This window comes from Rugamonas apoptosis, from assembly GCF_014042355.1.
In the GTDB taxonomy this organism is placed as follows: Bacteria; Pseudomonadota; Gammaproteobacteria; order Burkholderiales; family Burkholderiaceae_D; genus Rugamonas; species Rugamonas apoptosis.
Genome location: NZ_JACEZU010000012.1, coordinates 1 through 55,416, shown reverse-complemented (window position 1 = coordinate 55,416; position 55,416 = coordinate 1). Strand labels below are relative to the sequence as shown.

At 64.0% G+C, this 55,416-nt stretch carries 57 protein-coding genes and 1 tRNA gene (1 of these 58 only partly in view); 22 read left to right on the top strand and 36 right to left on the bottom strand.

The genetic code is table 11. The annotated features are described in order from the left end of the window. From H3H39_RS21675 to H3H39_RS21665, 3 genes are all read right to left on the bottom strand, one after another. Positions 1-1,414: the 5' portion of a methyl-accepting chemotaxis protein gene (locus H3H39_RS21675; RefSeq protein WP_182156460.1), read on the bottom strand. Its footprint begins 275 nt before the window's first position; only the first 1,414 of its 1,689 coding nucleotides appear in the window; its start codon is at positions 1,412-1,414; its stop codon lies beyond the left edge, outside the window. Positions 1,415-1,654: 240 nt separating this feature from the next. After that, positions 1,655-2,149 (bottom strand): RES family NAD+ phosphorylase, encoded by a 495-nt coding sequence (locus tag H3H39_RS21670; RefSeq protein ID WP_182156608.1) that lies wholly within the window; start codon positions 2,147-2,149, stop codon positions 1,655-1,657. Positions 2,150-2,228: 79 nt separating this feature from the next. Next, positions 2,229-2,576 carry a FlxA-like family protein gene (locus H3H39_RS21665; RefSeq protein WP_182156459.1) on the bottom strand — a complete coding sequence of 116 codons (348 nt, stop codon included), beginning with the start codon at positions 2,574-2,576 and terminating at the stop codon, positions 2,229-2,231. Between the two features lie 220 nt (positions 2,577-2,796). On the opposite strand from H3H39_RS21665, the gene H3H39_RS21660 reads away from it, so the two are divergent. The 6 genes from H3H39_RS21660 to recQ all read left to right on the top strand — a co-directional run bounded on the left by H3H39_RS21660 (position 2,797) and on the right by recQ (position 8,156). Then, on the top strand, positions 2,797-3,810 hold the full coding sequence (locus H3H39_RS21660; RefSeq protein WP_182156458.1) for a M14 family zinc carboxypeptidase: 1,014 nt from the start codon (positions 2,797-2,799) through the stop codon (positions 3,808-3,810). Beyond that, positions 3,810-4,601, top strand: coding sequence for an alpha/beta fold hydrolase (locus H3H39_RS21655; protein ID WP_182156456.1), 792 nt, complete (start codon positions 3,810-3,812; stop codon positions 4,599-4,601). The genes H3H39_RS21660 and H3H39_RS21655 overlap by 1 nt, the downstream gene beginning before the upstream one ends. 49 nt (positions 4,602-4,650) lie before the next feature. Continuing rightward, a complete protein-coding gene (locus H3H39_RS21650; RefSeq protein ID WP_182156454.1) occupies positions 4,651-4,929 on the top strand; it encodes a YkgJ family cysteine cluster protein in 279 nt (92 codons plus the stop codon). 125 nt (positions 4,930-5,054) lie between these two features. After that, positions 5,055-5,288, top strand: coding sequence for a hypothetical protein (locus H3H39_RS21645; RefSeq protein ID WP_182156452.1), 234 nt, complete (start codon positions 5,055-5,057; stop codon positions 5,286-5,288). Positions 5,289-5,478: 190 nt separating this feature from the next. Beyond that, entirely contained in the window at positions 5,479-6,318 is an 840-nt protein-coding gene (locus H3H39_RS21640; RefSeq protein WP_182156450.1) for an undecaprenyl-diphosphate phosphatase, read from the top strand. A gap of 20 nt (positions 6,319-6,338) precedes the next feature. Further along, entirely contained in the window at positions 6,339-8,156 is a 1,818-nt protein-coding gene (recQ, locus tag H3H39_RS21635; RefSeq protein ID WP_182156448.1) for a DNA helicase RecQ, read from the top strand. A gap of 29 nt (positions 8,157-8,185) precedes the next feature. On the opposite strand, the gene H3H39_RS21630 is transcribed toward recQ, so the two are convergent. After that, positions 8,186-8,500, bottom strand: coding sequence for a helix-turn-helix domain-containing protein (locus H3H39_RS21630; RefSeq protein ID WP_182156446.1), 315 nt, complete (start codon positions 8,498-8,500; stop codon positions 8,186-8,188). Positions 8,501-8,950: 450 nt separating this feature from the next. Between H3H39_RS21630 and H3H39_RS21625 the strand changes: the two genes are divergently transcribed. Beyond that, the gene (locus H3H39_RS21625) at positions 8,951-9,457 is read left to right on the top strand and encodes a hypothetical protein (protein ID WP_182156444.1); all 507 of its coding nucleotides are present in this window, start codon (positions 8,951-8,953) and stop codon (positions 9,455-9,457) included. A gap of 74 nt (positions 9,458-9,531) precedes the next feature. Here H3H39_RS21625 and trmB read toward each other — a convergent pair whose 3' ends face one another. From trmB to H3H39_RS21610, 3 genes are all read right to left on the bottom strand, one after another. Continuing rightward, a complete protein-coding gene (gene trmB / locus H3H39_RS21620) occupies positions 9,532-10,212 on the bottom strand; it encodes a tRNA (guanosine(46)-N7)-methyltransferase TrmB (protein ID WP_182156607.1) in 681 nt (226 codons plus the stop codon). Positions 10,213-10,443: 231 nt separating this feature from the next. Next, positions 10,444-10,809 carry a cupredoxin domain-containing protein gene (locus H3H39_RS21615; RefSeq protein ID WP_182156442.1) on the bottom strand — a complete coding sequence of 122 codons (366 nt, stop codon included), beginning with the start codon at positions 10,807-10,809 and terminating at the stop codon, positions 10,444-10,446. 3 nt (positions 10,810-10,812) lie between these two features. Next, positions 10,813-11,694, bottom strand: a complete 882-nt coding sequence (locus H3H39_RS21610; protein WP_375540452.1) for a metallophosphoesterase family protein — start codon at positions 11,692-11,694, stop codon at positions 10,813-10,815. Between the two features lie 183 nt (positions 11,695-11,877). Here H3H39_RS21610 and H3H39_RS21605 point away from each other — a divergent pair, with 183 nt between their 5' ends. After that, positions 11,878-12,435, top strand: a complete 558-nt coding sequence (locus H3H39_RS21605; protein WP_182156438.1) for a sigma-70 family RNA polymerase sigma factor — start codon at positions 11,878-11,880, stop codon at positions 12,433-12,435. 1 nt (position 12,436) lies between these two features. Continuing rightward, positions 12,437-13,276 carry an anti-sigma factor family protein gene (locus tag H3H39_RS21600; RefSeq protein WP_182156436.1) on the top strand — a complete coding sequence of 280 codons (840 nt, stop codon included), beginning with the start codon at positions 12,437-12,439 and terminating at the stop codon, positions 13,274-13,276. A gap of 19 nt (positions 13,277-13,295) precedes the next feature. Here H3H39_RS21600 and H3H39_RS21595 read toward each other — a convergent pair whose 3' ends face one another. After that, positions 13,296-15,515 carry a heavy metal translocating P-type ATPase gene (locus tag H3H39_RS21595; RefSeq protein ID WP_182156434.1) on the bottom strand — a complete coding sequence of 740 codons (2,220 nt, stop codon included), beginning with the start codon at positions 15,513-15,515 and terminating at the stop codon, positions 13,296-13,298. Positions 15,516-15,530: 15 nt separating this feature from the next. After that, entirely contained in the window at positions 15,531-16,550 is a 1,020-nt protein-coding gene (locus H3H39_RS21590) for an ABC transporter substrate-binding protein (RefSeq protein ID WP_182156432.1), read from the bottom strand. 286 nt (positions 16,551-16,836) lie between these two features. Here H3H39_RS21590 and H3H39_RS21585 point away from each other — a divergent pair, with 286 nt between their 5' ends. Beyond that, positions 16,837-17,271, top strand: coding sequence for a ProQ/FINO family protein (locus H3H39_RS21585; RefSeq protein ID WP_182156430.1), 435 nt, complete (start codon positions 16,837-16,839; stop codon positions 17,269-17,271). 109 nt (positions 17,272-17,380) lie between these two features. Then, positions 17,381-17,848, top strand: coding sequence for a hypothetical protein (locus H3H39_RS21580; RefSeq protein ID WP_182156428.1), 468 nt, complete (start codon positions 17,381-17,383; stop codon positions 17,846-17,848). A gap of 319 nt (positions 17,849-18,167) precedes the next feature. Here H3H39_RS21580 and H3H39_RS21575 read toward each other — a convergent pair whose 3' ends face one another. Then, positions 18,168-18,653 (bottom strand): hypothetical protein, encoded by a 486-nt coding sequence (locus H3H39_RS21575; RefSeq protein WP_182156427.1) that lies wholly within the window; start codon positions 18,651-18,653, stop codon positions 18,168-18,170. Between the two features lie 133 nt (positions 18,654-18,786). On the opposite strand from H3H39_RS21575, the gene H3H39_RS21570 reads away from it, so the two are divergent. The 5 genes from H3H39_RS21570 (at position 18,787) to H3H39_RS21550 (ending at position 22,338) form a co-directional block, all read left to right on the top strand. After that, entirely contained in the window at positions 18,787-20,121 is a 1,335-nt protein-coding gene (locus H3H39_RS21570) for a replication initiation factor domain-containing protein (protein WP_229218178.1), read from the top strand. Positions 20,122-20,145: 24 nt separating this feature from the next. Beyond that, positions 20,146-20,481, top strand: a complete 336-nt coding sequence (locus H3H39_RS21565; protein ID WP_182156425.1) for a hypothetical protein — start codon at positions 20,146-20,148, stop codon at positions 20,479-20,481. A 219-nt stretch (positions 20,482-20,700) separates the two neighbouring features. Continuing rightward, entirely contained in the window at positions 20,701-21,027 is a 327-nt protein-coding gene (locus H3H39_RS21560) for a single-stranded DNA-binding protein (protein ID WP_182156423.1), read from the top strand. Positions 21,028-21,113: 86 nt separating this feature from the next. After that, positions 21,114-21,329: a DUF4224 domain-containing protein gene (locus tag H3H39_RS21555; protein WP_182156421.1), complete on the top strand. Its 216-nt coding sequence runs from the start codon at positions 21,114-21,116 to the stop codon at positions 21,327-21,329. Between the two features lie 19 nt (positions 21,330-21,348). Next, the gene (locus H3H39_RS21550) at positions 21,349-22,338 is read left to right on the top strand and encodes a tyrosine-type recombinase/integrase (protein WP_229218177.1); all 990 of its coding nucleotides are present in this window, start codon (positions 21,349-21,351) and stop codon (positions 22,336-22,338) included. Positions 22,339-22,402: 64 nt separating this feature from the next. Here H3H39_RS21550 and H3H39_RS21545 read toward each other — a convergent pair. The 16 genes from H3H39_RS21545 to leuS form a co-directional block, all read right to left on the bottom strand. Next, positions 22,403-22,476, bottom strand: a tRNA-Gly gene (locus H3H39_RS21545). A 91-nt stretch (positions 22,477-22,567) separates the two neighbouring features. Beyond that, the gene (locus H3H39_RS21540; protein WP_182156417.1) at positions 22,568-23,068 is read right to left on the bottom strand and encodes a hemerythrin domain-containing protein; all 501 of its coding nucleotides are present in this window, start codon (positions 23,066-23,068) and stop codon (positions 22,568-22,570) included. Between the two features lie 216 nt (positions 23,069-23,284). Beyond that, positions 23,285-26,560, bottom strand: coding sequence for a bifunctional diguanylate cyclase/phosphodiesterase (locus tag H3H39_RS21535; RefSeq protein ID WP_182156416.1), 3,276 nt, complete (start codon positions 26,558-26,560; stop codon positions 23,285-23,287). Between the two features lie 258 nt (positions 26,561-26,818). Next, the gene (locus H3H39_RS21530) at positions 26,819-27,484 is read right to left on the bottom strand and encodes a DUF799 domain-containing protein (RefSeq protein WP_182156414.1); all 666 of its coding nucleotides are present in this window, start codon (positions 27,482-27,484) and stop codon (positions 26,819-26,821) included. A 1-nt stretch (position 27,485) separates the two neighbouring features. After that, positions 27,486-27,842, bottom strand: coding sequence for a DUF4810 domain-containing protein (locus H3H39_RS21525; RefSeq protein ID WP_182156412.1), 357 nt, complete (start codon positions 27,840-27,842; stop codon positions 27,486-27,488). A gap of 9 nt (positions 27,843-27,851) precedes the next feature. Beyond that, positions 27,852-28,526, bottom strand: a complete 675-nt coding sequence (locus H3H39_RS21520; RefSeq protein WP_182156605.1) for a CsgG/HfaB family protein — start codon at positions 28,524-28,526, stop codon at positions 27,852-27,854. 128 nt (positions 28,527-28,654) lie between these two features. Beyond that, positions 28,655-30,091, bottom strand: coding sequence for a flagellin N-terminal helical domain-containing protein (locus H3H39_RS21515; protein WP_182156410.1), 1,437 nt, complete (start codon positions 30,089-30,091; stop codon positions 28,655-28,657). 138 nt (positions 30,092-30,229) lie between these two features. Then, complete coding sequence (locus H3H39_RS21510; protein WP_182156408.1) at positions 30,230-31,825, bottom strand: SEL1-like repeat protein; 1,596 nt, start codon at positions 31,823-31,825, stop codon at positions 30,230-30,232. Positions 31,826-31,831: 6 nt separating this feature from the next. Beyond that, positions 31,832-34,102 (bottom strand): EAL domain-containing protein, encoded by a 2,271-nt coding sequence (locus H3H39_RS21505; RefSeq protein ID WP_375540451.1) that lies wholly within the window; start codon positions 34,100-34,102, stop codon positions 31,832-31,834. Positions 34,103-34,106: 4 nt separating this feature from the next. Then, entirely contained in the window at positions 34,107-36,260 is a 2,154-nt protein-coding gene (locus H3H39_RS21500) for an HDOD domain-containing protein (protein ID WP_182156406.1), read from the bottom strand. 599 nt (positions 36,261-36,859) lie between these two features. After that, positions 36,860-38,062, bottom strand: a complete 1,203-nt coding sequence (locus H3H39_RS21495) for a THUMP domain-containing class I SAM-dependent RNA methyltransferase (RefSeq protein WP_375540450.1) — start codon at positions 38,060-38,062, stop codon at positions 36,860-36,862. 85 nt (positions 38,063-38,147) lie between these two features. After that, positions 38,148-38,576: a CopD family protein gene (locus H3H39_RS21490; RefSeq protein WP_182156404.1), complete on the bottom strand. Its 429-nt coding sequence runs from the start codon at positions 38,574-38,576 to the stop codon at positions 38,148-38,150. Positions 38,577-38,608: 32 nt separating this feature from the next. Further along, positions 38,609-39,874 (bottom strand): glutamate-5-semialdehyde dehydrogenase, encoded by a 1,266-nt coding sequence (locus H3H39_RS21485; RefSeq protein WP_182156402.1) that lies wholly within the window; start codon positions 39,872-39,874, stop codon positions 38,609-38,611. Positions 39,875-39,942: 68 nt separating this feature from the next. Then, a complete protein-coding gene (gene holA, locus H3H39_RS21480; protein ID WP_182156400.1) occupies positions 39,943-40,959 on the bottom strand; it encodes a DNA polymerase III subunit delta in 1,017 nt (338 codons plus the stop codon). Between the two features lie 12 nt (positions 40,960-40,971). After that, positions 40,972-41,529, bottom strand: a complete 558-nt coding sequence (locus H3H39_RS21475) for an LPS-assembly lipoprotein LptE (RefSeq protein WP_182156398.1) — start codon at positions 41,527-41,529, stop codon at positions 40,972-40,974. A gap of 3 nt (positions 41,530-41,532) precedes the next feature. Next, a complete protein-coding gene (gene leuS, locus H3H39_RS21470) occupies positions 41,533-44,175 on the bottom strand; it encodes a leucine--tRNA ligase (RefSeq protein WP_182156396.1) in 2,643 nt (880 codons plus the stop codon). A 140-nt stretch (positions 44,176-44,315) separates the two neighbouring features. Between leuS and H3H39_RS21465 the strand changes: the two genes are divergently transcribed. Beyond that, positions 44,316-44,681, top strand: coding sequence for a VOC family protein (locus H3H39_RS21465; protein WP_182156394.1), 366 nt, complete (start codon positions 44,316-44,318; stop codon positions 44,679-44,681). 11 nt (positions 44,682-44,692) lie between these two features. Continuing rightward, positions 44,693-46,081, top strand: coding sequence for a nucleotide disphospho-sugar-binding domain-containing protein (locus H3H39_RS21460; protein ID WP_182156392.1), 1,389 nt, complete (start codon positions 44,693-44,695; stop codon positions 46,079-46,081). Positions 46,082-46,125: 44 nt separating this feature from the next. Here the strand turns inward: H3H39_RS21460 and H3H39_RS21455 are convergent, their stop codons facing one another. Next, positions 46,126-47,118, bottom strand: coding sequence for a quinone oxidoreductase family protein (locus H3H39_RS21455; RefSeq protein WP_182156390.1), 993 nt, complete (start codon positions 47,116-47,118; stop codon positions 46,126-46,128). Between the two features lie 78 nt (positions 47,119-47,196). On the opposite strand from H3H39_RS21455, the gene H3H39_RS21450 reads away from it, so the two are divergent. The 3 genes from H3H39_RS21450 to map are packed head-to-tail and all read left to right on the top strand — an operon-like array spanning position 47,197 to position 49,229. After that, positions 47,197-48,117 (top strand): LysR family transcriptional regulator, encoded by a 921-nt coding sequence (locus H3H39_RS21450; RefSeq protein ID WP_182156388.1) that lies wholly within the window; start codon positions 47,197-47,199, stop codon positions 48,115-48,117. A gap of 43 nt (positions 48,118-48,160) precedes the next feature. After that, complete coding sequence (locus H3H39_RS21445) at positions 48,161-48,436, top strand: ParD-like family protein (protein WP_182156386.1); 276 nt, start codon at positions 48,161-48,163, stop codon at positions 48,434-48,436. Then, positions 48,423-49,229 (top strand): type I methionyl aminopeptidase, encoded by an 807-nt coding sequence (gene map, locus H3H39_RS21440; RefSeq protein ID WP_182156384.1) that lies wholly within the window; start codon positions 48,423-48,425, stop codon positions 49,227-49,229. The genes H3H39_RS21445 and map overlap by 14 nt, the downstream gene beginning before the upstream one ends. 55 nt (positions 49,230-49,284) lie before the next feature. On the opposite strand, the gene H3H39_RS21435 is transcribed toward map, so the two are convergent. The 7 genes from H3H39_RS21435 to H3H39_RS21405 form a co-directional block, all read right to left on the bottom strand. After that, the gene (locus tag H3H39_RS21435; RefSeq protein ID WP_182156382.1) at positions 49,285-49,611 is read right to left on the bottom strand and encodes a type II toxin-antitoxin system RelE/ParE family toxin; all 327 of its coding nucleotides are present in this window, start codon (positions 49,609-49,611) and stop codon (positions 49,285-49,287) included. After that, complete coding sequence (locus H3H39_RS21430) at positions 49,608-49,889, bottom strand: type II toxin-antitoxin system Phd/YefM family antitoxin (protein ID WP_182156380.1); 282 nt, start codon at positions 49,887-49,889, stop codon at positions 49,608-49,610. The genes H3H39_RS21435 and H3H39_RS21430 overlap by 4 nt, the downstream gene beginning before the upstream one ends. Positions 49,890-49,969: 80 nt before the next feature. After that, positions 49,970-50,296: a barstar family protein gene (locus H3H39_RS21425; protein WP_182156378.1), complete on the bottom strand. Its 327-nt coding sequence runs from the start codon at positions 50,294-50,296 to the stop codon at positions 49,970-49,972. Further along, the gene (locus H3H39_RS21420) at positions 50,296-50,721 is read right to left on the bottom strand and encodes an ExbD/TolR family protein (protein WP_182156376.1); all 426 of its coding nucleotides are present in this window, start codon (positions 50,719-50,721) and stop codon (positions 50,296-50,298) included. The genes H3H39_RS21425 and H3H39_RS21420 overlap by 1 nt, the downstream gene beginning before the upstream one ends. A 22-nt stretch (positions 50,722-50,743) precedes the next feature. Further along, a complete protein-coding gene (locus tag H3H39_RS21415) occupies positions 50,744-51,430 on the bottom strand; it encodes a MotA/TolQ/ExbB proton channel family protein (protein WP_182156374.1) in 687 nt (228 codons plus the stop codon). Between the two features lie 19 nt (positions 51,431-51,449). Then, the gene (gene dapB / locus H3H39_RS21410) at positions 51,450-52,259 is read right to left on the bottom strand and encodes a 4-hydroxy-tetrahydrodipicolinate reductase (RefSeq protein WP_182156372.1); all 810 of its coding nucleotides are present in this window, start codon (positions 52,257-52,259) and stop codon (positions 51,450-51,452) included. Between the two features lie 33 nt (positions 52,260-52,292). Beyond that, positions 52,293-52,844 carry an outer membrane protein assembly factor BamE gene (locus H3H39_RS21405; RefSeq protein ID WP_182156370.1) on the bottom strand — a complete coding sequence of 184 codons (552 nt, stop codon included), beginning with the start codon at positions 52,842-52,844 and terminating at the stop codon, positions 52,293-52,295. Positions 52,845-52,922: 78 nt separating this feature from the next. Between H3H39_RS21405 and fur the strand changes: the two genes are divergently transcribed. Beyond that, positions 52,923-53,351: a ferric iron uptake transcriptional regulator gene (gene fur / locus H3H39_RS21400; RefSeq protein WP_182156368.1), complete on the top strand. Its 429-nt coding sequence runs from the start codon at positions 52,923-52,925 to the stop codon at positions 53,349-53,351. 52 nt (positions 53,352-53,403) lie between these two features. Here fur and hrcA read toward each other — a convergent pair whose 3' ends face one another. Beyond that, positions 53,404-54,420, bottom strand: a complete 1,017-nt coding sequence (gene hrcA, locus H3H39_RS21395; protein WP_182156366.1) for a heat-inducible transcriptional repressor HrcA — start codon at positions 54,418-54,420, stop codon at positions 53,404-53,406. Between the two features lie 77 nt (positions 54,421-54,497). Continuing rightward, positions 54,498-55,205, bottom strand: coding sequence for an HAD family hydrolase (locus H3H39_RS21390; RefSeq protein ID WP_182156364.1), 708 nt, complete (start codon positions 55,203-55,205; stop codon positions 54,498-54,500). Between the last annotated feature and the right edge of the window lie 211 nt (positions 55,206-55,416).

Sequence of the window (55,416 nt, the reverse complement as noted above, 5' to 3'; positions counted from 1 at the left end):
CACTGCTTTGCTCACGACTGGCAGAGGCGATTTCATGCATGATGCCGGCCACGCGCCGCACCGATTCCACGATGTCCTTCATGGTTTGCTCGGCGTCGCCGACCAGGCGGTTTCCCAGTTCGACTCTCGCAACCGAGTCATCGATGAGTCCTTTGATTTCCTTGGCCGCGGCGGCGGAGCGCTGCGCCAGGCTCCGCACTTCGGAGGCGACCACAGCAAAGCCACGCCCCTGCTCGCCCGCCCGTGCCGCCTCGACAGCAGCATTCAGCGCCAGGATGTTGGTCTGGAACGCGATACTATCGATCAGGCTGATGATGTCGGCGATCTTCTTCGCCGAGGCACTGATATCGCTCATTGTCGCTCCCACGCTGGCAACAGCTTGCCCCCCCTTGAGCGCAACCGTCGAGGCGGACAAGACAAGTTCGTCGGCGCGCTGCGCATGGTCTGCATTCTGCTTTGCGCTCGCGGAAAATTCTTCCATGCTGGACGCAGTTTCTTCGAGACAGGAGGCCTGCGATTCAGTGCGCGTAGAAAGCTCCGTGTTGCCTGCGGCAATTTCCCTGGTGGCGACGTTGACTGCATGGACATTGGTGCGTACGTCGCCGATGATCGCCAAAAGATTCACATTCATTTGTTGCAAGGCACGCAGCAATTGGCCCATGTCGCCACCGTGTTGCGTCTCTATCGTGCTGGTCAGATCGCCGCCGGCAATCGTGCGCGCGGCGCGGATCGCGCCGCGCAAGGGTATCGCCACAGACGTGTGGAGAGTGTGCCCCATCAACAACGCACTCGCCACGCCGAGGGCGGCAACGCCGACAAATCCCCACGCCGTGCTGCCGCTCGCCGTGGCGAAGCCGAGCACGCCCATACCGAGATACAGGGCACATAGCGTGAGGATCCCTAACGTGATGAGCGCGCTAATCGGCAAATCATATAATGCCGAGAAAATGCCAGTCAGACCGCCACGCACCACCTGCCCCTCACGGATCACCATACGATCGGGATTGCCAGCAAAAATGCTGCGGTAAGTCCGCTCTGCCGCCTCGATCTGCGCGCGGGTGGGCTTGGTACGAACCGACATGTAGCCGCTCGCACTGCCGTTTTCCATGATCGGGGTCACGTTGGCCACGACCCAGTAGAAGTCGCCATTCTTGCGCCGGTTCTTCACCGTACCAGTCCATGGCTGACCGGCCTTGATGGACTTCCACAAGTCGTCGAACGCTTCAGGAGGCATATCCGGGTGGCGCACCAGGTTATGCGGCGCACCGATCAATTCCTCTTTGCTGAATCCGCTGACTTCAATGAAATAGGGATTGACATAGGTGATCTTCCCCTTGAGGTCGGTCTTCGACACGATGGGCTTGCAGTCCTCCATGTGGTACTGCGTATCGGTTACGGGCAGATTTTTACGCATGCTATTTCTTGACTGGGCCCTCGAGTTAGTCGAGTTGGTCGCTTTCTTCCTTGGAGGTGGTATGCACCGCCTCCGGCGTTATGCCGACGATGCGCGAGGGCTTCGGCAGTCGTTGCAATCTGTGAAGTTGACATGCTAAGAAACACTTCTACAACCGGATTTTGTCGATTACGGACCTGTACGACTATCCGGATAACGCACGCTTATCCACTGCCTGCAATATTCGGTAAAACCGCGAACTCACGCCTGATTCAATGCGCGGCGGGCGGAGATCCCGACGTAAAGGAGACTTGTGACATACTTAACTTTGCCAAACCTCCAAGTCATGGATTTGGTCACAAAGTAGTTGAGTTGCGAGGGGAAAGTGGTGCGGCTGGCGGGGATCGAACGCCGCTCAGTGCCACGCTGGACTTGGGCTTGGTACCTTGCCGGCGCAGTCATTGACAGAATATTTGGCCATTTCCGCAAGATCTGCTGCACATTCCAGCCGCCAGGCGGCGGATTCAGGATCGTGCGGGCAGCCCAGACAGCATCCGGAATATCGATGCGAACCAAAAAGCGATAGAACGGAAGTGCGCCATTGCGCAGGCAATATACCGTCTCCAGCGTCGCGAGCGCGATGTTAATGGCGCAGTAAACCACTGGCAAGCCGGGGCTGTTCCAGCGCCCACCTGTCATTTTGGCGCCAGTGCCGGTCAGATCGCTGGCGGGGTAACGGGAAGCCTCGACAGGCATCACACAAGGCGACGGAGAGCGCGGTTCCATCCATGAAGGCGAGGAACACCAAAGTCGGGCACAGCCCCGAAAGCGCCAGTCAAGCGGTCGTATCGATCACGCTGCCGATGGTGGCATAGCGCGACTGCCCGCCCGTCGCCGTGGCCCCGTCGGACGACGACTGCGCCTGTCTGGCCTGGGCCTGCTGCGCCGCCTTCTGCGCGGCCGCCGCCTGCAACTGGGCGATCTGCGCCTCGATCGCCTGCATCTGCGCCTGCAACAGTTTTGCTTTCTGCTTGCCGGCGTCGGAAGTATCCTTATTGGCTTCCGTTAGTTCCTTCTGCACCGTCTGCAACTGCTTTTGCAGCGCCGCGATGGCGCTGCCGCTGTCCGCCGACCCGCTGCCGCTACTGGCAGCGACCGTACTCGATCCCACTGCTGTGACCATGTTCACCTCCCGAGTTATTTACTACTGAGGTTATCGGCAAGGCAAAAACGGGACGTAGCCCGTCAAATGTAAAGACAGGTAAAAGCAGGTAAAGAGCGGCTTGTGCTTCCGGCGCAGGCAGCTCCCGGCGCCGGGCACGCAACGCCTATATTTCCCGGCCCTTGCCCCCCCTCCTCCCGGCTGCGTTACACTGTCTGACCACCCAGTGACGCCCATCGCCATGATCGCGAAGAATCTGCCAGAACTGATCGCCCTCAAGCGCCTGATCGATGAAGGCGGGTCGCACTTCGAGGTGTCGACTCCGTGCGCGGTGGAGATCGACGGCCGCCAGTTCCCCGTCTACGCGCTGGCCATCGGCAATCCCGCGCCGGACGTGCCGGCGCTGGGCTTCTTCGGCGGCATCCACGGGCTGGAACGGATCGGCACCCAGGTCGTGCTGTCTTTTCTGGAAAGCCTGCTCACCCGCCTGCGCTGGGACCGCACGCTGCACCACCAGCTGGCCCACATGCGCCTCGTCTTCATGCCACTGGTCAATCCGGGCGGCATGTGGCGCGCCACCCGCTGCAATCCGCAAGGCGTGGACCTGATGCGCAACGCGCCCGTGAACGCGCTGGAAAAGGTCCCCTTCCTGCTGGGCGGCCAACGCTACAGCCCGCACCTGCCGTGGTACCGCGGCGCGCCGGAGGCGCCCATGGAGCCGGAAAGCAGCGCCGTGTGCGAGTTGGTGCAACGGGAACTGCTGTCGCGCCCGTTCAGCATGGCGCTCGACTGCCATTCCGGCTTCGGCCTGCGCGACCGCATCTGGTTCCCCCATGCGCACACGGCCACGCCCATCCCTCACCTGGCCGACATCGGCGCGCTGGAAGAACTGTTCAGCCAGAGCTATCCCAACCACAACTACGTGTTCGAGCCGCAAAGCCGCCAATACCTGACCCATGGCGACCTGTGGGATTACCTCTACCTCAACACGGCGGACGCGGGCGAACGCACCTTCCTGCCGCTGACGCTGGAGATGGGATCGTGGGCCTGGGTCAAGAAGAACCCGCGCCAGTTGTTCAACCGGCTCGGCATCTTCAATCCCACGGCCACCCACCGCCTGCAGCGGGTGCTGCGGCGCCACCTGGTGTGGTTCGATTTCCTGATGCGGGCCGCCGCCAGCCACGGCCACTGGCAACCCCAGGGACTGGCCCGCAAGGCCCAGCAACGACGCGCGCTGGCGCGCTGGTACGACTGATGGCCAGCTGGATCCTGCTGCGCGGCCTGATGCGCGAACAACGCCACTGGGGCGCCTTCCCCGCCCAGTTGGCGCAGGCATTGCCAGGCGCGGGCATCATCACGCCCGACCTGCCCGGCAACGGCAGCCGGCATGCCGAACCCAGCCCTACTTCCGTGGCCGCCATGGTCGACGCATGCCGGGCGCAGTTGCGGGCCGAAGGCGTGCCGCCGCCGTACCGCCTGCTGGCCTTGTCGCTGGGCGGGATGGCGGCCGTGGAATGGGCCAGCCGTTATCCGGATGAGATCGAGGCGTGTGTGCTGATCAACACCAGCATGCGGCCCTACAGCCGCTTCCACCAGCGCCTGCGCTGGCGCAACTATCCGGCCATCGCCGGCCTGCTGCTGCGCGGTGGCGTGGCACGCCAGGAAAGCCTGATCCTGCGCCTGACCAGCCGCGACGGCCACGCGCACGACGGCTTGCTGCAACGCTGGCTGGCCTACCAGCACGACCACCCGGTGCGCCGCACCAACGCACTACGCCAGTTGTGGGCGGCGGCCCGCTACCGGGCGCCGGCGCGGCGGCCGGACGTGCCCGTGCTGATCCTGTCGAGTGCGGGCGACCGGTTGGTGTCGCCCTCCTGCTCGCAGCGGCTGGCGCGGGCATGGTCGGCCCCGCACCATGTTCATCCAGATGCCGGCCACGACTTGCCGCTCGATGATGGGCCGTGGGTGGCCGATGCGGTGGCACGATGGCTGCGCGCGACATCCGCTGGCCCGGAGGAATATGGGCAGCCCGCCAAAGCCGGGTAAAATATCGCCCCAGTCCGCGCAGACCGCCGGACCATCCCCGGATCACCGCATGAACCTGCCTTCCTCCACTCCCGACTGCCGCCCCGGCTGCGGCGCCTGCTGCACCGCGCCCTCGATCACCAGCCCCATCCCTGGCATGCCCAACGGCAAGCCGGCCGGCGTGCGTTGCATCCAGTTAGGCGAGGACAATGGCTGCCTGATCTTTGGCCGCCCCGAGCGCCCGGCCGTTTGCGGCGGTTTGCAGCCATCAGTGGAAATGTGCGGCGCCACGCGCGAACAGGCCATGGTGTGGCTGGCGACGCTGGAGCGGGCCACCGCACCAGCCTGACCTCTGCCTGCCCTCAGCCGGACGTCGGTCCGGACTTTGCCGCCACGCCACGGCGGTTGCTGTGCCCGGCGCCCATCCCGCCACGACAGGCGTATCATGGAGGCGAGCACACGACGGAGGCCACCATGGAACGCGAACGGGCGAAGGCGGGCGATACGGTGCGGCCGATCGGCTGGCATCGCAGGATGCTGGTGATTAAAACGACGACCGGCCGCACCGGCCTGAGCGACGATGACGACGTGCTGTGCCGCTGGCTCGACGACCGCGGCGAGCACCAGCAACTGTTCAAATCCGGCCAACTCGAAGTGCTGATGTCGGGCGCCCGCGCCCACAATCCCGGCATGCGTACCGTGCGCTGACCACCCCGTCCCTTCGCCCCCCCACGGGGCGCCCCGTTTTGCCGCCCGATTGGCCTCCTTTTCCCCCCGATTTGCGCCCGATTCAGAATCGCGGCGCCCCGGCATGGTAAGCTTCGAGCCCGCGCAGCGCTGGCGCCCGCGCCGGACACCGTTTCCCCCGTAAAACTAATTCGAAATCGAACGATTATTCATGGATATCATTCTCGCGCTTAAAGCCCTTGTCATGGGCCTGGTTGAAGGTTTCACCGAGTTCCTGCCCATTTCCTCCACCGGCCACCTGATCCTGGCCGACAGCCTGCTGAACTTCGCCGGCATGGAAGAAAAGATGAAAGTGTTCGAGATTGTGATCCAGGCTGGCGCCATCTTCGCCGTGTGCTGGGAATACCGGGTCCGCATCGCGGCCGTGCTCTCCGGCCTGTTCTCCGATGGCAAGCAGCAGCGCTTCGCCATCAACGTCTGCATCGCCTTCCTGCCTGCCGCCGTACTGGGCGTGGCGTTCAACAAGGCCATCAAGGCCGTGCTGTTCAAGCCGGTGCCGGTGGCGCTGGCCTTCATCATCGGCGGCCTGGTGATCCTGCTGGTCGAGCGCAGCGAAGCGAAGAACCCCGGCATGGCCCGCATCACGTCGGTGGACGACATGACGCCGGTCGACGCCATCAAGATCGGTATCGCCCAGGCGTTCGCCCTGATCCCCGGCACCAGCCGCTCCGGCGCCACCATCATGGGCAGCATGATGTTCGGCCTGTCGCGCCAGGTGGCCACGGAATTCTCGTTCTTCCTCGCCATCCCAACGCTGCTGGGCGCCACCGTCTATTCGCTGTTCAAGGAACGCGCGCTGCTGTCCGCGGCCGACCTGCCCCTGTTCACCGTCGGTTCGCTGGCCGCCTTCGTGTCGGCCTTCCTGTGCGTGCGCTGGCTGCTGCGCTACATCAGCACCCACACCTTCACTTTCTTCGCCTGGTACCGCATCGTGTTCGGCCTGGTGGTGCTGGCCACCGCCCACTACGGCCTGGTGCAGTGGGTCGATTGAGCTAAACCGAGAACCGTATCATGAGCGACACCAGTACCAGCGCCCTGCATCTGCTGCAGACCGTCTTTGGCTATCCGGCCTTCCGTGGCCAGCAGGCCGAGATCGTCGAGCATGTGAGCACGGGCGGCGACGCGCTGGTGCTGATGCCCACCGGCGGCGGCAAGTCGTTGTGCTACCAGATCCCGGCACTGGTGCGCGACGGCGTGGGCGTGGTGATCTCGCCCCTGATCGCGCTGATGCAGGACCAGGTCGACGCGCTGGCCGAGGTGGGCGTGCGCGCCGCCTTCCTGAATTCGACCCAATCGTACGAGGAAGCGAGCCGCATCGAGCGCCTGGTGCGCACCGGCCAGATCGACCTGGTGTACGTGGCGCCGGAGCGGTTGATGACGGAACGCTGCCTGAACCTGTTCCAGGATTCGAAGATCGCCTTGTTCGCGATCGACGAGGCGCACTGCGTGTCGCAATGGGGCCATGACTTCCGGCCCGAGTACATCAAGCTGTCGGTGCTGCACGAGCAGTTCCCCAACGTGCCGCGCATCGCCCTCACGGCCACGGCCGACCAGCAGACCCGCGCCGAGATCGTGCACCGGCTGCAGCTGGAGGACGCGATGCAGTTCGTGTCCTCGTTCGACCGCCCCAACATCCGCTACCAGATCGTCGAGAAGGCCAACGGCCGCAAGCAGCTGCTGGACTTCATCACGGGTGAGCATGGCGGCGACAGCGGCATCGTCTACTGCCTGTCGCGCAAGAAGGTGGAGGAGACGGCTGAATTCCTCAACGAGAACGGGGTGCGGGCCATGGCCTACCACGCCGGCATGGAACACACCAAGCGCGCCGCCAACCAGGCCCGCTTCCTGCGCGAGGAAAATATCGTGATGGTGGCCACCATCGCCTTCGGCATGGGCATCGACAAACCGGACGTGCGTTTCGTGTGCCACCTCGATCTGCCCAAGAGCATCGAGGGCTACTACCAGGAGACGGGCCGCGCCGGCCGCGACGGCCAGCCCGCCAGCGCCTGGATGGCTTACGGCCTGCAGGACGTGGTGCTGCAGCGGCGCATGATCGACGAATCGGAAGCCGACGAAACCTTCAAGCGCGTGCTGGGCATGAAGCTCGACGCCATGCTGGGACTGTGCGAAACGCTCAGTTGCCGGCGCGTGCGCCTGCTCGACTACTTCGGAGAATCCTCGGCCCCGTGCGGCAATTGCGACACCTGCTTGATCCCGCCCGTGTCGTTCGACGGCACGGTGCCGGTGCAAAAACTGCTGTCGGCCGTGTACCGGGTCGACCAGCGCTTCGCGGCCGGCCATGTGATCGAAGTGCTGCGCGGCGTCGAGACGGACCGCATCAAGACCTGGCACCACGATTCGCTGTCCGTGTTTGGCATTGGCGCCGACCGCAGCGAACAGGAATGGCGCGCCATCCTGCGCCAGGTGATCGCGCTGGGCCTGGTGACGGTGGACCACGAACAATACAGCTCGCTCAAGCTGACGGACGCCGCGCGCCCCGTGCTCAAGGGCGGGCAGAAGGTGCAGCTGCGCCAGTACCAGAAGCCGGTCAAGCAGAAGCGGCCCACCACGGCCGCCAAGGGTTATGTGGAAAGCGACCTGTCGCCACGCGAACAGGCCATCTTCGACAAGCTGCGCTGGTGGCGGGTGGAGACGGCGCGCGCCCACAACGTGCCGGCCTACGTCATCTTCGTCGACGCCACGCTGCGCGAAATCGCCAAGGCCCGCCCCACCTCGCTGGCCGAGCTGCGCGGCGTGTCGGGCGTGGGCGAGAAGAAGCTCGCGTCGTATGGCGACGAGCTGGTGGCACTGATCGCGGAGATGGATTAAGCGCATCCATCAGCGCCGCTAAGCCCAGGCTATTTTCCAGCAACAGCCAACAAGGCCTCGGGATTGGTACTGGCAATTGCCAGCAGCGTGCGGGCGGCCCCGCTGGGTTGCTTGCGGCCTTGTTCCCAGCCCTGCAATGTGCGTACGGACACTCCCAACAGCGCAGCAAACTGCGACTGCGACAGGCCGGTCTTCTTGCGCGCCTCGACGACGGGCGACACAACGACGTGTAACCGTCCCGCCTTCATTTCATGCACCGCCTGCAATAACTCAGCCGCCAGGTCGCGCGTCGCTTCAAAGGCGGCCAGCTCCGTCTGGTTTAATGGCTTACTCTTCGAGTGCACGCCGGATCTCCCTTAACTTCTGACCGGTAATGTTATCGGTCTTCGATTTTGCATAAAGCGTGAGCAGGACAAGCTCACCTTCGGCGGTACGAATGTAATAAATCATGGGATCAATATACTCCTGGGGCGCAGGGCTGTCCAACGTCGCCGGATAGCGCACGATGCGAGGGGATATGGTTAAGCAATTTTTGACCTTGCAGCAGCCTGCCGCAAGGACTTACGACAAAGGTCGCGTCAAATTCCATCACCGCCACACGGGCACGGGCAGGATGGGGGTGTCGCCGACTTGCTTGATCATCAGTTCTCGCTTCTCATGGATGGCCATCCCGGTATTGAAAATTCAATATTAGCCGAGTAATTTGAGGCGCGTGGCGGTGTGGGCGGACGGAAAACCGGGTGGAAGTCCAGCCATTCCGCTAAGATGACGTCCTTTGCACCTACAAGCTCGCCATGGAATACGCCCTCCCCCTGCTGATCGTCATCGTCACGGCGCTGCTGGTCTACGCCATCATCAAGACCAATCCGGCCAAGCCGGCCGCCCTGCCGCCGCGCGCGGCTGGGCCATATGTGCCGCAGTTGCCGGCCACGGCGCCCGCGCTGCACTGGTCCGACCAGGGCCGTTTCCAGGTCGAGGTGGTGAATGAGTCGCGCTACCAGGGCACGTTGAAGGAACTGGCGGGCGAGCACGGTGAACAGGCGGCCGCCCGGGCCTGCGTGGCGACGCTGGTGCCCGACGATCAGAATGCCTACGAGAATACGGCGGTAGCCGTGTTTGTCGATGGCCGCATGGCCGGCTACCTGGCGCCGAAGGAAGCGCTGCACTTCCGCCAGCGCCTGAAGTTCAAGGAGATTGAAGGCCAGCCGACCACCTGCGATGCGCAGGTGCGCGGCGGCGGCCTGTGGCAGGGACGCCACCTGGCCTATGTGCTGGTGCTCGATATCGAACCGCTGGACTGAGAGAAACCGAAACCGGGGTCAGGTCATGAAATCGTGCAAGTTGCGGGATCTCATGACCTGACCCCGGTTTGACATTACTTCTTGGTGAATACCAGATCCCACACGCCGTGGCCCAGCTTCAGGCCGCGGTTTTCAAACTTGGTCAACGGACGGTAGGCCGGCTGCGGGGCATAGCCTTCGGCCGTGTTCTGCAAGCCTTCTTCCGCGCCCAGCACTTCCAGCATCTGCACGGCGTAGTCTTCCCAGTCGGTGGCGCAGTGCAGGTAACCGCCCACGGCCAGCTTTTGCGTCAGCAGCTTCACGAACGGCCCCTGGATCAAACGGCGCTTATTGTGGCGCGCCTTGTGCCATGGGTCGGGGAAGAAGATGTGGACGCCGTGCAGCGAGCCGTCCGGGATCATCTGGTTCAGCACTTCCACCGCGTCGTGCTGGATCGCCTTCAGGTTGGTCAGGCCCTGTTCGTCGATCAGCTTGAGCAGGCTGCCCACGCCGGGCGTATGCACTTCTACGCCGATGAAGTCCTTGTCCGGCATCGCCTGCGCGATGTGGGCCGTGGTGCCGCCCATGCCGAAGCCGATCTCCAGCACCACCGGCGCCTTGCGGCCGAACGCCTGCTCGTAGTCCAGCGGCGCCTTGCTGTACTCGATCAGGAATTTCGGTCCCTGCTCTTCCAGCGCGCGCGCCTGCGCGGTCGACAGGCGGCCGGCGCGGGTGACGAAGCTGCGGATGCGGTGTTCGGTCGGGTCGTACAGCATAGGCCGTGCGGGGCCGTTGTTGGGCGTATCAGAAGACATGGGATGCGGAATCTATCGGTAAAAAAGGGAAGCCCGGCACGCGGGCACAGGGCGCTACAGACGGCGCGGCGGCCGGCAGCCAGGCTGCATTAACCCGCCATTATATCAGTGCCTGCGCGGCCACCTGCTCAGCCACACTCTCGACCAAGCCCCGCAGCCGTGCCCGGCGCGCCGCTCCCTTCGCCGGCGCCGCTATGCCGTCACCACCAACGTGCCAGCCATCTCCTCGTGGCCGGCGCCGCAGAAGTTATCGCACAAGAATCCGAAGCGGCCAGCCTGCGCAGGCTGCAAGCGCAGCTTCACCACCTTACCCGGCACCAGGTCGATGCGGGTCTGCAGTTCGGGAATATTGAAGCCGTGGGCGAAGTCCAGCGCCCGCAACTCCAGCACCACAGCCTCGCCCTGCCGCACCTCGATCACGTTGGGGGCGAAGCGGAACTTGCGCGCCTCGACCTTGATGACGCGCTCCTTGGGCGCCTTGCCCTGGGCAGCGCCCAGCAGCAGCGCCGAGGCGGCCAACGGCATGCCGAGCAGGAAACGTCGTTTTGAAGCTTGCATGATTTATCCTTTCGCGACGGGCAGTTCGGTGATCTGGTAGCTGGCCTGGCGCGGATCGGCGTCCACTTCGCGCCAGCCCAGGCCCTTGCCCGGCGCGGCCGGATCCCACGGCAGCGGCGTGCGCATGGCTTGCGAACCGGGTACGGGTAACGGGAAGATCAGCGACTTGGCCGCGTGGTGGGCGATATGCGCCGTCATCCGGTGGTGCTCCTGGTGGATATGGCCGTAGAACACGGTCACGTTCGCGTACGGCATCAGCAAGGCCACGGCCTGCGCACCGTCGCGCGTGGCCCAGTCCCACTTCGGTTCCAGGTCGAACAGGGGCCGGTGCGTCAGCACGACGATGGGCGCATCTGGCCGCTGGGTAGCCAGGTCGGTCTTGAGCCAGGCCAGCTGCGCCTCGCCGATGCGGGCGCCAGGGTCGGACACGTTATCGAGCGCGATGAAATGCACACCCTTGTGGTCGAAACTGTAGTGGGTGGAGCCGAACAGCTCCTGGAACGCCGCGCCCTGGTCGAGCGAGGCATCGTGCTCACCGGGCAGGAAATGCACCTGCTTCACCTCCAGCCCGGCCACGATCTGCCTGAATTCGGCCATGCGCTTGCGGCGCTCGGCCGGGTCGTCCGTGCTGTGCGTCAGGTCGCCCGTGAAGACGATGAAGTCCGGCTTTTCCGGCAGCGCGTTGACCGCCGCCACCGCCTGGCGCAACGTGTTCTGCGCGTCCGGGTTGGCCGGCCCGCGATAGCCCCAATGCGCGTCGGACAGCTGGACAAAATAGAAGTCGTCACTACCCTGCCGCGCCCACGCCTTGCCATACAGGCCGGACATGAACACGGCGCCCCCACCCACCGCGCCCAGTCTCAAGAAACTCCTGCGATCGATCATGCTGTCCTCCATCTGGTTGATTGAAAATCGGCGCCCGCTTCCATGTCATAATCGGAGCTTCAAACCGGCGCGCCACACCAGATAAAACCGGCCGCGCCCCGTTCCTATTCCCGCTTGCGGATATATTTTTTCCGCGGGAATAAAAGCGCACCACACCGAGTCTTCATCCACGGGACGACTACGATGGACAAGCATTTGGGCGACGACGACAAGGCGGCACGGTTTGAACAGCTGACCATGCCGCACCTGGATGCGGCCTACAACCTGGCGCGCTGGCTCACGCGCGACCCGCACGACGCGGACGATCTGGTACAGAGCGCCTACCTGCGCGCCTACCGTTTCGCCGACAGCTACCGGGGCGGCGACGCGCGCGCCTGGCTGCTGACCATCGTGCGCAACACCTTCTACACGGCGCTGCGCGACCGCAAGCCGCAGCAGGCCGACGTCAGCTTCGACGAGGCGCTGCATGGCATGGAGGGCGACGAACTGCTGGCGCAGCAAGCGTCCAGCGACCCGGCCGCCATCATGGCCAGCCGCGACGCGGACCGCGGCGTCAACCAGGCTTTGAGTCAGCTGCCACCCGCGTTCCGCGAAGTACTGGTACTGAAGGAGATGGACGAGCTGTCTTACAAGCAGATCGCCGAAGTGGCCGATATCCCCATCGGCACGGTGATGTCGCGCCTGGCGCGCGCGCGCAAGCTGCTGCTGTCGTACCTGCAACGCGACATGGCTGGAGAATAGGATGGAATGCACGCAATCGCAGCACTGGATGCACGCCTGGCTGGACGGTGAGCTGGACCCGCCCGGCGCCCTGCAACTGGAAAGCCACCTGGCCGGCTGCGCCGCCTGCCGTGCGGCGCTGGCGCAACTGACGGAGCTGCGCGGCGCCGTGGCGCAGCAAGCCACGCGCCATACGGCACCGCCACAACTGCGGCTGCGCCTGAAGGCCGCCTTGCAGCAGGAGCAGGAGAAGGAGCTGGCGATGGAACTGGAGCGGACACAGACGCCGCGACAGCGGAAGGAGCCATCCAGTCCACGCCGCGCCTCGATCTTCCCCCGTTGGCCTTGGGCCTGGATCAACCTGGGCGCCGCCGCCGTGAGTACCGCCGCCTTCGCCGTCACGCTGGCGCTGTATCTGGCGCAGCCCTCGCCTGTCGACCAGCTGGATCAGGAACTGGTGGCCAGCCATTTCCGCTCGCTGATGCCGGACCACCTGACGGACGTGGCATCGACCGACCAGCACACCGTCAAGCCCTGGTTTGCGGGCAAGCTCGATTTCGCGCCGCCCGTGACCGACCTGGCGCCCCAGGGATACGCATTGATCGGCGGACGGCTGGACTACATCGGCCAACGGCCCGTGGCGGCGCTGGCCTACCGGCACCGCAAGCACCTGCTCAATCTTTACGTGTGGCCCACGGCGACGGCTCACGCCTCAGCCCAGCAAGCGAGCGCGCGCCAGGGCTATCAGCTGCTGCGCTGGTCCCAGGGCGGCATGCAGTATGCGGCCATCTCCGACATGGCCGGGCCGGACCTGGCGCAATTCGCGCAACTGTTCAACGCCGCCGTCACCCCCGCCAGGTAAAGCCGGCCGTCGCCCCGCCCTACGCCGGCGCCGGTCCGCGCAGCAGCCGCAGGCCGTTGACGACCACCATCAGGCTCACGCCCATGTCCGCGAACACGGCCATCCACAAGGTCGAATAGCCGGCCACCGCCAGCACCAGGAACACGGCCTTGATCGCCAGCGCCAGCGCGATGTTCTGCACCAGGATCGCGTGGGCGCGCGCGCTCAGGCGCATGAAATACGCCACCTTGCGCAGGTCGTCGTCCATCAGCGCCACGTTGGCCGTTTCCATCGCCGTATCGGTGCCGGCCGCGCCCATGGCGAAACCGACAGTGGCCCTGGCCAGCGCCGGCGCATCGTTCACGCCATCGCCCACCATGCCCACCGCACCATGTTCGGCCGCCAGCGCCCCAATGATGCGCAGCTTGTCCTCGGGCAGCAGGGCGCCGCGCACATCTGCGATACCCAGCCGGGCGCCGACCGCCTGCGCCGTATCGGTGTTATCGCCCGACAGCATCACCACCCGCACCCCCAGCGCGCGCAACTGCGCCACCGCCTCTTCGCTGGTGCCGCGTACCTGGTCGGCCACGGCCACCACCAGCAGCGCCGCCGTGGCCGAGCACAGCACCACCACACTCTTGCCGTCGCGCTCCAGCGGGGCCAGCGACGCGGCCAGTTCGTCATCATGCAACCCCAGTTCCCGCACCAGCCGCGCGTTGCCCAGGTAGAGCATGCCGCCCTCCACCTCGCCGCGGACACCCCGGCCAGGCAAGGCCTCGAAACGCGCCACCGGCGCCAGCGCCGCGTCACCCCGCTCGCCCTGCCAGTACAGCGCCAGCGCGCGCGACACGGGATGGGTGGACAGCGCGGCCAGGCTGGCGGCGCACCGCAAGCGGGACGTACGCTCGTCGCCGGACAGCACCAGCACGTCCGTCACTTGCGGCGTGCCCTGCGTGAGCGTGCCGGTCTTGTCGAGCGCCACGGCCCTCAGCTTGCGTCCCAGCTCCAGGTATATCCCACCCTTGACGAGTATGCCCTGGCGCGCCGCCGCCGCCAGCCCGCTGACCACCGTCACCGGCGTGGAGATGACGAGCGCGCAGGGGCAGGCGATCACCAGCAGCACCAGCGCCTTGTACAACCACGCATAGGCATCGGCGCCCGCCACCAGGGGCGGCACGATGGCCACCAGCACGGCCAGCGCCACCACCACGGGAATGTAGACCGCCGCAAAGCGGTCGACGAAGCGCTGGGTCGGCGCGCGCTCGCCCTGCGCCTGCTGCACGCTGCTGACGATGCGCGACAGCGTGGACTGGCTTTGCGGCGCCGTCACCGTGTAGTCGAACGTGCCTTGCTGGTTGATGGTGCCCGCAAACACGGCATCGCCCGGCAGCTTGGCCACCGGCATGCTCTCGCCCGTGATGGGTGCCTGGTTGACGGTGCTCTCCCCGGCCGCCACCACGCCATCGAGCGCGATGCGTTCGCCCGGCATCACGCGCGCCAGCGCCCCCGGTTGCACCTGGGCCGCCGCCACGCGCAGCCAGTCGCCCGACGGCGCCTGCACGGTGGCCGTATCGGGCGTCAGCGCCATCATGCCGCGGATTGCATGGCGGGCGTGTTCCAGCGAGCGCGCCTCGATCCGTTCGGCCAGCGCGAACAGGAAGATCACCATGGCCGCTTCCGGCCATTGGCCGATGGCCAGCGCGCCCAGGACCGCCAGCGACATCAGGAAGTTCATGTTCAGCGACAGGTTGCGCAACGCGATCCAGCCCTTCCTGAGCGTGCCCAGGCCGCCGCAGGCGATGGCCGTCAACGCCAGCACCAGCACAGGCCCACTATGCTCGCGGCCCGTGTTCCACGCAATCGCTTCCGCGCCCAGCGCCGCCAGGCCGGACGCGGCCAGCGACAACCATGGCGGCAGGCCGGCCGCGCGCGGCGGGGACGCCGCCAAGGCCGCGCCGCCCACGTCCTGCGCACTGGAGATGACGGCCGGCGCCATGTCGAGCGCCGTCAGGGCCGCCACCAGCGGCGCAATGGAGGGCAGGCGATGGCCCACCGTCAGCTCGCGCCGGATCAGATCGAACTGCAGGGTGTCGACTCCCGCCATCCGCTCCAGCCGGCCGCGGATCAGCTTTTCCTCGGTGGGGCAATCCATGTTCCGGATCAGGAAGACGGCCCGCTCCGGGCTGGCGGCGGTGGCGGCCGCCGGCGCCACCGGGGCGACGGTGGCGCAGCAACCATCCTTGCCACCGCACTTGCTCATGGATGCCTCATGCCGTCAGTCCGTGAAGCTGGCTTCGGCCGCGATCTTGCCCGGCAGCGTGAGGTGGAAGCGTTGCAACTGCTTGCGGCTGTAGAGGAATTTGCCGCGGTCGGCCGTGACCGGGTAGATGCGTTCGGGCGGCGTGCCGGCCAAAATCCTGAGCGCGATCTCGGCCGCCGCCTTGCCCTGGTCGCGGCCATACAGCACCAGTCCGCCGACAGTCTTCTCCGGGCCCACGGCCCAGTCCCAGAAGCCGAAGATGGGCACGGGCGCGTGGGCAGCCGTCCAACGCGCCACCTGGTCCGTCGTGTTGACGCTCTTGCCCGCCCCATCATGCAGCGCCTGGTACAGGCCGAGGAAGATGACGTCGTAGTGATCCTTCGCCTTCAACACTTCGGCCTGCCACTGCTCCCACTGGCCCACCAGCTTCAGTTCGACGAGGGTGCCCCCAATCAGTTGCTGCGACTTGCCTTCGAACGTTTCCTGCCGCACCACCTGGGACGTGATGTCCGTATCGAACAGCACCAGCGCCCGTTTGACGTGGGGCACCAGCTCGGACACCAGCGCGATGTTGCGCTTGAGGATGGGCCGCTCCAGCACGCCCGTGATGTTCTTGATGACCTTGGCGTCGAAGTATTCGCGCGGATTATTGTTGATGCCCAGGTAGACCACGGGCGTGCTGGTGGTGCCCAGGCGCTGCGCCAGCAGCTTGAGGGCCGCGTCGTCGCCCAGGATCACCAAGGCCGGATGCAGCGCCTGGTACATGGCCCAGGCCTTGTCGGCCATGGCCGCGTGCTGCTCGCGCGGCAGGCGCTTGGTGTCCATCTGAAAATATTCGAGGCGGTACTTCTTGCCCAGCGCTTCCTGCAACGCTTCCTTGTAGTTGGCGTCCCATTGCATCTCGGCGTTGTAGCTTTCCACCACCAGGATGGTGTCGTCGGCAGCGCGGGCGGGGAGTATCACGGCCATCAGCAGCGCCATGGTCCACAGGCAGCGCCACGCGGCATGCGAGGCCAGCAGCGGCCCGGTCGTCATGGGAACAATGGCATCGGGCGCGGGGCCGACGCGGTGGCGAAAGCGGACATGGAACCCGGAACAACTCGTTGTTGTCACATCGATTGGAGCGGGTGAAGGGAATCGAACCCTCGTATGAAGCTTGGGAAGCTGTGGCAATCATACAGAATTTATGCGCCTTGCGAGCCGGTTTCCAATCCCCAAAATGACATTGTACCCTAAGTTTTTCCCCATGACTCCCACCTATAAAACCGATTTTGGGGAGCCGATTTATAATTCTATATGCGCAACTTTTCAGAGGGGAGTCATGGAATTATCGAAAACCAAAATGCTTGCTGCGGCCTATGCGGATTTACTGAAAAAATATCCTGTCCTTCTGAAAAAAATGCCTTTGGCGATCGGTATTTATGAGCAAATTCTGGCAGTCGTTCATGATCGAGCATTAGTCGCTTACGCGCTTGGGAAGCATACAAGAAGTGGGACGTATCTGAAGGCATTAAGCATTGGTGGTAGCCGCTTCAATCTAGACGGTTCTGAGTCTGGGGAAGTGTCAGAAATTCATCAAGCGCACGCAAATGTTCGAATTGCTGAATTGAACGCAAGAGATCTTGCAAAGAAGGCAGCCAAAAAATTATCAAAAGCCAAGCCAGATGCGAAAAGAATAGATCCTGCTACAGCACCAGTGGTGGTTCAAAAACCTGCCGTGATGGTTACAATCAAGAAGCGAAGAGTAATAGTATAAATCGTTTATACCATATTCAACCATAAGCAACGAAGTTCCCTGAGGCCAGTTTCGGATTACAGATTCAATGTATTAGTTAGAGTTGCGACTTCACCACTGGAATTAGAACATGACATCTCCCACAATCACTGACTCAGTTTCACTCACGCTTCCGCAAATATCGATTGCGGAAGCGAAGCCTCCAGAAACATATCTTGGTATCGCACACCACATGCTGCTAGGAGTGAAAATTCTTGCATCGGCATCACTTCCACCGAGTTTGCCTTTGGCAATGCTTAGCGCACACGTACTTGAGTGTGCACTTAAAGCTTACTTGTCGAGGTCAGGCGATGATAGTCGATTAATGAAAAAGAACCTGCGGCATAACTTGAATGCATTGTGGTCACTCGCAAATGCGGAGGGTTTGAAAATTCCTTCACAACCTTACCCGTGGGTTGAAATCCTCAGTCATTTGCATGATTCGCCCTACTACCTGCGATACTCCACGGGAGTTCATTGCCTTCAAACCCCCGCACCCCAACCAATGGTTGCCGAGCTTGAGAATTTTGTTACGATTGTTAGAACTCAGCTCTCGTGACGTGAGTTCGCCAATGCCATTCGACTAGCACTTCCGTCATCTGACCCGAAGTGTCGGGCCAATCGACAGATTCATTTCTAATTCTCATTTTTGCATGGATTGAAAATAGTAAATGGGGGCGGCTTAAGTCCTGACGAATGTCAGGATGCCGCCGAAGGACGGCACCCCCTGTGTCATGAACGCATGTAGGAGCGTTTTGGCCGGTCGCCCCGGCCAGCGACAATGCGTTCAGCCGGGGACTGCCGAACTAACGACAATATGCCCCACCAACTAAATTTTTGTGAGTTATCACATTAATTCAGAGAATCAATTCGCTTGGTCATCGCTTCTTTTCGATACTCAGTAGTGCTTCTTCCTGCGAAGACCGAAGGCTTTCCAGGTCATGAATATCAGCGACGAACTGTTTCTGAATTTCTGCAGAGTGATATAAGTTCCCGCCGATCTCAGCGTCAGGAGAACCCTTTTGCTGCCATCGTGTATATTCGATTTTTTTACGGAACAGAGCCTTAGCTGCGTCCCGTTCCCGTAATGACGACTTCAAGCCGCCCGGGGTTGGCGGACTTGTATGTCCGCTGAAGAAGTCGTCAATTCCCGTCACCATCCAAAAGGCATATTCTGGCCACGTTTGGGCCAGGGCTTCGATCATGTCAGGATTCGGGCGCTGGCGAGCATAGTAGAAACTTTTCCAACCTTCTGCCGGTATCCCTGTCAACGACTCCAACTGCGCAAACTTTCCCCGTTTGTCAGTTTGTGAATCAATCAACAGTTTCATTCTTTCAGCTAATTTTGCCTTGCTCGCGTCCATCACGCTCCCTCGGGTCTCGATTGGGGGCAATTGTACTCATTTCGTGCTAAACACACACCAAATAGTTGACCATGCAAAATTATAGTGATAATCTCCACTCAATCATTGTGCAATACACACCAATCGGATCTAAATGCATTCTTTTTCTAGCTCTTATAAAAGACACGGTCGCATCGGAGAGGTCAAAAGCGCCGACCGTACCGCCAGCGCGCCAGCGCTGCCGGTACGGATCGGTGCTAAGGCCGAAGAAGCTGGGTTAGTGCCGCAAAATTCGCATGGTCGGGCGCCGGCAGATGCCCCCATTAATAACATGGGGGAAAACTTGGTTGGCGCCAGCGATACCGATATTTGGGCAAGCGTTTCCGAGGACGACCTAGGCGAAGTATCCCTGGTGATGACTGATTCAGGAAAAGTCAAAACGGTAATGGTCCGCAAGCCGTCAGCGACGCAGGCCTGCATCATCGACTGGATCAATTTCACGGTGCTTGAAGACACGTTCTTTAAGACGGCCCGTCAGACCCTCATTGCTGACGATCAAATCATCGAAGAGGCCAGCCGCCAATTCGAGAAAATCTTCGGCTTCGGCATCACAGATAAACGCGACCGCGGAATGAATTTCTATCGCGATTCGTGGGTGCTGGGTGATCACATGGGCTTTGTGTGCTTCGGTGGTCAGCGCGCAACCATGCTGGTGACGCTGACGGGCCAAGGATGCCTGAACGCCATCGCCGGTTGGGAAAAGCGGTTGTTTGACTTTCTCACGAAGGTAGCGCTTCGCCCTTCAATCTCGCGTATCGACTTGGCTCACGACGATATCGCAGGCGCGTACCTCTCTGCGGACTGGGCCTATGACCAATACGACCTTGGCGGCTATACGCAAAAGGCTGGCGGTCGTCCTCCCAATATTGAGCGCGTAGGAAATTGGAATCGTCCGACCGGCAAAGGCCGAACCCTCACCATCGGACTACGCTCCTCCAGCAAGTTCTGCCGCTTCTACGAAAAAGGAAAGAAGGAAGGCGACAAAGCTAGTCCCTGGTGCCGCTGCGAAGTCGAGTTCAAGAACACAAACACAGTCATTCCATTTGACGTGCTCCTGAATCCTACAGATTTTTTTGCCGCCGCCTATCCCTGCTTCTCGCATTTCATCCAGGTCGAAACGCCGCAACGCATGGCTGTGAAAGCCAAGGCGGCGCAGATCACTGTCGATGCGTGCATCGAAGTAACCAAGCATCAGTTTGGGAAGTACATCCGCGTCTTCCGCGAACTCTGGGGAGATAAAAAAGCCCTCGATCTGATCTGCAATGAGGAAGACGACTATTGGCCGAAGCGCATGAAACCGTTTACCAGTGACGCCACGTCCGGTCCTACGCCCGTGCACAAGCAAGAGCCAATTCGCATCCCCTCATTCATGCAATTCATTACCACCGCCCCATCTTTCGGCCTCAATGGGGAAAACGGTTTTGCGTAGGCCAATCAAAACAGGAAACACGAAATGAAATTCACCTCCACTATCAAAGTCACCGGCATGAAGTATTCCAAAGGAACGATGGACAACGGGCAAACGTTCGACAGCACCAAAGTTTTTGTCGAGACAGAACTCGACGCAAGCAAGGATACCGCCATGGGTACGGCGTGTGCGGAGTACAGCCTGGGCAAAGCCGAGGAGTACCAGAAATACAAACACCTGGCTGGCGCTTTCCCATTCATGGCCGCCGCTGAAATGGAAATCGTCACCAATGGCAAAACGCAGAAGACCATCATCCATTCGTTGAAGCCACTCGATGCGGCAAAGGCTTCTGCCCCTGGTGGCAAAAATGTGCTCCCGTAAGCGCGAAGTGAAATTTATCGTGCAGGACAAGGAATCCGCACTGTTCTTGATGCCTGAGGGGGGAGACGTAGGTTTCACTCCTTGGGCTCATGAAGCAGGACGATTTGAAGGTTACGCAGAGGCTTGCGATACTGCTTCCCTGCACTGTCACGAAGGATATTTCATCACCCAGGTTGTCCAATAGCGGGTGATGTACAAACGGCTCAACAGGGGAATTCAATGATGGATATGAATTTGAAAGACATTCGAGAACTCGCGGGCTTTGGCAAGGCAGTATTGGTGAATATACGCGGGCGTGTCATGAGTTGCAGATCTGAGCGTGGCAGACGCTATACGCTGGTGCTATCGCCAGCAGTCGATGCTTACTCGAACCCGCAAGCATTTGAAATCCGTAGTCGCGGTCATTTGGCAAACCAAGATCAAGATGTTTCGTGCAACTGCGTGCTGCGGGGCTCTGTACTGTCATTGGATGATTTCAATGCGGATGTCATACCAGTTGGACTCACGCTAGATCTATGCGAAATGATCTACGGATCGGAGATTTAGCGTGGGGCCGGCAAAGAATAGGGGAACGAGGCAGCAACGAATAAAGGCCTCCTCGGGCGCTACATGCCCGAGGAAAAAGGAACAGCATGTTTTTGACTAGCGAAAATTTATTTGAACTGACGGGACGCAAGACCAAGTCCAAGCAGATTGAAGCCCTCCTAAGCATGAGACTACCGTTCTGGATAAACGCCATCGGTAGGCCCGTTGTGACCATCGCGGCTGTTGAAGGGCGCAATGAAGCGCCAAAAGAAAAAACATGGGTAATGCCTAGGGTGATACATGGGACGAAAGCCGACCGTTAATTTGAATCTGCCACCTTACATGCGTAGACGCGCGTGGGGCGGGAAGGTCTACTACTACCTTCGTAGCACGATCGACGGCAAGCGCAAAGAATTCCCGCTTGGTAGTGACTTCATACTTGCGCTGAGAAAGTACACCGAGCTCGTCGTCATCGAAGCGCCATGTCATGCCGTCACGTTCTCCGATGTGGAAAAACGATACCAAGCTGAAGTCGTCCCGAAGTTGGCCAAGAACACAGCCAAGATTTACAGGTCCGATATCCGGCACCTTCTCGAGACATTCAAGGATGCCCCGCTGGATCAGGTCAAGCCGATGAACATACGCATGTTCCTCGATGACCGTGCAGCCATTCCCACCACTGCAAATCGCTGTAAGCGTCTATTTTCGACGATGTGGAATCACGCACGCGGATGGGGCTACACGGACCTCCCAAACCCTTGTGAAGGCATCAAGGGGCATTCATTGGACAAGCGCATGCTCTATGTAACGGATGCGATGTATAACGCGGTCTATGCGCAGGGTAGCGCGTCGCTGCGTGAAGCGATGGACTTGGCCTACCTTACCGGCCAGCGACCGGCAGACGCGTTGCGTATGTCAGAGCACGACATTATGGATGGCTACCTAATCATAACGCAGGCAAAAACGAAACAGCCACTACGTATCACTATCGCGGGCAAGCTGGCAGAACTGATGGCGCGCATCCACGAACGCAAGGCCGCCCACAAGATCGTCACTGCTGGCCTGCTAACCAATACCAACGGCAAGCGCCTGACACCGGCCGTGCTGCGGAATCATTTTGATGAAGCAAGAAAAAAAGCTGCGGCGGTCCACCCCGAAATGGCAGACGCAATTATGGCCTTCCACTTCTACGATCTGCGCGCCAAGGCTGCAGACGACACCAGCGACCAGCGCGGCGACCAGGCTGCCAGCGACTTACTGGGACACGGAAACGTGAAAACGACACAGCGTCATTATTTGCGCAGAGGCAAGATAGTAGGCGCTACAAAATGACTTTTGGGGAGGAACTTCATTTTTGGGGAGGAAACTGCCGTTCAAAAACCGTCGATTCTCCCTATGGAGCGGGTGAAGGGAATCGAACCCTCGTATGAAGCTTGGGAAGCTGCCGTTCTACCATTGAACTACACCCGCGTGCTTCGCATTTTACGCGGGTTTGCATCTGGTTGACAACTTTTCAAACCGCGCCCGGTCGTGCTCCCGTCATGCTCCCGTCATGCTCCCGTCACCCCGGCAGCGACACTTGCGCCTTGCGCTGCGTGATGGCCTCGCCCAGCGCCACCAGGTCAAGTTCACTGTCCCGCACCTTGGGGAAGATCTCGCCCTCCTCCTCGCCCACATGGTGCGCGACCAGTTCGGACAGCACTTTCACGGTCGCGTCGTACAGTTGCTCGCTCTCCTCCATCGCCAGGATTTGCGCGATCAGATCCTTGGCCGAGCCATGCTCCACCAGCGCCTCATCGACCTGATCGGCACAGTCGGGGATGGCGTCGCGCACGGCCGGATAGAACAGCTCCTCCTCGGCGGTGGCGTGCCGGGTCAGCTCCAGGCAGATCCGGGTGGCCAGTTTCAGTTTGGTGGCGTGCGCCCGTTCACCCAGTTGTTCATATTGCTCGAACAAGGCCTTGACGTTGGCATGGTCGGCTTTGAGGACGGCGATCGCGTCGTCCGGTTCCTGGGTGCGGCCGCGCCGCGAAGTGGTGGTGGTATTTTGCGTGGATGTCATGATGAACTCCTCAACGGCGTGATCTCGCTCGCCGGCCCGCTCGCCTGGCGACCCCCGGCGGCGTTACCGCGCCATTGCGCGCGCCGCCGGGAACCATGATAGACATAGCCGGTGGCGCACTTGTCGGATCGCGGCGTGGCCCGTTGTAGGACGCGAGCGCGCGCTGGCGCCACGCGCGGAGTGCGCGCTGGCCCGCTTGCCGCCGCGCCCGTGGGCTCAAGCGGCCACGGCCCGCTCCAGCCACTGGCCGCGCCAGTCCGGCAGCGCGCCGGCCGGCATGGGGCGGGCGATGCCATAGCCCTGCCCATGCCCGCAGCCCAAATCCAGCAAGGCCTGATATTGGGCCGCAGTCTCGATGCCCTCGGCCACGATCTGGCGTTCGAACGCGGCCGCCAGCGCCACCACGCCCTGCACGATGGCCAGGTCGCCCTTATCCTCCAGCATGTCGCGCACGAATGACTGGTCGATCTTGAGTTCGTCGAACGGCAGGCTGCTCAAGTAAGACAGCGAGGAATAGCCGGTGCCGAAATCGTCCAGCGCGAACGTCACGCCCAGTTGGCCGCAGGCCGCCAGGATGTCGCGCACAAGGGCGATATCGTTCAGCGCCACCGTCTCCAGCACTTCGATCTGCAAGGCGCCGAACGGCAGCATCGGATAGGGCGCCATCAGCTTGCGCAAACGCTCCACGAACGCGGGCGATTCCAGGTGGTAGCCGGAGATGTTGATGCTCACGCTGAGCTTCAAGCCCTGCTCGTGCCACGCCTGCAACTGGGCCAGCGCGGTGGCGGCCACCCACTCGCCGATCTGGATATCGAGCTCGGTGTTGGCCACCTGCTCCAGGAAGGCGCCCGGCGCCAGCAGGCCCCGTTGCGGGTGGTGCCAGCGGATCAGCGCCTCGGCCCCCACCACGGCGCGGGTGCGCAGATTGACCTTGGGCTGGTAATACAGTTCGAACTGGCCCTGCTCCAGCGCGTGCCGTATGCTGGTGAGGAATTCAAGCTGGTCGCGGGCCTGGCGGTCCAGCGCCGGATCGTACAGGTGGAAGCGGTTCTTGCCGCCCTGCTTGGCCAGATACATGGCCTGGTCAGCGTGCCGCAGCAGCGTATCCGGGTCTTCCTGGTCGAGCGGATAGACGGCCACGCCGGCGCTGGCGCTCAGCGTCACGGTCTTGTCGCCGATCACGAACGGCTGGGCGATGGCGGCCAGCAGCCGGCCCAGCGTCGCGTCCCATTCATCGACCTTGTGCAATCCCAGCAGCAGCACCACGAATTCATCGCCGCCCAGCCGCGCCACCGTATCGTCGGCCCGGATCGCCGCGCCGATGCGGCGCGCCGCCTCGATCAGCACCTGGTCGCCCACGTCGTGCCCCAGGCTGTCGTTGATGTGCTTGAAACCGTCCAGGTCCAGATAGCACACCGCCATCATGGTGTGCTCGCGCGCCGTGCGGGCGATGGCTTGCCGCATGCGGTCGGCCAGCAGCACCCGGTTCGGCACCCCGGTCAAGCCATCGAAATGGGCCGCCCGGTTCAGTTCATCCTCGTGCGCCTTGATCTGGCTGATGTCGGAGAACACGGACACATAGCGCTGCACCTGGCCCCGTTCGTCGCGCACGGCGGCGATCGACACCAGCTCCGGAAACACCTCGCCCGACTTGCGCCGGTCCCACAACTCGCCGCGCCAGTAGCCGTCGCGCCGCAACTGGCCCCACAACTGCTGGTAGAAACCGCTCTCATGGCGCCCGGACGACAACATGCGCGGATTGCGGCCCACCACCTCGTCGCGGCCATAACCGGTGATGCGGGTGAAGGCGGCGTTCACGTCGACGATGTTGTTGGCTTCGTCCGTGATCAGGATGCCTTCCTGGCTGTTCTCGAACACGCTGGCCGTGAGGCGCAGCTGCGCCTCGGCGCGCTTGCGTTCCGTGATGTCGCGCGAGGAATTGAACAGCACGGGCCGGCCATCGAGCGCCATCGGACAGTTGCTGATCTCGACCTCGACCACGCTGCCATCCTTGCGCCGGTGGCGCGTCTCGAACTGGTTGCGCACCCCGCCATCGAGCTGCCGCGCCACCAGCGCGGCCAGTTCGGCCCGGGTGTAGTGGGCGTCCCAGCACGCCACGTTCATGCCGATGACCTCCTCGCGCGTGTAGCCGAGCATGGCGCAGAACGACACGCTGGCCTCGATCACGTCGCCATGCGCGTCGAGGATGTGGATGCCGTCGCTGGCGTTGCGCAGCAAGGCCAGATTCTTTTCGCTTTCGCTGCGCAGCGCCTGTTCGATCTGCTTCTGGGCCGTGATGTCCACATGTGAGCCCAGCAGGTGGGCGTTGCCGTCACTGTCCTCATGGCGTTCGCCGCGCGCCAGGATCCAGCGGTAGCCGCCGTCCGCGTGGCGCATGCGGAAGGTGTTCTCGTACTGCAGCCGGCCCGAGGCCAGGTAGTCGCGCACGGCGTGCCAGACGGCCTCGCGGTCCTGCGGATGCAGCAGCATGTCCCAGGTGGCCAGGCTGTTGCTCAGCGCGTCCGGTCCATAGCCGAGCTGCGCCTTCCACTCGGGCGACAGGTAGAGGTCGTCGCTGGCCAGGTCCCAGTCCCACAGGCCGGTGTTGGATGCCTGCAGCGAAAAGGTCAGCCGCTCCTGCAACCGCGCCAGCGCGTTGTAGGGCATGTCGATCGCCTCCACCACCACGGCCCGGTAGATGAACAGGTAGGAAATGGTCTTGTACAGGTGGCCCAGCACGTTGTAGCCGCCCGTCATGGTGGTGTACAGCGTGAAGAAGAATTCGCCCATGGCCATGGTCACCACGGCGCCGAACAGCAGCACCACCCGGAACGGCTGCGGCCGCCGCATGCGCGCCAGCAGCAGCCCGGCCGTGGCCAGGTTGACGGCGATGACCAGGTATTCCGTGTTCTTTTTCAGCGCCGTCAGGCCCAGGCCGGGGATGAAGGTGTCGGGCAGCCAGTCCTGGTGCCACAACACCAGCCAGCCCAGCGCGGCCACGCCGGCCAGCGTGATGCCCAGCAGCCAGCGACGGGTGGCGTCGGCCCGGAACGGGCGCCAGCGGCGCGCCGCCACCGCCAGCAAGCCGCCGGCGGCCAGGATGCGCGCGCCCAGCCAGAAATTGAGGTGCTTCTGGGCGTCGTTGGGCGTCAACAAGGCCGGCATGCCGACGTAGGACGCCATGTGCAGGAAATCGAGGGCGCCCACGGCCAGGAAACAACAGGCCAGTCCCACCACGTTGCCCGAACGGTCCGCGCCGCGCGCGTTCCAGCCGACCACGAACACCATCATGCTGACGACGATGGAAGCCGTCTCCAACAGCATGTGCAAGGGCAGGTAGTGGGGGAACGGTTGCGCGCCCGGCCGGCTGGGCGCCAGCCAGGCCAGCCATTGCACCAGCGCCAGCAGCAGCAACACCTTGGCCATGCGGGCCATGCCCTTGCCGTACATGGGGTGCGGACGCAGCACGGAGAAGAGGTGGAGTGATCGCATGGCGCCTTGGATGGAAAACGATGCCGTCCCCCGCCTGGCGGCGCCCGCCGCGGCGGCCGGCCATGGCGGGCGAGCTTCCAATATACCAAAGAGCAACCTGGTCCAAGGAAATTATTCACTGCAAGTTGCGTTCACATCCGCGCCGCTCCCGTCCAGCGGCGGCACCGGAGCACGCGCCCAGCGAAAAAAGGGCGGCCGGATGATGCATCCGCCGCCCCTCACGCCTGCGATGCCGGCGCACCCGCCGGCTCGCCCCACTTACTGCTTGTAGTTGGCCGAACGGGGGCCGTACAGCATGCCGTTGACCTGGCCCGCCGCCAGCAGGCGCTGGCTGGCCACACCGGCCACAGGGTAGGACGTGTCCGTCGTATTGTTGATGATCTGCTTGACGGCCGCCGCCACCAGTGCGCCGACCAGGCCACCGCCGCCGTTGTTGTTGTTATTGGAATCGTTGTTGGCCGAAGCCTCGCCCGTCCACAACGTCGTTCCCGTCTTCAAGTCCACCAGCCTGGCCTTGGCCGACACCGTCACCACGCTGTTGAGCACCGTGTAGCTGGCGCCGAAATTGGTCACCGTCAGATACAGTGCCGCGTCGGCGCCGAAGATGCTTTGCAGCTTGTGGGGATCGACGGCATGGGCGTCTTCCGCGCTGCTCAGGCCGTTTTGCTTGAAGGTCTCTTCCACCAGCGCCACCGGCAGCACGTAATAGCCTGCCTCGGCCAGCGGATAGGTCACTTGCGACAGCACCGTGTAGCTGGCCGTCACTTCCGGCGACGTGTTCAGGGGCGGCAGCACCACGATGGAACGGGGCTTGGCCGCCTTGAACGCCGTGTAGTCATAGGGCGTGACCTGGTGGGTCGCGCAGCCCACGGCCAGCATGGCCGGCGCCAGGCAGGCGGCCAGTTTCATCACTCGTTTCAGCATCTTATTTCCCATCCTTCTTGGCGGTTTTCATCAGGAAGTCCATATACGCGGCCGATTCCGGGAACAGCTTTTTCTCGGTATCGAACTCGATGAGCACCTGGTCCTGGCGGCCAGCCAGCGCATACAACAGGCCCAGGTGGGCGTGGTAGCCTGGTGGCGGCACATTGCCCTTGGCGTTAATGGTCTGCAAATCCTTCTCCAGCACGGCGATCTGCTGGTCCGGGCTGCCGCCCTTGAAGTGCTGGTAAACCTGGGGCTGGTAGCCTTCCCACTGGTACAGGGTCTTGGGCGCCGTGTGGCAACCGGTCAAGGTGGCGCTGGCGGCCAGCACCAGCGCGGTGATCGTGATTCGTTTCATGGGGCCGCCTTATTGTTTGCGAACGGACATGGCGCCCGCTTCCACGCCGGCCACCAGGTGGTCCACCGCTTCGCGCATGGCCAGATCCAGCACCTTGCCGTTCAGGGTGGCGTCGTAGCTGGCGGTGCCGCCAAAGCCGAGCACTTCGCGGTTCGACAAGCTGTATTCACCGGCGCCCTGGGTCGAGTACACCACTTCCGAGGTGGCGATGTTGACGATGTTGAGCGTTACTTTGGCGTAAGCGACCTGGGTCTTGCCGCGGCCCATGATGCCGAACAGCTGGTGGTCGCCCACTTCCTTGCGGCCGAATTCCGTCACGTCACCGGTGACGACGAAGTCGGCGCCCTTGATGGCCTGGCTCTGCTTCTTGAAGTCCGCTTCCTGTTTCATTTCCTGCAGGTTGTCGCGGTCGAGCACATTGAAGCGGTTGGTCTGTTGCAGGTGGGCGATCAGGATGGTCTTGGCCTGGCCGCCCAGACGGTCCACGCCGTCCGAGAAGATGCCGCGCATGAAACTGGAACGGTTGTCGAACTTGCCGACCGCCACCAGCGCGCGCACGCCCGTGTAAGGCCGCGCCGCGCTGGCCACGGTGGGCACGGCCACCGCTTGCGAGCTTTCCGTCGCGCAGCCAGCCAGGGCCGACGCCGTCAGTACTGCCAAGGCCAGCAGGCCCGTCGTCTTCATACTCATAGGAATCCCCCCAAAAAAAGTTAATTTTATCTATTATATAACGAAAAATTTTCCAGTGGGAAATATTAACGCGGTGAACCGTATCGGGGGGGACGGCCATCCGGCTTGGCCAGCGGGCGCCGCTAGCGCAGCAACAACAGCGCTTGCTGGGGCGTGGCGTTGGCCTGGGCCACCATGGAGGCGGCCGCCTGTTGCAGGATACGGCTGCGGGTCAGTTGCGCCGTTTCGCTGGCGTAATCCGTGTCCAGAATGCGGGAACGGGCGGCCGCCAGATTGGCCCCCGTGCCCACGTCGCCATCGTAGGCGAGCTGCAAGCGGTTTTGCAGCGCGCCCAGTTGCCCCCGCAGCGCGATACCGCTGTCGATCTTGGTGTCGATGAAATCGAGCGCGGCGGTGGCGCCGGCGAAGCTGCTCAGGTCGATCGGCGGGTCGCCGCCGCCGCCGGCCGAGCGCAGCACAGTGACCGTGTTGCCGGTCGGTGTGGACGCATGCGGCCCGGCCGTCAAGCCCACCGCGCCCGGATTGGCGCCGCCCACCAGCAGATTATGCGCGCCGCCGCCAGGCGCATCGAGCAAGGTGACGGTGCCGCTATGGACGCCCGCCGTCAGCCCCAGCACACCACCGCCGGCGATGGTGATGTCGCTGCCGTCGGCCGCCGCCAGCGTCAACGTGCCGCCGCTGGCACTGGCCGTCACACCGGCGATGCCCGCACCCGCGATGGCGGCCGCCGCGCTGGCGGCCAGCGCGCTGGCGCTGGCGCCCGCGATGGGCCCCAGCGCGACGCCGTTGATGGACAGGCCGCCAGCCGCGATATTGCCGCTGCCGGCCACGTCGGCACTGATGGTGGTGGTGGCGCTGGCCGTCACACCCAACACGCCGGCGCCATTGATGGCTGCCGCCGCCGCCCAGGCGCTGGCGGCGCCCTGGCCTGCCCCGGCGCCAGCCACGGCGGCACCGACGGCTGCGCCATTGAGCGTCAGATCGCCCGCGTGCAGGGCCGCCGTCACCTGGCCACTCAGATTGACTTGCTGCTCCGGCACATCCGCCTGTACCGAGCCGCTCGGACTGCTGCGGTACACGGCCGGAATCGCCACGTCGATCACGGCGCCGGCCTGGTCACCGACCTGCAACTGGGTCCGGTACGAGCCATCCAGCAGGTTCAGGTGGTTGTATTGGGCGCTGCTGGCGATGCCGATACTGGCCTGCACCAGCGCGTCCGCCTCATGCTGGATGGCGCCACGGTCGGCGACGCTGTTGGTGTCGTTGGCCGCCTGCACGGCCAGTTCACGGATGCGCTGGTAATTGGTCAATATTTCGCCCATGGCGCCGTCGGCCACCTGCAGCAGGGAGATGCCTTCGCTGACATTCTGGGCCGCCCGCTGCAGTCCCCGCACCCCGGCCGTGAGGCGCGCGCCGATCGCCAGCCCGGCCGCGTCGTCGCGCGCCGAATTGACGCGCTGGCCGCTGGACAGCCGCTGCAAGGTCGTGTCGAGCGCCGTCTCCGCCCGCGCATAACTGCGTTGGGCGTTCAGGGCCGACAGATTGCTGTTGATCTGCATGGATGGGCGCTGGTCAACGGCGCGCGATGGCGCCGCGGACCGTTCAAGGATTCGTGGTCGTCGCGCTATTAACGGCAGGAAATGCCGGTCGCTTGAGCGCCGGCCCGCCCCACCGGCAAGGAAGGCGCAGGCTTGTGATCAGCCTGGCAACAATTCCAGCTGTTCCCGGGCCTGGGCCAGGGCGGCCGGGTCGAGCCGGCCGGCGGCCATTTGCCGGTATTTGGCGGCGGCCGGCGCACCGGCCCGTTCCGCCATGGTCAGCCAGATCCAGGCTTGCCCCGCGTCGGCGGGTGCGCCCTGGCCGGCCAGCAGCATCAAGCCCAGGTTGAGCTGGGCCCGTGCATGGCCCTGGCGGGCCGCCTGCAGATACCAGTGCCGGGCTTGCGCGTAGTCGCGCGCCAGGCCATGGCCCGTGTCGTAGCGCAGCGCCAGCGTGAACTGGGCCAGCGTGTGGCCCTGCCCGGCCGCCTTGCGGTACCAGTCGCCGGCCTGCACGCAGTCGGGCGCGGGGCCCTCGTCGCTGTCGTGCAGCCGGCCCAGCATGTACTGGGCGGCCGCGTAATCCTGTTCGGCGGCGCGCCGGTACCAGGACAGCGCCTTGCGTAAATCCTGCGGCACGCCCTGCCCATTCTCGTAGCGCAGGCCGAGGTCGAACTGGGCCCGCAAATGGCCCTGGTCGGCCGCCTTGCGATACCAGAAAATGGCTTCCTGCGCATCCTGCGGCACGCCGTGGCCGCAGTCGTACAGCATGGCCAGGTGGTACTGGGCGGCCGGAAAACCCTGCTCGGCCGCCTTGCGATACCAGAAATGGGCTTGTTCGTAATCCTGGGCCACGCCCTGGCCATGGTCATAGCGCAGGCCCAGGTTGTTCTGGGCCGCCGCGTGGCCCTGCTCGGCCGCCTTGCGGTACCAGGCCAGCGCCTTTTGCTCGTCGCGCGGCACGCCCTGGCCATTATCGTAGATCAGGCCCAGGTTGAACTGGGAACTGGCGTGCTCCTGCTCGGCCGCGCGGCGGTACCACTGGATCGCCTTCTGGCTGTCCTGGGCCACGCCATCGCCCTTGTCAAAGCGCAGCGCCAGATTGAACTGGGCCGGCGCGTAACCCTGGTCGGCCGCCTTGCGGAACCATGCCATGGCCTGGCCCACGTCCTGCGGCACGCCCTGGCCATTGTCGTAGCGCAGGCCCAGGTTGAACTGGGCGCGCGCGTAGCCCTGCTCGGCCGCCTTGCGGTACCACTGGATGGCTTGGCGGAAGTCCTGCGGCACGCCCTTGCCGGTGTCGTACATCATGCCCAGGTTGTTCTGGGCCCCGGCGTCGCCCTGTTCGGCGGCCTTGCTGAACCAGTGCATGGCCTTGGCGCTGTCCTGCTCTATGCCCTGTCCCTTGGCGTACAGCCAGCCCAGGTTGTACTGGGCCGCCGCGTAACCCTGTTCGGCCGCCAGCTGGTACCAACGGGCCGCCTCCAGGTAATCCTGCGCCACGCCCTGGCCCTTCTGGTACATCACGCCCAGGTTGTACTGGGCATGTTCCAGGCCCGCGTTGGCGGCCTGGCGGTACCAGGCCACGGCCTGTTCATAGCTTTGCGCCACACCCTGGCCGTTGAAATACATGAAGCCCAGGCTGTGCTGGGCGTTGGCCACGCCGCGCTCGGCCAGCCCCCGCACCCGCAGGTATTCGGCGGTGTAGGTGCTGCCGGCTGAAGCGTCGGCCTCGGTCGGGTGGTATTTCTGCATCGGGAATCAGGCCTGGATCGCGATCATGGGCGGCGCCTGCATCAGCGGCGCGGCGCCGGCCGGCGCGCTCAAGCGGTTCTGCTCCTGCAGCACGCTGATGAAGTGCGACAGCGAGATGGGCCGGTGATACAGATAGCCCTGCATGGTGGTGCAGCCGTTCGCTTCCAGGTAGCGCGCCTGCACGGCCGTCTCCACGCCTTCCGCCACCAGGTGCAGGCCCAGGCCGCGCGCGATCGAAATGATGGCCAGGATCACGGGATAGTGGCCCTGCTCGTCGTGGATCTCCTTGACGAACGACTGGTCGATCTTGATGGTGTGGATGGGGAAGCGGTGCAGATACGACAGCGAGGAATAGCCGGTGCCGAAATCGTCGATGGCGACGGACACGCCCAGCTGGCACAGCTTGTTCAACTGTTCGATCGCGTACTGCGGATTGCGGATGCAGATGTTCTCCGTGATCTCCACTTCGATCTGGGCCGGCGAAATGCCGTAGCGGGTCAGCGCGCCGCGCATCTTCTCGAAGAAGTCGCCCCGGTCCAGGTATTGCGGCGACAGGTTGAGCGACAGGCGGATGGCGTCGCCGCCGGCCGCGTTCCACAGCAGCAGGTCGCGGCACAGGGCGCCCAGCATCCAGTCCGAGATCGGCAGCATCAGGCCATTCTCCTCGGCGAACGGCAGGAACTCGCCGGCCGACAGCAGGCCGCGCTGCGGATGGTTCCAGCGCATCAAGCCTTCGGCGCCGATGATGCGGCCGGTGGCCACGTCCACCTGCGGCTGGTAGTACATTTCCAGTTCGTTCTGCTCCAGTGCCTTGCGCAGGCTCTGCTCCAGCGCGATCTTCTGGTGCGACACGTCCAGCATGGAGTCGTGATAGAAGCTGTGGCCATTCTTGCCCAGCGCCTTGACCTGGTACATGGCGATGTCCGCATGGCGCAGCAGTTCGTCGATGGTTTCGCCATCGCTGGGGTAGATGGCGATGCCGATCGACGCCGAGATGTGCACCTCATGGCCATCGAGCTCGAACGGCTTGTGCAGGCATTCCAGGAATTTGTCGGCGATGGCCTTGGCGTCCTGGCGGTCGCGCAGCTCCGGCAGCACGATGGTGAATTCGTCGCCGCCCTGGCGCGCCAGCGTGTCGCCGCGGCGCAGGCAATCCTTCAGGCGCAGCGCCACCTGCTGCAGCAATTCGTCGCCCTTGACGTGGCCCAGCGTGTCGTTGACCAGCTTGAAGCGGTCCAGGTCGACGAACATCACGGCCAGTTCCGTCAGCTTGCGCTTGGCCTGGATCACGGCCAGGCCCAGGCGGTCCTTGAACAGCATGCGGTTGGGCAGGTCCGTCAGGATGTCGTGGTAGGCCTGGTAGGAGATCACTTCCTCGGCCCGTTTGCGGTCCGTGATGTCGCGCGCCACGCCGTAGGTGCCGAAGAATTCGCGCTGCTTGACGTCCTGGTCGGGCACGTGCATGCCGATCGCGTTGAGCGAAATCGTCATCAGGGTATTGTTGAAGGTGCGCTCGACACCGTTGCCCGTGTTGCACTTGAGGCGCAGCTCGACGTTGCGCGAGGCCCGCTCGTCAACGCGGCGCTCATTGAACACGTAGCGGGCCCGCTCCTGGTCCTCGTCGTGCACCAGGATCGAGTAATGCTTGCCGATCAGTTCTTCGCGCGTGAACCCCAGCAGCTGCTGGGCGCGGTCGTTGACGAAGGTGAACTTGCCTTCGTGGTTCAGGGTGTAGATGATGTCGGGCGAGCTGTCGACCAGGTAGCGGTACATCTTCTCCGAGTTTTCCAGCTTGGAGGCGATGCGCGCGTTGTCCAGCGCCAGCTTGCGCTGCTGCAGCGCGTTCTCCACCGTCTTGAGCAATTCCTCGCGGCTGCAAGGCTTGCGCAGGTAATCGTAGGCGCCCCGCTTCAAGGCGCCGATGGCGGCCTCGATGCCCACGTCGCCGCTCATCACGATCACGTCGCCATCGATGCCCTTGGCGTTGATGAAGTCCATGATCTCGTGGCCGCTCATGTCGGGCAGGCGCAAATCGAGCAGCACCAGGTCGAACTTGAGTTTGTTGAGCTGGGCCAGCGCCTCGCTGCCGCAGGTGGCCGTCACCAGATGGTAGTCGCGGTCGCGCAGCAGTTCGTACAGCGACGACAGCAATCGCGGTTCATCGTCGACCAGCAGCAGGCGCGGCCAGTTGTCGCCGGCCAGGGCCACGGCCATCTGGGCGGTCGCCGGGTTGGGATCGATGGCAGCGGCGGCGCTGTCTGGGGGCAGGTTCATCATGGCCTTAAACGGAATCCATCGCGCGCGTGTTCACGCCGGCGACTTGGCTGGTGCTGCCACGGGCGGGCAGCAGAATTTCAAATGCGGTACCCGTGTTGCCGGAGCGGCAGGTGATCTGGCCTTGCATCTTCTTGACCAGGCCATGCACGATGGACAGGCCCAGGCCATGATTGGCGCCGTCCTTGCTGCTGCGGACCACGGAGAACAGGTTGGCCAGCACTTCCTGCGACAGGCCAGGGCCGCTGTCGGACACCACCAGTTCCAGGTACAGCCGGCGCTCGCGGTTCACATAACCGCGGTTGGCGATCTCGATCTTGCCGCCGTTGGGCAGGGCTTCGACGGCGTTCTTGACCAGGTTGACGAGGATTTGCTTGAGCATATCGGCGTCGCCGTCGATCTCGGCCGCCTGCTCCTGCATGCGCACCAAAATCTGCACGGACGCCGGCACGAAGTCGGTGGCGCGGAACAGGCGCAACACGTCGTCCACCACGCGCCCCACGTCCGTCACGCGCGACGTTTCCGTGGGCTGCAGATCGGCCAGGCCGTTGATCAACTGGCCCACGCGGTCGATCTCCTCGTTCAGGATCGACATCTCGCCCACCACGGGTTCGCGCCGGGCCAGCTTGCTGTCCAGCACGGACAGGTAATTCTTGATGATGGACAGCGGGTTGTTCACTTCATGCACCACGCGGCGCGACGCTTCGCGGTATTCCTCGGCCACGTGGGCGATCTGGCGCTTGGCGTGGCCACGTTCGCTCATGGCCGTCTCCAGCGCGACGGCGGCCTGGGTGCCGAACGATTGCAGGAAGCGCTCGCGCTTCTGGAAGTGCGGCATCTGCCAGGCGGCCGCGCCGCCGATGAGCACCCCCAGGCAGCGCTGGTTGGCCACCAGCGGCAGGCACACCAGGCTGTCCGTACCGAGGATGCGGAACAACTGCTCCTCGGCCAGGCTCAGGCCCGCGTCATCGCGGCTCACATAGGCCAGCTTGCGGTCGTTGGCCGACTGCGCCACCATGCCCGGCTTGCCGAGCGCGATGGAAAATTCGGCCAGGCGCTGTTGCTGCTCGCCGCCGGCCACGCCCACCAGCGCGTGGCCGGTGGGATTTTCCAGCAGCACCACAGTGGTGTCGAAATCGAACAAGATACGGGCCGAGCGCGTCATCGAGTCGAGCAAGCCCGTTTCGCCATGCTGGCGGGCGAAGGTCTGGCCCATCTCGGACACCAGCATGATGTTGCGCACTTCCTCGGACAGGCGCTGCTGCACCGGGTCCACCGGCGGCGGCGGCGCGTAGGCCGGCGGCGTGGCGATGTCGTCGGCGCCGGCCAGGTCGATACCCAGATGGGCGGCCGACTTTTCCACCTGGCGCTCGGCCGTGCGGGCCACCTGTTCCAGCGCGCCGCCATCGAGGCCGCATAAGTGCGCCGCGTCGTCCAGTGCCTGCGCGTTGTCGCCAGGATGGCAGCCCAGCAGGTGGGCCAGGCGCACGATGCGGATCAGGGGATGGGCCGATTCCAGCCGCGCGATCGGTTCATGGTGATACAGCACGCTGTCGGCCAGGAAGGAATCGAGGTGCCAGCGTTCGATCAGCCAGGCGCCCGCTTCCGAGTGGGTGATCTGCAGCGTGCGCTGCTCCACCACGCACAGGTCCTCGTCGTCGCGGGCCATGAAGTTGTAGGCGTATTCCTTGGGCGCCGTGGCCAGCAGGGCGAGACGCCCCACGTTGTGCAGCAGGCCGGCCAAGTAGGCTTCCTCCACATGGGGATAGTCCATCTGACGGGCGATGTCGCGCGCCAGCACGGCCGTCGTGAGCGAATTTTTCCAGAAGCTGCGCAGGTCGGTGCTGCCGGAATGGGGGAAGCTGTTAAAGGTCTGGAATACGGATTCGCTGATCACCAGCGTCTTGATCATGTCGGTGCCCAAGGACACCAGCGACTGCTCCAGGCCCACGGCGCGGTTGTTGCGATGATAGGCCGAGCTGTTGGCGACGGTCAGTATCTTGCTCGTCATGCCGGCATCCTTGGCGATCAGCGCGGCCAGCTCGGGCATGCCGGCGTCGTCGGCTTGCAAGTGCTCGATCAACTTGATGAGTATCTGCGGCATGGCCGGCAGACGGGCAATCAGCAAGCGATTGCGAATGTCCTGGTCTGATTGATGCATCGTATCAAGCATTGCCGCCAATGGATGTCGAATGGGGACAGCGTTCTCGGGTACCACGCCGCCACGGTTTTTTGTTCTGCTGTTTGCGTCACCTGCGACCGCCCTTGTGGGGTGGTCATCCATATTGCTGAAAGTCATATTAGCACAAAGTTCACTAAAGATAACTTATAGGCAATAATAATTTCTATTCAACCGCACTGGTTTCCCAGCGTAAATATTAATCGATCCGTTTGGCGTAGTAGCATGCGCCGCTAATAACGGGACGTCAACCATAATGCAAGAGTAACCACACTAATTCCCCTCTGTTCGACGGATGGGGGCGGCTTGCGATGTGATACGCATGTCAGCATTTCCCTTATAACAGCAGTATCGCCGGGCGGACAAGCGAAAAATGGACGCGGCGGGCTGGCACGTGGGGCGGGCGCCGCATGTGTAGCGAAAAAACAATGTGCGGGCTATCGGGGGGGGGGCGGGAACAGGCGCCACCGCATTGCGGCATCGCCACGCGACTGTTGCTGTCGCGGCACAACCATGCGGCCAGCATTGCACTGGCCGCAAATGAAAGGCGGGGCTGGCGCCCCGCCATGGCCTTCCTGACCTTACTCGGTCTTGGGCTTGGCTTCCTCGCGGCGGTTGTAGCCGGCCACCATGTCGAAGCGGAACAGACGGCATTCCAGCGCGCCGTTGAAGAACGGCGTCTTGCGGGCCTCCTTCAGGCGCAGCATGCGCGGCAGCTTGAGATCGGCCGTGAACAGGAACACGGTCCAGCCGGCGAAGCGCTGCTTGAGCGTGGTGCCCAGCGCCGAATAGAAGCTGACGGCCAGTTCATCCTCGGGCAGCGTGCTGTCGCCGCGCACGCCGATCCGCTCGCCGTACGGCGGGTTGGTCAGCAGGATACCCGGCTGCTCGGTGGGTGCCTTCACTTCCTGGGCCTCGATCTGCTTGAGCGGCACCTCGAACAGCACGCCGGCGCAACGCAGGTTGTGGCGCGCCATGGCCACCATGTCGCCGGAAATGTCGCTGCCGAAAATGGTCGGCGTGGCCGGCAGCGGATTGGGCTTGATGGCCGCCTTCATGGCTTGCCACGGGGCCGGATCGAAACCGTTGAACGCTTCGAAGGCGAAACGGCGGCGCGCGCCCGGCGGAATGCCCTGCACCATCTGTGCCGCTTCGCACAGGATGGTGCCGGAGCCGCACATGGGGTCGAACAACGGCACGCCCGGCTTCCAGCCCGACACGCGCAGCAGGCCGGCGGCCAGGTTCTCGCGCAACGGCGCGTCGCCCGTCTCCTCGCGCCAGCCGCGCTTGAACAGCGCCTCGCCCGAGGTGTCGAGGTAGATGGTGAACTGGCGCGCGTCCAGGAAGCCGACAATGCGCATGTCCGGTTCACGGGTGTTGACCGAGGGACGCTTGTTGAACTGGTCGCGGAAGCGGTCGCAGATGGCGTCCTTGATCTTGAGCGTGGTGAATTCCAGGCTTTTCAGCGGCGACTTGACGGCCGTGACGTCGACCCGGATCGTATGGTCGTAGGTGAACCAGTCTTCCCAGGGCTGGGCCAGCACCAGGTCGTAGATGTCATTCTCGTTCTGGTAGCCGATGACGGCCATGCGCATCAGCACCCGCGAGGCGATGCGCGAATGCAGGTTGACGCGGTAGGCGTCGTACAGGTCGCCGGAGCAGTGCACGCCGCCGGGCACCTGGTTGTGCACTTTCAGGGTGGGGCTTTGCTGGGCGATTTCGCCCAGTTCTTCGGCCAGCGCCGCTTCCATGCCGCGCGGGCATGGGCAAAAATAAGAAGTCATCAGGTGTACCTTTTATCCGTTAAAAATCAACATACCGTTTATATCGTATGCCACATTGACTACAAAATTCACTGCAAAAACTACTTTAAAATGGCTTGACCACCACCAGCATCACGATCGCCAGCAGCATCAGCACCGGCACCTCGTTGAAGTAGCGGAACCATACGTGGCTGCGCTTGTTGGCGCCGTTCTCGAACTTCTTCAACAGCGAACCGCAGGCGTGGTGATAACCGAGCACCAGCGCCACCAGCCCCAGCTTGGCATGCATCCAGCCCGGAATGGCGAAACCATCGGGGCCGTTGTACTGCAAATACAGCAGGATGGCGCCGAACACGATGGCCGGCACCATCAGCATGGTCATGAAGCGGAACAGCTTGCGCGCCATCATCAACATCCGCTCGGTGGCCACCGTCTCCGATTCCTGCGCCAGGTTGACGAAGATGCGCGGCAGGTAAAAGATCCCGGCGAACCAGGAAATGACGAAGAAGATGTGCAGCGCTTTAATCCAGAGCATGGGACTCCTGTCGGTTGTACTTATTTGCTTGCTTACTTGCGCACTTCGCCGTGGCCGAACACCACGTATTTGAGCGAAGTCAGGCCCTCCAGGCCGACCGGGCCGCGCGCGTGCAGCTTGTCGTTGGAGATGCCGATTTCCGCGCCCAGGCCGTATTCGAAGCCGTCCGCGAAACGGGTCGAGGCGTTCACCATCACGGACGCCGAATCGACTTCGCGCAGGAAGCGCATGGCGTCCGTGTAGTCCTCGGTGACGATGGACTCGGTGTGCTTGGACGAATAACGGTTGATGTGGTCCATCGCCTGGTCGATGCCGTCCACCACCTTCACGGCCAGGATGGCGGCCAGGTATTCCGTGGCCCAGTCCTCTTCGGTGGCGGCCACCAGGTGCGGGTAGCCGGCCAGGATGGCCTGCGCTTCCGGATCGCAGCGCAGCTCGACCTGCTTGGTGGCGTACAGCTTGGCCAGCTCCGGCAGCACGCGCGGTGCGATGGCGCGCGCCACCAGCAGCGTTTCCATGGTATTGCAGGTGCCATAGCGGTGGCACTTGGCGTTAAAGCCGATGTCGAGCGCCTTTTGCAGGTCGGCCTTGGCGTCGATGTAGACGTGGCAGATGCCGTCCAGGTGCTTGATCATCGGTACGGTGGCTTCTTCCATCAGGCGCGCGATCAGGCCCTTGCCGCCGCGCGGCACGATCACGTCCACGTATTGCGGCATGGTGATCATGGCGCCCACGGCGGCGCGGTCGGTGGTGTCGACCACTTGCACGCCGTTTTCCGGCAAGCCGGCGCCCAGCAAGCCTTCCTTGACCAGCTTGGCCAGCGCGCGGTTGCAGTTGATCGCTTCCGAGCCGCCGCGCAGGATGGTGGCGTTGCCGCTCTTGATGCACAGGCCGGCCGCGTCCACGGTCACGTTGGGACGGGCTTCGTAGATGATGCCGATCACGCCCAGCGGCACGCGCATCTGGCCCACCTGGATGCCGGACGGGCGGAACTTCATGCCGGAGATTTCGCCGATCGGGTCAGGCAGCGCGACGATCTGGCGCAAGCCTTCGACCATGGTGGCGATGGCCGCCTCCGACAGGGTCAGGCGGTCCACCATGGCCGGCGCCAGGCCGGTGGCGCGGGCCGCATCCAGGTCCAGCTGGTTGGCGGCGCGCAGGGCCGGCGCTTCGCGCTCGATCGCCTCGGCGATCAGGAGCAACGCGCGGTTGCGGGTGGCGCTGTCGGCCCTGGCCATGGCGCGCGACGCGGCGCGCGCCTGCTGGCCCACTTGTTCCATGTATTGCTTGATGTCCATATTTATCCCGTTCGTCCTGCCACAAATTCGTCGGTTTGGCGCGCTGGCGGCGCGCCAACGGCACGCGATCAGCCGCGCGCGACTTTCAGCGCCAGCTGCAGCATGGCGTCCCAGGCGTCGCCGGAGAACGCCTTGGCCCGCAGGCCCTTGATCATTTTATCCACCTGCGCCGCATCCTTCATGGCTGCCTCCAGCGTGGGCAGCGAGATACGCCGCAGGGCCGGGTCCATCATGCGCTCGCGCGGACCCCAGATGCGGTATTCCTTGAGCAGTGCGCCCAGGGGACGGCCCTGCGCCATCCCCGCTTTCAATTTTAACAGCGTCCGGATTTCCTCGGACACGGCCCACAATACCAGCGGCAGCGCCTCGCCTTCGCCCTTCAAGCCTTCCAGCATGCGCACCAGGCGGGCCGGATCGCCGGCCAGCATGGCTTCACTCAGCTTGAACACGTCGTAACGGGCCACATTGAGCACGGCGTCGTGCACCTGCTCGTAGCTCAAGCGGCCCGGCTCGTGCAGCAGGCCCAGTTTCTGGATCTCCTGGTGCGCCGCCAGCAAATTGCCCTCCACCCGGTCGGCGATGAACTCGATGCTCTGGCGGTCGGCGCTCTGGCCTTGCGCGGCCAGCCGCTGGCCGATCCAGTTGGGCAGCTGGTTACGCTCCACCTGCGGAATGTCGATATAGACGGCGGCCTGCTGCAAGCTCGCCACCCAGGCCGCCTTCTGCGTCTGCCAGTCCAGCTTGGGCAGGGTGATCAGCGTCAGGTTGTCCGGGCTCAGGTCCTTCACATAGCTTTGCAGGGCCGCGCCGCCATCCTTGCCCGGCTTGCCACTGGGGATGCGCAGCTCGATCAGCTTCTTGTCGCCGAACAGCGACAAGGCCTGGTTGGCCGCCAGCAGTTCGCCCCACTTGAAGGTGCGCTCCACGGTCAGCACGTCGCGCTCGGAATAGCCTTGCGCGCGCGCGGCGCGGCGGATCTTGTCGGCCGCCTCCAGCGCCAGCAGGTGTTCGTCGCTGGTGACGACATACAGCTGGGCCAGCTGCTTGCCCAGGTGGCCGTCCAGCGCTTCCGGTCGCAATTGCATGACTGTCCCCGCTTACTGCCGGCTGGCCGGCGCCACCGACATCTGCACCGGCTTGAGGGCGGCGATGCGGCGCATCATCTGCTGCACCAGGTCGGTCTGCATGTCCTTGTACAGCAACGCTTCCTCGCGCTCCTTGGCCAGCAACTGGGTTTCGTTGAAGGTGATGGGGCGGTTCAGCGAAATGGTGGTGGACGGCAGCAGCTCGTTGCCCTGGCGGTCCAGCACCCGGAACATGATGGTGTAGGCCAGCAGGTACTCGCGCACCCGGCCATTGCTGTTCAGCGACAGGATCGTTTTGCTGCGCGTCTTTTCCGGATCGCTCAACACCTCGATCACGCCGTCCGCATCCTTGGCATTGGCCGCCACGGTGGTGCCGCCATTGGCGCGGATGTTGCGCTTGAGGTCTATCGCCAGCGGCGACGACTCCGGCAAGCCCACGTACAGCGACGGGAACGGCAGCGTGTAATGGCCACCCTCCCCGCGCAGGTGGAAGCCGCAGGCGGTCAGCGACAGGGACAACGCCAGCAGCGCGCCCCAGCGCCGCCACAACACGGAAGTGGTGGCCGTCATCGCTTACACCACGATGTTGATCAACTTGCCCGGCACCACGATGACCTTCTTCGGCGTGCCTTCGATGAACTTCTGCACCGCCTCGTTGGCCAGCGCGGCCGCTTCGATGGCCGCCTTGTCGGCCGTCTTGGCCACGGTGACGCTGCCACGCAGCTTGCCGTTCACCTGGATCATCATCTCGATCTCGGCCTGTTCCAGCGCGGCCGGGTCCACCTGCGGCCAGGCGGCGTTCAGCAGGTCGCCGAACACTTTGCCGTAGCCCAGTTGTTCCCACAGCACGTGGGTGATGTGCGGCGCGACCGGGTTGAGCAGGCGCAGGAAGATGGAGAAGCCTTCCGCCACCAGCGCGTTCGACTCGGCGCTGTCATCCAGCTTGGCCGATTCCATCGTGTTGAGCATCTTCATGCAGGCCGACACCACGGTGTTGTACTGGATGCGCTTCAAGTCGTAGTCGGCCTGCTGCAGGATCTTGTGCAGTTCGCGGCGCAGGGTTTTCTGCGGCTCGGTGGCCACCGGCGCGGCCGGTGCGGCCAGCGCGGAACCGATACGGGCCGCTTGCGCGTAGCCGTAAGCCCACACGCGGCGCAGGAAGCGGTTGGCGCCTTCCACGCCGCTGCCCGACCATTCCAGCGTCTGTTCCGGCGGCGAGGCGAACATGGTGAACAAACGGGCCGTGTCGGCGCCGTACTGCTCGATCTGGGCTTGCGGGTCGATGCCGTTGTTCTTCGACTTGGACATTTTCTCCGTGCCGCCGATGTGCACCGGCTGGCCGTCGGCCGTCAGGGTGGCGCCTTGCGGGCGGCCCTTGTCGTCCAGCGTCAGGTCCACGTCGGCCGGGTTGAACCAGGTCTTCTTGCCGGCCGCGTCTTCGCGGTAGTAGGTTTCGTTCAGCACCATGCCCTGGGTCAGCAGGTTGACGAACGGCTCGTCGAACTTGACCAGGCCGAAGTCGCGCATCACCTTGGTCCAGAAGCGGGCATACAGCAAGTGCATCACGGCGTGCTCGATGCCGCCGATGTACTGGTCCATCGGCATCCAGTAATCGTTGCGCGCGTCGACCATGGACTCGCTCGAACCGGGCGAGGTATAGCGCATGTAGTACCACGACGAATCGACGAAGGTGTCCATGGTGTCCGTCTCGCGGCGGGCTGGCTTGCCGCACTTGGGGCAGTCGCACTTGAGGAAGGCTTCATGCTTGTTGAGCGGGTTGCCGCTGCCGTCCGGCACGCAGTCCTCCGGCAGCACGACGGGCAGGTCTTGCTCCGGCACCGGCACCGAGCCGCAGTCGTCGCAGTGGATCATCGGGATCGGCGTGCCCCAGTAGCGCTGGCGCGACACGCCCCAGTCGCGCAGGCGGAAGGTGATCTTCTTCTCGCCCAGGCCTTTATCGGCCATGGCGGCGGCCACCGCTTCCACGGCGTCGGCGTAGTTCAGGCCATCGAACTGGGCCGAGTTGCAGACGATGGAGATGTCCTTGTCGCCATACCATTCCTGCCAGGCGTCGGTGGAGAATTCCTTGCCTTCGGCGCGGATCACCTGCTTGATCGGCAGGTCGTATTTTTTGGCGAACGCGAAATCGCGCTCGTCGTGGGCCGGCACGCCCATCACGGCGCCGTCGCCGTAGGTCATCAGCACGTAGTTACCGACCCACACTTCCACCTGGGCGCCCGTCAGCGGATGGGTGACGAACAGGCCGGTGGGCATGCCCTTCTTCTCCATGGTGGCCATGTCGGCCTCGATCACGGAACCGAGCTTGCATTCGGCGTTGAAGGCGGCCAGCGCGGGGTTGCTCTGCGCGGCGTGCACGGCCAGCGGGTGCTCGGCGGCCACGGCGCAGAAGGTCACGCCCATCACCGTGTCGGGACGGGTGGTGAACACGTACATCCTGCCATCGCCGATCAGGGCGCCGGCGGCGTCCTTGATCTGGTGCGGGAAGGCGAAGCGCACGCCGGTCGATTTGCCGATCCAGTTGGTCTGCATGGTGCGCACGCGCTCGGGCCAGCCGGGCAGCTTGGTGTCCACGTAGTCCAGCAGCTCATCTGCGTAATCCGTGATGCGGGCGTAATACATGGGGATTTCGCGCTTTTCGATCAGCGCGCCGGAACGCCAGCCGCGGCCATCGACCACCTGTTCGTTGGCCAGCACGGTCTGGTCGATCGGGTCCCAGTTCACGGTGCCGGTCTTCTTGTAGATGATGCCTTTTTCCAGCATCTTGAGGAACATCCACTGGTTCCACTTGTAGTACTCGGGTTTGCAGGCCGTCATTTCGCGCGACCAGTCGATGGCCAGGCCCATGGACTCCATCTGCTCGCGCATGTGGGCGATGTTGGAGTAGGTCCATTGCGCCGGCGGCACGTTGTTGGCCATGGCCGCGTTCTCGGCGGGCATGCCGAAGGCGTCCCAGCCCATGGGCATGAGCACGTTGTAGCCGTTCATGCGCAGGTAGCGGTACATCACATCATTGATCGTATAGTTGCGCACGTGACCCATGTGCAGCTTGCCCGAAGGGTAAGGCAGCATCGAGCAAGCGTAGTACTTACCCTTGGGGAAACGGGGGTCGTTTTCGACGGCTTTGTAGGCATCGATCGCCTTCCAGTGGGATTGGGCGGCTTTTTCGACGTCGGCGGGACTATATTTATCTTGCATGATGTGTGCGGCCAGAAGTGTATATGAACCGAACATTATACTGGTTAGCGGCCAGGCTGAGCGTGCCGGCGCGGCCGGCGCCCACGGCGGAGGCGAACGTGGCATGATATGGTTTTTTTAACATGAGCAGGGAGACAACCATGATCAAGGGATTACGCACCGTGATCTACCCCACGCCGGAGCTGGCCCAGGGCAAGGACTGGTACACGCAGGCGTTCGGCGTGGCCCCCTATTTCGACCAGCCGTTCTACGTAGGTTTCGCCGTGGGCGGCTTTGAACTGGGCCTGGTGCCGGACGGCCAGCCCGGCCAGACGGGCGCCAAGGCTTACTGGGGTGTGGACGATATCGAGGCCGACGTGGCGCGCCTGCTCGCGCTGGGCGCCACCGTGCACGCGGCCGTGCAGGACGTGGGCGACGGCATCAAGGTGGCGGAACTGAACGCCCCGTTCGGCAACGTGCTGGGCCTGATCCAGAACCCCCATTTCGACCCGAAAACCGTCCGCTGACCAGGAAGCCCATGCCGCCGACGCTCGCCACACACCGCCCCGCCACGGGCCCGCTCATCATCGTCGCCAGCTCCGGCACCGGCGGCGACATCCGGCCCTTCGTGCTGCTGGCGCAGGGCTTGCGCGCACGGGGACACCGGGTGCGCATGCTGGTGCCGGCCTTCCACGAAAAGACCGTGCTGGCCAGCGGGCTTGATTACCAGATGTTCGGCCAGGCGGCGCAGTTCCAGGCGACACTGGACAACCCGGACCTGTGGGATGAGCGCAAAGGCTTTGGCGTGGCCTGGCAGGCCGGCGTGCCCCACCTGCAGGTGCTGCACGACATGGTGGCGGCGCTGCCGCCGGACGACGATTGCGTGCTGCTGTGCCACCCCATCCTGGCGCCGCTGGGCGCCATCGCCCGCGCGGCGCGGCCGGGGCTGCGCGTGGTCAGCGCCTATCTGGCGCCATCTAACCTGTGCAGCCTGCGGGACTTGCAGATGCTCGGTTCCATGTCGATTCCCCGCTGGACGCCGCTGTTCTGGCGCCGGCTGCTGTGGCAGGTGGCGAACCGGGTGTCGATCGACCCGGCCACACTGCCCAGCCTGAACGCCGGGCGCGCGCTGCGCGGCCTGCCGCCCGTGACGGGCTTCCTGGAGCACATGGTGCGCGCGCCAGACGCCGCCATCAACCTGTTCCCATCCTGGTTCGCACCCCGGCAGACGGACTGGCCGTCCCACCTGACCGGCGGCGACTTCCCCCGCACCGACCACGGCGCCACGCCGCCCGTGTCGCCCTTGCCACCCTCGTCGCTCCTGCCGCCCCTGTCGCCGCTGGCGCCGGTGCTGGAACAGTTCCTGGCTGCTGGCCCCGCCCCCATCGGCTTCACGCCGGGCACGGGGCACCAGCATGCGGCCGGCTACTTCAGCATGGCGCTGGACGCCTTGGGCCGGCTGGGACGGCGCGGCCTGTTCATCACGCCGCACCGGGCCCAGGTACCCGATTCCTTGCCGCCGCACGTGATGTGGGTGGCCGAGGCGCCCTTCAACGCGCTGCTGCCGCGACTGGCCGCGCTGGTGCACCATGGCGGCATTGGCACCATGGCTGAAGCGTTCCGCGCCGGCGTGCCGCAACTGGTGGTGCCGTCCGCGTTCGACCAGTTCGACAACGCGGCGCGGGCGCGCCAGTTGGGCGTGGCGCGCGTGATCCTGTCCCGGCGGCTGAGCGCCCGGCGCCTGCACCACGGCCTGCGCGAGCTGCTGGCCTCGCCCGACGTGGCGCGCGCCTGCGCCAGCATCGCAAAGCAGGCCACCAGCGGGCCGGGCCAGCCGTGGCTGATCACGCAAGTGGAAACGGCGCTGGGGGTCGTCGCCCCGTTGGCCGCGCCATCCCACCCCGAGCCGCAGCCGCAACTGGACTGAGGCTGGCCTGACGCTGGACTGAAGTTAAACTGAAGCGCCGTCCCTCAGGGCCGCAACAGGATGGCGCCAGAGTTGGCGCCATCCTCCAGCCGGCGATGGGCTTCGGCCGCTTGCGCCAGCGGCAGCACCTGGGCTACCGTGGCCCGCAGGCCGCCCTTCAATCGCGCCAGCGTGGCCTGCGCCGCTTCACGGTACAGGCCCGCATCGGCCACCATGCCGAACATGCTGGGCCGCGCGAACGCCACGTTATGGCCGCCGCCGAGCATGGACAGGTCGAGCGGCACCTCGCCGCTCACCTGTCCCACGCTGGCCACCATGCCGAACGCACGCACGGCGCGCAACGTGTCCACCAGCGTCTGGCCGCCGATGCCGTCGATGGCGTAGTCCACGCCGCGCCCGGCCGTCAGCGCGCGCACGGCATCCGGTACGGCGTGCTCACGATAGTTGATGGCGTGATCCAGCCCATGTTCGCGTGCCAGCGCGGCCTTGGCCTCGCTGCTGACGGTGCCGATCACGGTCGCGCCCAGCGCCTTGGCCCACTGCACCAGCACCAGCCCCAGGCCGCCGGCGGCCGCCTGCACCAGCACCGTGTCGCCCGCCCGCAGCGGCCGCACGTGCTGGAACAGCATGTGGGCCGTGATCCCACGCAGCAGCAACGCGGCCACCGTGTCGTCCGCCACCTCATCCGGCAGGGCGATGGCTTTCTCGGCCGGCAGGTTGCGCGCCGTGCTGTAGGCGCCGGCCGGCGGCCCCGCGTAGGCGATGCGCTGGCCCACGGCCAGTCCCTGCACACCGGGCCCGATCGCCTCCACCACGCCGGCCGCCTCCACGCCAGGCACCGCCGGCAAGGCGGGCAGCGGATACAGGCCGCTGCGGTGGTAGATGTCGACGAAGTTGACGCCGATGGCCGTGTGGCGCACCCGGATCTCGCCCCCGCCCGGCGGCGGCAGGATGACGCTGCCGTGTTCCAGCACGCTGGCGTCGCCATAAGCGTGGATCACGATCTGGCCGGCCTTGTTGTTGATGTCCTTGTCCATGAAGTTCTCCTTGAAGTTGATGGGACGGACTCAGGTTACACTGCGCATAAATCAACAACAATTCTCAAAAATCACACAATGTCTGTGCAAAAACAATCAGCCAGCAATCTGCAATGGGACGACGTGCGCCATTTTCTGGAACTGGCGCGGCTGGGCAGCCTGTCGGCCGCCGCCCGCAAGCTGGGGGTGGAGCATTCCACAGTGGCGCGCCGGGTGGAGGCACTGGAACAGACCCTGGCCGTGCGCCTGTTCGACCGCCTGCCGCGCGGCTGGGCCCTGACGCCGGAAGGGGAAACGCTGGCGCACCAGGCCCGCAAGCTGGAAGACGAGGCGCTGGCCTTCGCCCGCGTGGCGCTGGGCGTCTCTTCGCTGCAGGGCACGGTGCGGCTGTCCGTGCCGCCGGCCATGGGCGCTCACTTCCTCGTGCCCCGGCTGGCCGCGCGGCGCCAGGACTGGCCCGGCATCGACCTGGAAGTGATGGGCGAGACGCGCGAGGTAAACCTGGCGCGCGGCGAGGCCGACCTGGCCGTGCGCCTGTCGCGCCCCAGCGCGCCGGGGCTGGTGGCGCGCGCGCTGGGCACACTGGGCTACGGCCTGTACGCCGCGCCCCATTACGCGGAACGGGCGCCGGAGCAGTGGGAATTCCTCGGCTACGACGACAGCCTGCGCCGGGTGCCGCACCAGCAATGGCTGGAAGGGGTGGCGGCGGGCCGCCGCTTCATCCTGCGCAGCAACGACATGACGGGGCTGTGGCAGGCGGCGCGCGCCGGGCTGGGCATCGCCGCCCTGCCCCACTTCATCGGCCGCGTCGACGCCGGCCTGGTGCCGCTGCCCGCGCCCACCCATCCCGCGCCGCGCCAGATCTGGCTGGTCATGCATGCCGACGTGCGGCGCTCGCCGCGGGTGCGGGTGGTGGCCGACATGGTGGCCGCGCTGATCGCCAGCGAACAGGAACTGCTGTCAGGAGAGAGCGCGCCAGCGGCGGCGCCACGCTTGTGATAATATACGTTTCATATATAGAACGTATAAAGGCACTTCCCCCATGGGCATCGTTAAAATCTCCAGCCAGATGCATGAGAATCTGCGCATCGCCAGCGGTGCGCTGAACCGCTCCATCAACGCGCAAGCCGAACACTGGCTGCGCATCGGCCTGCTGGCCGAAACCAATCCCGACCTGCGCTACAGCGACATCTGCCATCTGCTGCTGCGCGCCGCGCAGGAAGGCGGCGTGACGCTGCCGCATGAACAGGACGACTTGCACACGGCCGCGCTGGCCGCCGCCAGGAAAGTACTGGGAGGCGCGCATGAACAAGCGTAAATCGCTGGCCATCCTGGTCAAGACCCCGGAGCAGATCGCGCAGGCGCGCGTGGCGGCGCAACTGGCGGCCGACGTGCTGACCATGATCGCAGAACACGTGCGGCCCGGCGTCAGCACGGCGGAACTGGACCGGCTGTGCAACGAGTACATCGTCAAGGTGCAGCAAGCCATTCCCGCCAACGTGGGCTACAGCGGTTTTCCCGCCACCGTGTGCACTTCCGTCAACCAGGTGGTATGCCACGGCATCCCGGCGCCCGATGAAGTGCTCAAGGATGGCGACATCATCAACATCGACGTGGCCGTGATCCGTGACGGCTGGCATGGCGACACCAGCCGCATGTACTACGTGGGCACCCCGTCCAAGACGGCCAAGCGGCTGGTGGACGTGACCTACAGCGCAATGTGGGCCGGCATCCGCGCCGTGCGCCCCGGCGCCACGCTGGGCGATGTGGGGCACGCGATCCAGACCGTGGCCGAGAAGGCCGGCTTCAGCGTGGTGCGCGACTACTGCGGCCACGGCATCGGCCTGGTCTACCACGAGGATCCGGAAGTACGCCACTACGGCAAGCCGGCCACCGGCATGGTGCTCAAGCCGGGCATGCTGTTCACCATCGAACCGATGATCAACGCCGGCCGCGCTTCGACCGTGGAACTGGATGATGGCTGGACCGTGGAAACGCGCGACGGTTCGCTGTCGGCCCAGTGGGAACACATGGTGGTGGTGACGGACAGCGGCTACGAAGTGCTAACGCTGGCGCCGGCGGAGCATGGCCAGGACGTACCGTCCCGCTGACTGCATGTGAAGTGATGCCCTCTGGTGGCCACGCGTGTCACCTGGGGGCGATCAATCAGACGGACAACAAACGACGGCGCAACAATGCCTCAAGGTCGCGGCTCGTATGGCAGACAAGATGTATGTAGCAAACGTCAGCGCCGCCACGTTCGAAGATGATACGATGCTGACCAGCCAACAGTTGGCGATATTGAGAAAGATTGAGTTCTTCCAGTTCTTTCACAAAAATGCCTTTATATTTCGGCCACTCCTTAAGCGTCGCCACTTCATCGCGAATTTCTTTGGTGACTCTGATGGCAAACCGAGGGGACTCGGAATGCCTCAAGAAATCACGAATATCCATCAAATCATGTTTGGCCGCCTCCGTCCAAACGATCTTCATTTGGCAGAGAGCGCTTGGTCTTCCGCCTCAAGCTGAGCAAAGAAGTCATCGTGCTCAGTGACCCTGCCATCTTCAATCTGTCGCTTACCGTGGGCAAGAATGCGTAGCATGGTCAGCTGGTCCTGGGTTTTCTGATAGCTCAGCGGGTCTTGCACGATCGCCTGGACTTTGCCATTGACAGTGATGGCCACGGGGTCACGCGTTTCTTGAACCTGCCTCACCACATCGCTCGTATTCTTCTTTAAATAGCTGATTGGCTGAACGTTAAGAAATTTCATACCGCCTCCATCGAGTTGGTCATGACATGATAATGCAGGATACGCAAGCCGGTTCGCCCCACCTGTCCGTTAGCCGTCCGTCAGCGCAGCACCAGCCGGAGCGCCGGCTTCTCGCCGTAATCCTCATAGCGTTCGTTGATGCCGGCTACGCAGTAGGTGACTTCCTCCAGGATGTCGGGCACCTTGGCCCGCATCGCCTCGGCGTCCACGATCACGATGTCGAGCAGCTCGTTGGGTTTCAAGCGGAAGCGCGTCATGCCATCCTCGTCGCGCAAATAGCTCAGGCAATCGACCCAGCCATCCATGGTGTGGGTGTAGCTGTCGGGGAAGCCCAGCGCCTGCCGGCACGCCTGATGGAAGGTGGTGAAGTCGACGATCGCGGCGCCATTGATTTCTGCGGTAGCCATTATTTTTTCTCTTTCGGTGGTTCAGTGACGAAACCGAGCTTGCTCAAGCCGGCCGTCTGGGCGGCGGCCATCACCTGGGCCACCACTTCGTAACGCGTGTTCTTGTCGGCCCGCAGTTGCAGCTCCGGCTGCGGATCCAGCTTGCTCGCCTCGGCCAGGCGCGCATCGAGCGCCGTCGCCGCCACGGCTTCATCGTTCCAGTACACCTGTCCCTTGGCGTCGATCGCCAGCGACACGCTGGCCGCCTGCTGTGGATTGGCCTGCGCCTGCGCCTTGGGCAGGTCGAGCTTGACGGCGTGCGTGAACATGGGCGCGCTGATGATGAAGATCACCAGCAGCACCAGCATCACGTCCACCATGGGCGTGACGTTGATGTCGGCCATCGGACCTTGCTGGCGGTGGTGGTTGAATGAGCCAAAGGCCATCGCTACTCCCGGCTTGAGGACGTCAGGTGCGGGCCCGCTCGCCCGTCGTCAGGTAGGCGTGCAAGTCGAACGCGAAGGCGTCCAGCTCGGCCAGCGTGAGGCGGTTGACCCGGTTGAAACCGTTATACGCCAACACGGCGGGAATCGCCACCGTGAGGCCGATGGCCGTCATGATCAGCGCCTCTCCCACGGGACCGGCCACTTTGTCAATCTGCACCGTGCCGGCCGTGGAAACGGCCGCCAGCGCATGGTAGATGCCCCACACGGTGCCCAGCAAACCGACGAAGGGCGCGGTGGAACCGATCGAGGCCAGCAGCGTCAATCCCGCTTCCAGCCGGGCCGTGACGCGCTGCACGGCCGCGCGCAGCACACGCGTGACCTGCTCCGCGTGGCCCATCTCGCCGCCCAGCGACGGCCGGCCGGCCACCTTGAGCTGGGCCGCGCCCAACTGCGCCAGTGGCGCGTACACCTGCTCGGGATCGGCCTGGGTCAGCGCGGCCACGCCATCATGCATGGTGGGCGCGTCCCAGAACGCCTGCACGGCCGGCGCGGCGCGGCGGATACGCCAGGCCGCCAGCCCCTTGGCCAGGATGCAGAACCAGCTGGCCAAGGACATGGCCAGCAGCAGGTAAGCCACGGCGTGGCTGACGGCGTCGCCCTGCTCCCAGTAACGCGCCAGGTTGAAGCTGGTGTCGAGGTTGGGCGTCATCGGCGCGGCGCTTCCCCGGTCAGTCGTTGAGCGACAGCACGTCGTTCATGTCGTACAGGCCGGTCGCCTTGTCGGCCAGGAAGCGGGCCGCGCGCAGGGCGCCATGGGCGTAGGTGACGCGGCTGCTGGACTTGTGGCTGATCTCGATGCGCTCACCCGTGCCGGCGAACAGCACGGTGTGGTCGCCCACGATGTCGCCGCCGCGGATGGTGGCGAAACCGATCGAGGACGGGTCGCGCTCGCCCGTCACCCCTTCGCGCGCGTAGACGGCGCATTCCTTCAGGTCGCGGCCCAGCGCATCGGCGATCACTTCACCCATTTTCAAGGCGGTGCCGGACGGCGCGTCCACCTTGTGGCGGTGGTGCGCTTCGATCACTTCGATGTCGTAGCCCACGGACAGCGCCTTGGCGGCCTGCTGCAGCAGCTTGAGCGTGACGTTCACGCCCACGCTCATGTTGGGCGCGAACACGATGGCGGTCTTCTTGGCGGCGGCGGCGATGGCAGCCTTGCCCGCTTCATCGAAGCCGGTGGTGCCGATGATCATCTTGATGCCGTGTTCAGCGCAGTAAGCCAGGTGAGCCAGCGTGCCTTCCGGACGGGTGAAATCAATCAGGAACTGGGCGCCGGCCAAACCCTTGGCCAGGTCTGCTTCGATCGCCACGCCACTTTTCTGGCCCAGGAAGGTGGCCGCGTCAGCGCCCAGGGTGGGCGAACCATCGCGGTCCAGTGCGCCGGCCAGACGGGCATCCGGCGTTTGCAGAATGGTTTCGATCAGGATGTGGCCCATGCGGCCGCCGGCGCCGGCGATGGCAATATTCAATGGATTCATGCTCTTTGCTCTGTCGATGAAAATAATTCTCTATTATTTGGCGGCTGGCGCATCCTGCTTGATGACGGGCGCCGGGCCGGCGATACGGGCGATGTATTCCTTCTCGGTCGGCAAATTGCCGCCTTCAAAGCGATCGACCTTGCCATCCTTGAAGAACACGGTCACGCGGCTGGTCGTGATTTCGCCACTGCCCTTGGCCAGGCGGAATGGGTAATCCCAACGGTCGGCATGGAAGATGTCGGACGCCAGCGAGGTGCCGAAGATGAAACGGACCTGATCGCGCGTCATGCCAACTTTCAACTGAGCTAACATTTCTTCCGAGACAAAGTTGCCTTGCTGAATATCAGGGCGGTAGGGCGAGAAGAACCACATGAACTTCTGGAACTTGGTGATGGTGGTCGTTTGCGCGCCATCGGCCGCCACGGGGGCGCTCTCGTGCTTGGCATCGCTCAGTTTTTCGCCCAGCGCGCTGCGGGTGGCGCAGCCGGACGTGGCCAATGCGACGCAAACGGCGGCCGCCAGCAGGGGCGCGCGGCGTGAAATTCGGTGCAACAAAGACTGCGATAAAGCCTGGGTGACGCGCATAAGTGTCCTCAATTGAATTGAGCGGAAGTGCCAAAACGCTATATCATAAAGCACCTGACCCATCTTAGAGTAACAAACATGAGTAACAATCCTACCGACCTCAAGGCCAGCGGCCTGAAAGCCACCCTGCCCCGCCTTAAGATCCTGGATATTTTTCAAAGCAGCCCCGTACGCCACCTGACGGCGGAAGACGTTTATAAAATATTACTGGCTGACAACATGGATGTGGGCCTGGCCACCGTTTATCGCGTGCTGACCCAGTTCGAGCAGGCCGGCTTACTCAATCGCAACCATTTCGAGACGGGCAAGGCCATTTTCGAACTGAACGAAGGTTCGCACCACGACCACCTCGTCTGTTTAGACTGCGGCCGGGTGGAAGAGTTCTTCGACGACGAGATCGAAGAGCGCCAGCATAAGATCGCCGAGGAGCGCGGCTTCAAGATCGCCGAGCACGCGCTGGCCATCTACGGCAACTGCATCAAGACGGCCTGCCCGCACAAGCACTGACAAAAAATTGGGGACGGACCCCCAATTTTTGGGGTCCGTCCCCAATTTTTTGTTAGTGGTGGCTGAGCGCGTTCGACAGCAGCTTGGCCGTGATGTCCACGATCGGAATCACGCGCTCGTACGCCATGCGGGTGGGACCGATCACGCCCAGCGTGCCGACGATCTTGCCGTTGGCCGTGTAGGGCGCCGTCACCACGCTCATCTCGTCCATCGGCACCAGGTTCGATTCGCCGCCGATGTAGATCTGCACCCCGCTGGCCTTGCTCGATACGTCCAGCAACTGCATCAGCCCCGTCTTCTGTTCGAACATGTCGAACATCTGGCGCAGCGACGTCATGTTCGATGACAAATCGCTCACCGACAGCAAATTGCGCTCGCCGGCGATCACCATGTCGTCCGAACTGTCGGCCATCGCCTCGCTGCCCGCCTCCACGGCCGCCTGCATCAGGCGCCCCATGTCGTCACGCAACTGGCGCAGCTCGCCCTGCAGCCGCTGGTGCACTTCGTCGAACGCCAGCCCGCCGTAGTTCTGGTTGATGTAGTTGGCCGACTGGGTCAGCTGGGCCGGGGTGTAATCCACATCCGTCAGCAGCAGCCGGTTCTGCACGTCGCCCGTGGGGCCGACGATCACCAGCAGAATACGTTTTTCCGACAGCCGCAGGAATTCGATCTGCTGGAACACGGATTCGCGCCGCGGACTGAGCACCACGCCGGCGAACTGCGACAGCGACGACAGCATCTGGGCCGCGTTGGCGATCATCTTCTGGGGCTGGGGCGCCTGCAACCGCATGCGCGCCTCCACCGCCTGCTCGTCGAACTGCTGCACCGTCAGCAGCGTGTCGACGAAGATGCGGTAGCCGCGCGGGGTGGGCACCCGTCCGGCCGACGTGTGGGGGCTGGCCACGTAACCCAGTTCCTCCAGGTCGGCCATGATGTTGCGGATGGTGGCCGGCGACAGGTCGAGGCCGGATATCTTGGACAGCGCACGCGAGCCGACCGGCTGGCCGTCGGCGATGTAACGCTCGATCAGGGCTTTGAGCAGGGTTTGGGCACGGGTATCGAGTTGCATATTTCTCTAGGCCGGCGCGGGCCGGCCACAAACTGGGTCACCCGCTTATTATGCACGCTCGCGGCGCGCTTGCGCCATCATTCCACGCCAAGTTGATGCAGCCATGCTTCCAATTCGTCCAGCGTGGCACAGATGGCGTCCGGCACGATGCCCAATTCCTCATGGGCGCGGCCGCCGTTGCGGTTAAGCCAGACGGCCCGCATCCCGGCCCGCTGGGCGCCGATCACGTCCAGTTTGAGGTCGTCGCCCACGTAGACGGCCGCCTCGGGCGCCACCCCCAGCGCGGCGCAGCCGGCCAGGAAGATGGACGGGTCGGGCTTGGCGCGGCCGAACTGGGGCGCGGCCAGCGTGGCTTCGAAATGGTGGGCCAGGCCGATCTGCGCCAGATCCGCGTTGCCGTTGGTGATGGTGCCCAGCCGCCAGCGCGCGCGCAGCCGTTCCAGCGCCGGCAGCACGTCGTCGTAGGGAGTGACGGCGTTGCGGGTGGCGAGGAAGATGCGGATCGCTTCATCGATATGGCGACCATCCTCGCCGGCCAGCGCGAACGCTTCCTCCAGCCCCACGCGGCGCAGGTGCGCCAGGTCGACGATCAATTCCGGGCGCCGCGCCAGCAGGGCCAGGCGGCGCTCGCGCAGTTCGGCGATGGAAAAACGGGTGGCCACGCGCGGCGCGTGCTCGGTCAGCCAGGCGTGCAAGTCCAGCTCGGCCTGGGCGATCACGGGCCCGATCGGCCACAAGGTATCGTCGAGGTCGAACAGCAGGGCTTGCGGGCGGATGGCGGGCATGGCGGGATGAGATGGGTGGCGAAGGCGTCATTGTCGCATCAATTGCCGCGTCCGGCGTGGCGCCCGCCCGCCCCGGGGCCGGCCGCCCCGTTACTATATACAGACCTTGATCCTCAAGGTTTTGGCCAGCCAAGTTCGGCATGATTGTTGCCCCCAGTCGTCCATGATCCGGGGGGTGTTGTCACCGGACTTGGTGGGTGGCTGGTGATCG

Coding starts and splice junctions, on each gene's coding strand:
- H3H39_RS21405 (WP_182156370.1), bottom strand. CDS start 52,844: ATGCGCGTCACCCAGGCTTTATCGCAGTCTTTGTTGCACCGAATTTCA.
- H3H39_RS21390 (WP_182156364.1), bottom strand. CDS start 55,205: ATGCCCGCCATCCGCCCGCAAGCCCTGCTGTTCGACCTCGACGATACC.
- H3H39_RS21665 (WP_182156459.1), bottom strand. CDS start 2,576: ATGGTCACAGCAGTGGGATCGAGTACGGTCGCTGCCAGTAGCGGCAGC.
- H3H39_RS21520 (WP_182156605.1), bottom strand. CDS start 28,526: ATGAAGACGACGGGCCTGCTGGCCTTGGCAGTACTGACGGCGTCGGCC.
- H3H39_RS21460 (WP_182156392.1), top strand. CDS start 44,693: ATGCCGCCGACGCTCGCCACACACCGCCCCGCCACGGGCCCGCTCATC.
- H3H39_RS21655 (WP_182156456.1), top strand. CDS start 3,810: ATGGCCAGCTGGATCCTGCTGCGCGGCCTGATGCGCGAACAACGCCAC.
- H3H39_RS21430 (WP_182156380.1), bottom strand. CDS start 49,889: ATGAAATTTCTTAACGTTCAGCCAATCAGCTATTTAAAGAAGAATACG.
- H3H39_RS21530 (WP_182156414.1), bottom strand. CDS start 27,484: ATGCTGAAACGAGTGATGAAACTGGCCGCCTGCCTGGCGCCGGCCATG.
- H3H39_RS21595 (WP_182156434.1), bottom strand. CDS start 15,515: ATGAGCAAGTGCGGTGGCAAGGATGGTTGCTGCGCCACCGTCGCCCCG.
- H3H39_RS21605 (WP_182156438.1), top strand. CDS start 11,878: ATGGACAAGCATTTGGGCGACGACGACAAGGCGGCACGGTTTGAACAG.
- H3H39_RS21640 (WP_182156450.1), top strand. CDS start 5,479: ATGGATATCATTCTCGCGCTTAAAGCCCTTGTCATGGGCCTGGTTGAA.
- H3H39_RS21525 (WP_182156412.1), bottom strand. CDS start 27,842: ATGAAACGAATCACGATCACCGCGCTGGTGCTGGCCGCCAGCGCCACC.
- H3H39_RS21610 (WP_375540452.1), bottom strand. CDS start 11,694: ATGATCGATCGCAGGAGTTTCTTGAGACTGGGCGCGGTGGGTGGGGGC.
- H3H39_RS21555 (WP_182156421.1), top strand. CDS start 21,114: ATGTTTTTGACTAGCGAAAATTTATTTGAACTGACGGGACGCAAGACC.
- H3H39_RS21420 (WP_182156376.1), bottom strand. CDS start 50,721: ATGGCCTTTGGCTCATTCAACCACCACCGCCAGCAAGGTCCGATGGCC.
- holA (WP_182156400.1), bottom strand. CDS start 40,959: ATGCAATTGCGACCGGAAGCGCTGGACGGCCACCTGGGCAAGCAGCTG.
- H3H39_RS21600 (WP_182156436.1), top strand. CDS start 12,437: ATGGAATGCACGCAATCGCAGCACTGGATGCACGCCTGGCTGGACGGT.
- H3H39_RS21565 (WP_182156425.1), top strand. CDS start 20,146: ATGAAATTCACCTCCACTATCAAAGTCACCGGCATGAAGTATTCCAAA.
- H3H39_RS21485 (WP_182156402.1), bottom strand. CDS start 39,874: ATGGACATCAAGCAATACATGGAACAAGTGGGCCAGCAGGCGCGCGCC.
- dapB (WP_182156372.1), bottom strand. CDS start 52,259: ATGAATCCATTGAATATTGCCATCGCCGGCGCCGGCGGCCGCATGGGC.
- H3H39_RS21615 (WP_182156442.1), bottom strand. CDS start 10,809: ATGCAAGCTTCAAAACGACGTTTCCTGCTCGGCATGCCGTTGGCCGCC.
- H3H39_RS21465 (WP_182156394.1), top strand. CDS start 44,316: ATGATCAAGGGATTACGCACCGTGATCTACCCCACGCCGGAGCTGGCC.
- fur (WP_182156368.1), top strand. CDS start 52,923: ATGAGTAACAATCCTACCGACCTCAAGGCCAGCGGCCTGAAAGCCACC.
- H3H39_RS21535 (WP_182156416.1), bottom strand. CDS start 26,560: ATGCGATCACTCCACCTCTTCTCCGTGCTGCGTCCGCACCCCATGTAC.
- H3H39_RS21455 (WP_182156390.1), bottom strand. CDS start 47,118: ATGGACAAGGACATCAACAACAAGGCCGGCCAGATCGTGATCCACGCT.
- H3H39_RS21445 (WP_182156386.1), top strand. CDS start 48,161: ATGGGCATCGTTAAAATCTCCAGCCAGATGCATGAGAATCTGCGCATC.
- H3H39_RS21660 (WP_182156458.1), top strand. CDS start 2,797: ATGATCGCGAAGAATCTGCCAGAACTGATCGCCCTCAAGCGCCTGATC.
- H3H39_RS21650 (WP_182156454.1), top strand. CDS start 4,651: ATGAACCTGCCTTCCTCCACTCCCGACTGCCGCCCCGGCTGCGGCGCC.
- H3H39_RS21625 (WP_182156444.1), top strand. CDS start 8,951: ATGGAATACGCCCTCCCCCTGCTGATCGTCATCGTCACGGCGCTGCTG.
- H3H39_RS21415 (WP_182156374.1), bottom strand. CDS start 51,430: ATGACGCCCAACCTCGACACCAGCTTCAACCTGGCGCGTTACTGGGAG.
- map (WP_182156384.1), top strand. CDS start 48,423: ATGAACAAGCGTAAATCGCTGGCCATCCTGGTCAAGACCCCGGAGCAG.
- H3H39_RS21670 (WP_182156608.1), bottom strand. CDS start 2,149: ATGCCTGTCGAGGCTTCCCGTTACCCCGCCAGCGATCTGACCGGCACT.
- hrcA (WP_182156366.1), bottom strand. CDS start 54,420: ATGCAACTCGATACCCGTGCCCAAACCCTGCTCAAAGCCCTGATCGAG.
- H3H39_RS21550 (WP_229218177.1), top strand. CDS start 21,349: ATGCGTAGACGCGCGTGGGGCGGGAAGGTCTACTACTACCTTCGTAGC.
- recQ (WP_182156448.1), top strand. CDS start 6,339: ATGAGCGACACCAGTACCAGCGCCCTGCATCTGCTGCAGACCGTCTTT.
- H3H39_RS21575 (WP_182156427.1), bottom strand. CDS start 18,653: ATGGACGCGAGCAAGGCAAAATTAGCTGAAAGAATGAAACTGTTGATT.
- H3H39_RS21580 (WP_182156428.1), top strand. CDS start 17,381: ATGACATCTCCCACAATCACTGACTCAGTTTCACTCACGCTTCCGCAA.
- H3H39_RS21450 (WP_182156388.1), top strand. CDS start 47,197: ATGTCTGTGCAAAAACAATCAGCCAGCAATCTGCAATGGGACGACGTG.
- trmB (WP_182156607.1), bottom strand. CDS start 10,212: ATGCTGTACGACCCGACCGAACACCGCATCCGCAGCTTCGTCACCCGC.
- H3H39_RS21490 (WP_182156404.1), bottom strand. CDS start 38,576: ATGCTCTGGATTAAAGCGCTGCACATCTTCTTCGTCATTTCCTGGTTC.
- H3H39_RS21475 (WP_182156398.1), bottom strand. CDS start 41,529: ATGACGGCCACCACTTCCGTGTTGTGGCGGCGCTGGGGCGCGCTGCTG.
- H3H39_RS21425 (WP_182156378.1), bottom strand. CDS start 50,296: ATGGCTACCGCAGAAATCAATGGCGCCGCGATCGTCGACTTCACCACC.
- H3H39_RS21645 (WP_182156452.1), top strand. CDS start 5,055: ATGGAACGCGAACGGGCGAAGGCGGGCGATACGGTGCGGCCGATCGGC.
- H3H39_RS21560 (WP_182156423.1), top strand. CDS start 20,701: ATGATGGATATGAATTTGAAAGACATTCGAGAACTCGCGGGCTTTGGC.
- H3H39_RS21435 (WP_182156382.1), bottom strand. CDS start 49,611: ATGAAGATCGTTTGGACGGAGGCGGCCAAACATGATTTGATGGATATT.
- H3H39_RS21585 (WP_182156430.1), top strand. CDS start 16,837: ATGGAATTATCGAAAACCAAAATGCTTGCTGCGGCCTATGCGGATTTA.
- H3H39_RS21590 (WP_182156432.1), bottom strand. CDS start 16,550: ATGACGACCGGGCCGCTGCTGGCCTCGCATGCCGCGTGGCGCTGCCTG.
- H3H39_RS21570 (WP_229218178.1), top strand. CDS start 18,787: ATGCATTCTTTTTCTAGCTCTTATAAAAGACACGGTCGCATCGGAGAG.
- leuS (WP_182156396.1), bottom strand. CDS start 44,175: ATGCAAGATAAATATAGTCCCGCCGACGTCGAAAAAGCCGCCCAATCC.
- H3H39_RS21505 (WP_375540451.1), bottom strand. CDS start 34,102: ATGATGAACCTGCCCCCAGACAGCGCCGCCGCTGCCATCGATCCCAAC.
- H3H39_RS21515 (WP_182156410.1), bottom strand. CDS start 30,091: ATGCAGATCAACAGCAATCTGTCGGCCCTGAACGCCCAACGCAGTTAT.
- H3H39_RS21495 (WP_375540450.1), bottom strand. CDS start 38,062: ATGACTTCTTATTTTTGCCCATGCCCGCGCGGCATGGAAGCGGCGCTG.
- H3H39_RS21540 (WP_182156417.1), bottom strand. CDS start 23,068: ATGACATCCACGCAAAATACCACCACCACTTCGCGGCGCGGCCGCACC.
- H3H39_RS21500 (WP_182156406.1), bottom strand. CDS start 36,260: ATGCATCAATCAGACCAGGACATTCGCAATCGCTTGCTGATTGCCCGT.
- H3H39_RS21510 (WP_182156408.1), bottom strand. CDS start 31,825: ATGCAGAAATACCACCCGACCGAGGCCGACGCTTCAGCCGGCAGCACC.